General features: G+C 57.0%; 52 protein-coding genes (2 of these 52 cut by a window edge). 29 read left to right on the top strand and 23 right to left on the bottom strand.

The features are described 5' to 3' along the window. On the top strand, positions 1–325 hold the final stretch of the coding sequence (locus tag AC2FND_RS00565; protein WP_480919630.1) for a DUF502 domain-containing protein. Its footprint begins 356 nt before the window's first position; 325 of the gene's 681 nt are visible here — the last part of the coding sequence; its start codon lies beyond the left edge, outside the window; it ends in the stop codon at positions 323–325. On the opposite strand, the gene AC2FND_RS00560 is transcribed toward AC2FND_RS00565, so the two are convergent. Both AC2FND_RS00560 and AC2FND_RS00555 read right to left on the bottom strand, forming a co-directional pair. Then, the gene (locus tag AC2FND_RS00560) at positions 326–1,351 is read right to left on the bottom strand and encodes a patatin-like phospholipase family protein (RefSeq protein WP_480919751.1); all 1,026 of its coding nucleotides are present in this window, start codon (positions 1,349–1,351) and stop codon (positions 326–328) included. Between the two features lie 64 nt (positions 1,352–1,415). Then, the gene (locus tag AC2FND_RS00555; RefSeq protein WP_496767281.1) at positions 1,416–2,189 is read right to left on the bottom strand and encodes a 3-hydroxybutyrate dehydrogenase; all 774 of its coding nucleotides are present in this window, start codon (positions 2,187–2,189) and stop codon (positions 1,416–1,418) included. Between the two features lie 300 nt (positions 2,190–2,489). On the opposite strand from AC2FND_RS00555, the gene AC2FND_RS00550 reads away from it, so the two are divergent. Both AC2FND_RS00550 and AC2FND_RS00545 read left to right on the top strand, forming a co-directional pair. Further along, positions 2,490–4,307, top strand: a complete 1,818-nt coding sequence (locus AC2FND_RS00550) for an extracellular solute-binding protein (protein WP_496767279.1) — start codon at positions 2,490–2,492, stop codon at positions 4,305–4,307. Between the two features lie 554 nt (positions 4,308–4,861). Then, positions 4,862–5,101 (top strand): hypothetical protein, encoded by a 240-nt coding sequence (locus AC2FND_RS00545; protein WP_209503780.1) that lies wholly within the window; start codon positions 4,862–4,864, stop codon positions 5,099–5,101. On the opposite strand, the gene AC2FND_RS00540 is transcribed toward AC2FND_RS00545, so the two are convergent. After that, complete coding sequence (locus AC2FND_RS00540) at positions 5,090–5,713, bottom strand: helix-turn-helix domain-containing protein (protein WP_209503779.1); 624 nt, start codon at positions 5,711–5,713, stop codon at positions 5,090–5,092. The genes AC2FND_RS00545 and AC2FND_RS00540 overlap by 12 nt on opposite strands. A gap of 65 nt (positions 5,714–5,778) precedes the next feature. Here AC2FND_RS00540 and AC2FND_RS00535 point away from each other — a divergent pair, with 65 nt between their 5' ends. The 4 genes from AC2FND_RS00535 (at position 5,779) to AC2FND_RS00520 (ending at position 10,954) form a co-directional block, all read left to right on the top strand. Then, a complete protein-coding gene (locus AC2FND_RS00535) occupies positions 5,779–7,296 on the top strand; it encodes a class I adenylate-forming enzyme family protein (protein ID WP_209596461.1) in 1,518 nt (505 codons plus the stop codon). Continuing rightward, positions 7,293–7,952 (top strand): DsbA family oxidoreductase, encoded by a 660-nt coding sequence (locus AC2FND_RS00530; protein WP_209596463.1) that lies wholly within the window; start codon positions 7,293–7,295, stop codon positions 7,950–7,952. Before AC2FND_RS00535 ends, AC2FND_RS00530 begins: the two co-directional genes overlap by 4 nt. A gap of 76 nt (positions 7,953–8,028) precedes the next feature. Further along, the gene (locus AC2FND_RS00525; RefSeq protein ID WP_496767277.1) at positions 8,029–9,237 is read left to right on the top strand and encodes a multidrug effflux MFS transporter; all 1,209 of its coding nucleotides are present in this window, start codon (positions 8,029–8,031) and stop codon (positions 9,235–9,237) included. A gap of 58 nt (positions 9,238–9,295) precedes the next feature. After that, positions 9,296–10,954, top strand: coding sequence for a tetratricopeptide repeat protein (locus tag AC2FND_RS00520; protein WP_496767275.1), 1,659 nt, complete (start codon positions 9,296–9,298; stop codon positions 10,952–10,954). 142 nt (positions 10,955–11,096) lie between these two features. On the opposite strand, the gene mfd is transcribed toward AC2FND_RS00520, so the two are convergent. Continuing rightward, positions 11,097–14,555, bottom strand: coding sequence for a transcription-repair coupling factor (mfd, locus tag AC2FND_RS00515; protein ID WP_496767274.1), 3,459 nt, complete (start codon positions 14,553–14,555; stop codon positions 11,097–11,099). Between the two features lie 21 nt (positions 14,556–14,576). Then, entirely contained in the window at positions 14,577–15,101 is a 525-nt protein-coding gene (locus tag AC2FND_RS00510) for a component of SufBCD complex (RefSeq protein ID WP_496767335.1), read from the bottom strand. Positions 15,102–15,220: 119 nt separating this feature from the next. Here AC2FND_RS00510 and hemB point away from each other — a divergent pair, with 119 nt between their 5' ends. The 4 genes from hemB (at position 15,221) to AC2FND_RS00490 (ending at position 20,067) form a co-directional block, all read left to right on the top strand. Continuing rightward, positions 15,221–16,219 (top strand): porphobilinogen synthase, encoded by a 999-nt coding sequence (hemB, locus tag AC2FND_RS00505; protein ID WP_496767272.1) that lies wholly within the window; start codon positions 15,221–15,223, stop codon positions 16,217–16,219. Between the two features lie 143 nt (positions 16,220–16,362). Continuing rightward, on the top strand, positions 16,363–16,935 hold the full coding sequence (locus AC2FND_RS00500; protein WP_209596481.1) for a lipid-binding SYLF domain-containing protein: 573 nt from the start codon (positions 16,363–16,365) through the stop codon (positions 16,933–16,935). 165 nt (positions 16,936–17,100) lie between these two features. Then, a complete protein-coding gene (locus AC2FND_RS00495) occupies positions 17,101–19,563 on the top strand; it encodes a penicillin acylase family protein (RefSeq protein WP_496767271.1) in 2,463 nt (820 codons plus the stop codon). Between the two features lie 108 nt (positions 19,564–19,671). After that, entirely contained in the window at positions 19,672–20,067 is a 396-nt protein-coding gene (locus AC2FND_RS00490) for a nuclear transport factor 2 family protein (RefSeq protein ID WP_496767269.1), read from the top strand. Position 20,068: 1 nt separating this feature from the next. Here the strand turns inward: AC2FND_RS00490 and AC2FND_RS00485 are convergent, their stop codons facing one another. The 5 genes from AC2FND_RS00485 to trkA form a co-directional block, all read right to left on the bottom strand. Further along, positions 20,069–20,377 carry a putative quinol monooxygenase gene (locus AC2FND_RS00485; protein WP_496767267.1) on the bottom strand — a complete coding sequence of 103 codons (309 nt, stop codon included), beginning with the start codon at positions 20,375–20,377 and terminating at the stop codon, positions 20,069–20,071. A 20-nt stretch (positions 20,378–20,397) separates the two neighbouring features. Next, complete coding sequence (hflX, locus tag AC2FND_RS00480; RefSeq protein WP_496767265.1) at positions 20,398–21,669, bottom strand: GTPase HflX; 1,272 nt, start codon at positions 21,667–21,669, stop codon at positions 20,398–20,400. Beyond that, on the bottom strand, positions 21,669–21,908 hold the full coding sequence (gene hfq / locus AC2FND_RS00475) for an RNA chaperone Hfq (protein ID WP_005982826.1): 240 nt from the start codon (positions 21,906–21,908) through the stop codon (positions 21,669–21,671). The genes hflX and hfq overlap by 1 nt, the downstream gene beginning before the upstream one ends. A gap of 132 nt (positions 21,909–22,040) precedes the next feature. Further along, positions 22,041–23,579, bottom strand: coding sequence for a TrkH family potassium uptake protein (locus AC2FND_RS00470; RefSeq protein ID WP_496767263.1), 1,539 nt, complete (start codon positions 23,577–23,579; stop codon positions 22,041–22,043). Then, positions 23,579–24,955: a Trk system potassium transporter TrkA gene (gene trkA, locus AC2FND_RS00465; RefSeq protein WP_496767261.1), complete on the bottom strand. Its 1,377-nt coding sequence runs from the start codon at positions 24,953–24,955 to the stop codon at positions 23,579–23,581. The genes AC2FND_RS00470 and trkA overlap by 1 nt, the downstream gene beginning before the upstream one ends. Positions 24,956–25,051: 96 nt before the next feature. Between trkA and AC2FND_RS00460 the strand changes: the two genes are divergently transcribed. Next, complete coding sequence (locus AC2FND_RS00460; RefSeq protein ID WP_496767259.1) at positions 25,052–25,531, top strand: hypothetical protein; 480 nt, start codon at positions 25,052–25,054, stop codon at positions 25,529–25,531. Between the two features lie 41 nt (positions 25,532–25,572). On the opposite strand, the gene AC2FND_RS00455 is transcribed toward AC2FND_RS00460, so the two are convergent. From AC2FND_RS00455 to dusB, 7 genes are all read right to left on the bottom strand, one after another. After that, positions 25,573–26,739, bottom strand: coding sequence for an MFS transporter (locus AC2FND_RS00455; RefSeq protein ID WP_496767257.1), 1,167 nt, complete (start codon positions 26,737–26,739; stop codon positions 25,573–25,575). Positions 26,740–26,782: 43 nt separating this feature from the next. Beyond that, positions 26,783–27,376, bottom strand: coding sequence for a helix-turn-helix domain-containing protein (locus AC2FND_RS00450; protein ID WP_496767255.1), 594 nt, complete (start codon positions 27,374–27,376; stop codon positions 26,783–26,785). Positions 27,377–27,418: 42 nt separating this feature from the next. Then, the gene (ntrX, locus tag AC2FND_RS00445) at positions 27,419–28,828 is read right to left on the bottom strand and encodes a nitrogen assimilation response regulator NtrX (RefSeq protein ID WP_209596509.1); all 1,410 of its coding nucleotides are present in this window, start codon (positions 28,826–28,828) and stop codon (positions 27,419–27,421) included. After that, positions 28,825–31,089, bottom strand: a complete 2,265-nt coding sequence (locus AC2FND_RS00440; RefSeq protein ID WP_496767254.1) for a sensor histidine kinase NtrY-like — start codon at positions 31,087–31,089, stop codon at positions 28,825–28,827. The genes ntrX and AC2FND_RS00440 overlap by 4 nt, the downstream gene beginning before the upstream one ends. A 123-nt stretch (positions 31,090–31,212) precedes the next feature. Further along, positions 31,213–32,580: a response regulator gene (locus AC2FND_RS00435; RefSeq protein ID WP_209503762.1), complete on the bottom strand. Its 1,368-nt coding sequence runs from the start codon at positions 32,578–32,580 to the stop codon at positions 31,213–31,215. After that, a complete protein-coding gene (locus tag AC2FND_RS00430; protein WP_209503761.1) occupies positions 32,580–33,668 on the bottom strand; it encodes a two-component system sensor histidine kinase NtrB in 1,089 nt (362 codons plus the stop codon). The genes AC2FND_RS00435 and AC2FND_RS00430 overlap by 1 nt, the downstream gene beginning before the upstream one ends. Further along, positions 33,665–34,648, bottom strand: coding sequence for a tRNA dihydrouridine synthase DusB (dusB, locus tag AC2FND_RS00425; protein WP_496767251.1), 984 nt, complete (start codon positions 34,646–34,648; stop codon positions 33,665–33,667). The genes AC2FND_RS00430 and dusB overlap by 4 nt, the downstream gene beginning before the upstream one ends. A gap of 181 nt (positions 34,649–34,829) precedes the next feature. Between dusB and AC2FND_RS00420 the strand changes: the two genes are divergently transcribed. From AC2FND_RS00420 to AC2FND_RS00405, 4 genes are all read left to right on the top strand, one after another. After that, on the top strand, positions 34,830–35,960 hold the full coding sequence (locus AC2FND_RS00420; RefSeq protein ID WP_496767249.1) for a bifunctional 2-C-methyl-D-erythritol 4-phosphate cytidylyltransferase/2-C-methyl-D-erythritol 2,4-cyclodiphosphate synthase: 1,131 nt from the start codon (positions 34,830–34,832) through the stop codon (positions 35,958–35,960). Continuing rightward, a complete protein-coding gene (locus AC2FND_RS00415) occupies positions 35,957–36,454 on the top strand; it encodes a phosphatidylglycerophosphatase A family protein (protein WP_480919649.1) in 498 nt (165 codons plus the stop codon). The genes AC2FND_RS00420 and AC2FND_RS00415 overlap by 4 nt, the downstream gene beginning before the upstream one ends. After that, positions 36,451–36,918: a CinA family protein gene (locus tag AC2FND_RS00410; RefSeq protein ID WP_496767248.1), complete on the top strand. Its 468-nt coding sequence runs from the start codon at positions 36,451–36,453 to the stop codon at positions 36,916–36,918. The genes AC2FND_RS00415 and AC2FND_RS00410 overlap by 4 nt, the downstream gene beginning before the upstream one ends. A gap of 210 nt (positions 36,919–37,128) precedes the next feature. After that, positions 37,129–38,310 carry an ammonium transporter gene (locus AC2FND_RS00405; RefSeq protein WP_496767247.1) on the top strand — a complete coding sequence of 394 codons (1,182 nt, stop codon included), beginning with the start codon at positions 37,129–37,131 and terminating at the stop codon, positions 38,308–38,310. A gap of 125 nt (positions 38,311–38,435) precedes the next feature. On the opposite strand, the gene AC2FND_RS00400 is transcribed toward AC2FND_RS00405, so the two are convergent. Genes AC2FND_RS00400 through AC2FND_RS00390 form a run of 3 tightly spaced genes read right to left on the bottom strand, consistent with a single transcriptional unit; the run spans position 38,436 to position 41,076 of the window. Then, positions 38,436–39,734 (bottom strand): sensor histidine kinase, encoded by a 1,299-nt coding sequence (locus tag AC2FND_RS00400; protein WP_496767245.1) that lies wholly within the window; start codon positions 39,732–39,734, stop codon positions 38,436–38,438. A 56-nt stretch (positions 39,735–39,790) separates the two neighbouring features. Then, positions 39,791–40,450 carry a response regulator transcription factor gene (locus tag AC2FND_RS00395; protein WP_209503754.1) on the bottom strand — a complete coding sequence of 220 codons (660 nt, stop codon included), beginning with the start codon at positions 40,448–40,450 and terminating at the stop codon, positions 39,791–39,793. A 38-nt stretch (positions 40,451–40,488) separates the two neighbouring features. Then, positions 40,489–41,076 (bottom strand): PepSY domain-containing protein, encoded by a 588-nt coding sequence (locus tag AC2FND_RS00390; protein ID WP_480504953.1) that lies wholly within the window; start codon positions 41,074–41,076, stop codon positions 40,489–40,491. A 209-nt stretch (positions 41,077–41,285) separates the two neighbouring features. On the opposite strand from AC2FND_RS00390, the gene AC2FND_RS00385 reads away from it, so the two are divergent. Beyond that, the gene (locus AC2FND_RS00385; RefSeq protein WP_496767244.1) at positions 41,286–42,332 is read left to right on the top strand and encodes a hypothetical protein; all 1,047 of its coding nucleotides are present in this window, start codon (positions 41,286–41,288) and stop codon (positions 42,330–42,332) included. Between the two features lie 236 nt (positions 42,333–42,568). Here the strand turns inward: AC2FND_RS00385 and AC2FND_RS00380 are convergent, their stop codons facing one another. Further along, complete coding sequence (locus tag AC2FND_RS00380) at positions 42,569–42,754, bottom strand: hypothetical protein (RefSeq protein ID WP_209503751.1); 186 nt, start codon at positions 42,752–42,754, stop codon at positions 42,569–42,571. 465 nt (positions 42,755–43,219) lie between these two features. Next, entirely contained in the window at positions 43,220–43,720 is a 501-nt protein-coding gene (locus AC2FND_RS00375; protein WP_209596537.1) for a helix-turn-helix transcriptional regulator, read from the bottom strand. Between the two features lie 863 nt (positions 43,721–44,583). On the opposite strand from AC2FND_RS00375, the gene AC2FND_RS00370 reads away from it, so the two are divergent. The 11 genes from AC2FND_RS00370 (at position 44,584) to AC2FND_RS00320 (ending at position 55,719) form a co-directional block, all read left to right on the top strand. Then, on the top strand, positions 44,584–44,748 hold the full coding sequence (locus tag AC2FND_RS00370; RefSeq protein WP_267367933.1) for a Flp family type IVb pilin: 165 nt from the start codon (positions 44,584–44,586) through the stop codon (positions 44,746–44,748). Between the two features lie 135 nt (positions 44,749–44,883). Continuing rightward, on the top strand, positions 44,884–45,843 hold the full coding sequence (cpaB, locus tag AC2FND_RS00365; protein ID WP_496767242.1) for a Flp pilus assembly protein CpaB: 960 nt from the start codon (positions 44,884–44,886) through the stop codon (positions 45,841–45,843). Between the two features lie 8 nt (positions 45,844–45,851). Further along, on the top strand, positions 45,852–47,390 hold the full coding sequence (locus AC2FND_RS00360) for a pilus assembly protein TadG-related protein (protein ID WP_496767240.1): 1,539 nt from the start codon (positions 45,852–45,854) through the stop codon (positions 47,388–47,390). 13 nt (positions 47,391–47,403) lie between these two features. Then, a complete protein-coding gene (locus AC2FND_RS00355; protein ID WP_480898211.1) occupies positions 47,404–47,901 on the top strand; it encodes a TadE/TadG family type IV pilus assembly protein in 498 nt (165 codons plus the stop codon). Beyond that, positions 47,898–48,545 carry a TadE/TadG family type IV pilus assembly protein gene (locus tag AC2FND_RS00350; protein ID WP_267367915.1) on the top strand — a complete coding sequence of 216 codons (648 nt, stop codon included), beginning with the start codon at positions 47,898–47,900 and terminating at the stop codon, positions 48,543–48,545. The genes AC2FND_RS00355 and AC2FND_RS00350 overlap by 4 nt, the downstream gene beginning before the upstream one ends. 38 nt (positions 48,546–48,583) lie before the next feature. Beyond that, positions 48,584–49,771, top strand: a complete 1,188-nt coding sequence (locus tag AC2FND_RS00345; RefSeq protein WP_496767237.1) for a CpaE/TadZ family protein — start codon at positions 48,584–48,586, stop codon at positions 49,769–49,771. Between the two features lie 12 nt (positions 49,772–49,783). Further along, complete coding sequence (locus tag AC2FND_RS00340) at positions 49,784–51,172, top strand: TadA family conjugal transfer-associated ATPase (RefSeq protein ID WP_348540371.1); 1,389 nt, start codon at positions 49,784–49,786, stop codon at positions 51,170–51,172. After that, entirely contained in the window at positions 51,169–52,137 is a 969-nt protein-coding gene (locus tag AC2FND_RS00335; protein ID WP_209596543.1) for a type II secretion system F family protein, read from the top strand. Before AC2FND_RS00340 ends, AC2FND_RS00335 begins: the two co-directional genes overlap by 4 nt. Before the next feature lie 13 nt (positions 52,138–52,150). Continuing rightward, positions 52,151–53,143: a type II secretion system F family protein gene (locus tag AC2FND_RS00330; RefSeq protein ID WP_496767235.1), complete on the top strand. Its 993-nt coding sequence runs from the start codon at positions 52,151–52,153 to the stop codon at positions 53,141–53,143. 148 nt (positions 53,144–53,291) lie between these two features. Next, positions 53,292–53,969, top strand: coding sequence for an orotate phosphoribosyltransferase (locus tag AC2FND_RS00325; RefSeq protein ID WP_209596545.1), 678 nt, complete (start codon positions 53,292–53,294; stop codon positions 53,967–53,969). A gap of 259 nt (positions 53,970–54,228) precedes the next feature. Beyond that, on the top strand, positions 54,229–55,719 hold the full coding sequence (locus tag AC2FND_RS00320) for a replicative DNA helicase (RefSeq protein WP_209504877.1): 1,491 nt from the start codon (positions 54,229–54,231) through the stop codon (positions 55,717–55,719). A 157-nt stretch (positions 55,720–55,876) separates the two neighbouring features. Here the strand turns inward: AC2FND_RS00320 and AC2FND_RS00315 are convergent, their stop codons facing one another. Continuing rightward, positions 55,877–56,416 carry a GNAT family N-acetyltransferase gene (locus AC2FND_RS00315; protein ID WP_496767233.1) on the bottom strand — a complete coding sequence of 180 codons (540 nt, stop codon included), beginning with the start codon at positions 56,414–56,416 and terminating at the stop codon, positions 55,877–55,879. 240 nt (positions 56,417–56,656) lie between these two features. On the opposite strand from AC2FND_RS00315, the gene alr reads away from it, so the two are divergent. Next, positions 56,657–57,671: the 5' portion of an alanine racemase gene (gene alr / locus AC2FND_RS00310; protein WP_496767231.1), read on the top strand. 20 nt of this gene lie beyond the right edge of the window; 1,015 of the gene's 1,035 nt are visible here — the first part of the coding sequence; it begins with the start codon at positions 56,657–56,659; the stop codon falls past the right edge of the window.

Raw genomic sequence — 57,671 nt, 5'->3', positions numbered from 1 at the left:
ACAAATCTCGGAAACCGTATTTGCCCAAACCGAACGCTCTTTTGAAAAGGCTTGCCTGATTCAGTACCCCCGCCGTGGGATCTGGGCCATTGGGTTCGTCTCGACAACCGCCAAAGGCGAAATCAGCAAACGTGCAGAAACCGGAGGAGAGCTGCTCAGCGTCTTTGTTCCGACCACCCCCAACCCGACCTCGGGCTTTTTGCTGTTTTTTCCGGCGGAAGACGTCATTATGCTGGACATGACAATTGAGGATGCCGCGAAACTGGTGATTTCGGCCGGGCTCGTTTATCCCAACGAAAAAGACCCCACGCAACCGCCCGAGTGATTAACCGAACATGGCTGGCAGATCGACAGTACTGGTCTGACTCAGATCGCTCTTATGCTTGGCCAGAAAACGATCCGCCGCCGCCCGCCCCGCCTGTTTCAGCTTGTGCAATATAACCGGGTTGGGCACGGTTTTTGTGGCAACAGACAGGCTGCTCATCAACTCGTTATCCGCAATCATATGCACCAGGACGCGGCTCATGTCCCCGGCCTTCAGCTTGCCCTCTTTCAAAAGCCGCTGAACAAAGCTGATTGCCCGCAATTCGCGAAACAGGGATGAATTGAAGCTGATCTCGTTGATCCGGTTCTGGATCTGCTGCGGTGTGACCGGCACCGCGTCGCGCTCCAACGGGTTGATATTCACGATCACCACATCATCCGGCAGATCAGTGTTGAACAGCGGATAGAGCGCCGGATTACCAGTATATCCGCCATCCCAATAAGCCTCGATCCGGTTCGTCTTTGGATCAAATATCTCGACTGCCTTGAACAGTGTCGGCAGGCAGGCCGAAGCCAGAATAGCATCTGTCGAGACCTCCTCGCCGGTAAACACCCGGATCTTACCGCTTCTCACACAGGTGGCGCACACAAACAGGCGGGGTCCCGCATCGGCGCAAACTTCCGCAAAATTGAACCTGTCCACCACCGGCTCCAGCGGATTGCTGTAGAATGGACCATAGGCATAAGGCGACACCATCCGCGACCAGGCATCACCAATGGAAAACGGCACCGAATATTCCATCGCCTGCGCGATTGCGGCCGGTTCCAACCCGCGAAACCAATTGGCAATGCGCATGTCACCAATCGCGCCCATACGCCTCCAAAGCCCATCCAGTTGCGCGCGCGCGCCCTCGCGTCCTGAATGAACCATCCCCGATTTGAACGCCGCACCATTCAACGCACCGGCAGATGTTCCGGTGATAGCGGCAACCTCGATGTCTTCTTCATCCAGCAGACGGTCAAGCACACCCCAGGTGAACGCCCCATGCGCACCGCCGCCCTGCAAAGCCAGATTGATCCGTATCACAGCCCTCACCCTTCATCTTTTCAAAAATACTCCGGGGGTTTGGGGGCAGCGCCCCCAAGGCCAATCACAAGGCGGTCCAGCCGCCATCGACAGAAACCGTGGTTCCCGTGATCTGCGCCGCCGCGTCTGAGCACAGGAAAATGGTTGTTCCGCCCAGTTGCTCAACCGTGGCGAATTCCTTGGAAGGTTGCCGTTCCAGAAGCACGTTTTTTACAACCTCCTCGCGGCTCATATTGTATTCCTTCATTGTGTTCGGGATCTGGGCCTCGACCAGGGGTGTCAGCACATAGCCCGGGCAAATGGCGTTGCAGGTGATAGGTTCTTGCGCGGTTTCCAACGCAACGGTCTTGGTCATCCCCACCACCCCGTGCTTGGCGGCAACATAGGCTGCCTTGAATGGCGACGCCGTCAGGCCGTGGGCCGAGGCGATATTCACGATACGACCCCAACCCGCCTTGCGCATCATCGGCAGTGCGGCAGCGGTCGTGTGAAAGACCGAGTTCATGTTGATCGCAATAATCGCGTCCCATTTTTCCGCCGGAAACTGATCGATCGGGGAAACAAACTGAATGCCCGCGTTGTTCACAAGTATGTCGCAAGCTCCGGCCTGCTCAATCAGCGCCCGGCACTCTTCGCCTTTTGACATATCCGCCTTGATGTAACGCGCGTTGGTTCCGGTCTCTTTGGCAATCTCAGCGGCCAGCGCATGATCTTCGTCACGGTCCGTAAAGGAATTCAGGACAACATCTGCTCCGGCCTTCGCCAGCTCGCGCGCGACCCCCAGTCCGATGCCAGAATTAGACCCCGTGATGATTGCTGTTTTGCCGGAAAGGCTCATGACCGTTCTCCCTGATGCGATGATTTGGTGCACAATGCCATGCTGCACCTGCAAAGAAAACGGGGAAACACACCTGCCTGAAATCCCAGCCTGACACTTCTCAAGCAGCCAAAAAAAACGCCCGCACGAAGCGGGCGTTAAGTTATTGAGGCAGGTTTCATACAGGCAAGAAACCTATCGAGCAGTGCATCCTTTATAAGCAATTCCACGCCTTCGTCCAAGCTAAAAGTTTGATAATATGAAAAATCATCACTACGGTGAATCCCAACAAAATAAGGCCAGAGCAGGATTGTTTCCAAAATGAGCCCGGATTTTCTCCGACCGTTTCGACCACTTGTGGCGGGAATCGCCAGCATTTTCATGATCTCTGTCGCCCATGCAGAATCGTCTCATGGCATAGCTATGTATGGGGACCCGGCCCTACCACCGGATTTTGTGTCCCTACCCTATGCCAACCCCGATGCGCCCAAAGGCGGTAAAGTCGTTTTCGGAAATACCGGCGGCTATAACAGCCTGAACCCGTTTTTGCAAAAAGGCACCTCGCCCTGGCAATTGCCTTTTTGGACCCATGAAAGCCTGATGGGGCGATCCTGGGACGAACCTTTCACACTTTACGGGCTGTTAGCCGAATCAGTTGAGACGGCTCCGGACCGGTCTTGGGTTGAATTTACCCTGCGGGAAGAGGCCCGCTTTTCTGACGGTACCCCGGTCACGATTGACGACGTGATCTGGTCATACGAGACGCTCGGTACTCAAGGACATCTGCGCTATCGCGGTTTTTGGGACAAGATCGACAGGATCGAACAGACTGACCCGCGTTCGGTTCGGATTACTTTCAACGTGCCGGATCGCGAACTTGCCCTTCTCGCAGGGATGCGTCCGATCCTGCAAAAGGCGCAGTGGCAGGACAAGGAATTTGCCGACGCCGCTTTGCACGATGTCCCAATCGGCACCGGCCCCTATGTGATCGAAAGCTATGAGGCGGGGCGCTATGTGAACCTTCGTCGCAACCCCGAATATTGGGGGCAGGATATCCCGTTCCGTCGCGGCACCATGAATCTGGATGAAATGCGGATCGAGTTCTACGGCGACGGCAGCGTTCTGTTCGAAGCCTTCAAAGCCGGTGAACTATCAGCGGTGCGTGAGTTCAACGGCGACAAATGGGACACGCAATACAGCTTCCCCGCCGTTCAGCGCGGCGATGTCATCAAGACCGAGATCCCGAATGGCAAACCGTCAGGCATGACCGGGTTCGTGATGAACACCCGCCAGGCCCCGTTCGACGACTGGCGCGTTCGCGAGGCCCTGACGCTGGCCTTCAATTTCGAGTTCATCAACGACACGATCACTGGTGGGGCGCAGCCACGGATTACGTCCTACTTCTCGGGCTCAGACTTGGCCATGCAGCCCGGACCGGCCCAAGGGCAGGTAAAAGCCCTGCTGGAACCCTTTGCCTCGGATCTGATCCCCGGCACGCTGGAGGGGTATGAGCTGCCGAAGGGCGACGGTTCAGCCCGCAACCGCGCAAATATTCGCAAAGCCACCAAACTGTTGACCGAAGCGGGTTGGACCGTTCAGGACGGGGTTCTGCGCAACACGAATGGTGACCCGTTCAAAATGACGGTCTTGCTACAGCAGGGGGATAGCGAGATGGCGTCGGTGGTCGAGATTTATTCCCGCGCGCTGGAACGACTTGGCATTCAGGTCATGACGGAACAGGTCGACAACGCGCAGTATGTCGGGCGCACCGGGGAACTGGATTTTGATGTTACGCCTTTCCGGCGTGCTCTTTCACTGTCTCCCGGCAACGAACAGCGTTTGTATTGGGGAAGCGAGAACGCGGACACACCCGGTACACGCAACCTGATGGGCGTGGCCTCGCCCGCTGTTGATGCTATGATTGACGCCATGCTCGCCTCGGAAACACCTGAAGATTTTACCGCTGCAACCCGCGCGCTTGATCGAGTTCTGACAGCCGGTCGCTATGTCATCCCGATCTGGAGTTTTGATGTCGGGCGGATTGCCCACATCCGCGAGCTCAAGTTCCCTGAGACTGTGCCAATTTATGGCGACGGACCGCAATACATGCCGGAAGTGTGGTGGTACGACGCCGGGTAATCACGTGAACATCAGGGCAGCCGGGCTTTGCACGACACCGGCTGTTCTCCGCGGGGTGTTGGCGGACCCCTTGAAAAACGCGATTCCTTCGCGCTTCCAGCACGATTGGCCCCGGAAAACTACGCCTGTCGGCGGAATTCAGCACATGGCCATCACACTCAGGGAAACGTTTGGCGACAGCAGGTCACAGCCTCACATGCAAGCCATATCGGGCGCCGGATGATCCCATGAGACGCACCTTCAGCCTGCTTCGGTCAACGTTAAAAGCTGCATTGAATCGCGGTATTTAGACATAGCCCAAAGATGGAGGTCGCCTTTACAACCTGCGCGCCGGGAATACCCGGTTCCGTACCAAACAGGTCTCCTGATCCGCAGGTACTTTCAACAGTTTCAAGCCTGCTGCCCTGTTGCGGCAGGTATTGCAGAGGCACAATCTTGTAAAAGGAATGCAGTGGCATGCTGCGACATTTTGTCATGTCTTCCCTAACGGCACCCATTACGTACCCTAAAGAGGGGGAGAGCAGTCCTAAACGCTACATAAGGAAAGCTCATACATGATGAACTGGACGGATCTGACACAAGACTGGAATGCGGCCTACGCACGTGCAAAGCGGCGTTTTCCGAATTTGCGTGACCAGGACATGATGCGCGTATCAAAAGATCGTAAAGGGTTCGAAGCCTATCTGGCAGAGCGTCACCAGTTAACCATGAACGAAGCTCATGAAGAGGTCGAAGATTTCCTGTTCACCGAAGGTCTGAACAGAGAATTCTGCCGCGCCTCGCTAAGCAAGTGATGTGACCCAAAGGATTGTCGCATCTTCGTCACTGACGGAGATTACGTTATGGCCCATGCTGCCATCGTAGTAGGCGCTGTCACCCCTACGCATTTCGACCGGCTCATAGAACTCGGTATAGAGCCGGACAACACCAGTCAGAACATACATGAACTCTTCGCCATCGTGGCGCACCCAGCCGTCGAATTCGTCCATGGACCGTGCCCGAACCCGCGCACGGTAGGGCAGCATGTGCTTCTTGGTCAGGGTTTCAGCCAGCAACTCATGCTCGTAGGTCGTTGTCGCATGGGCCGCCCCTTCGCCCATCCGGGTAATCGCCATCCGACCGATGACCTGGTCCCGCTGCGGCGGTGTGAAAAGCTGAGGCACCGAGATTTCCAACCCAACCGCAAGCTTTTTGAGCGCGTCATAGGTAGGTGACATCTGCCCGTTCTCGATCTTGCTGAGGGTCGAACGGGCCAAACCGGCCTGACTGGCGGCCTGCTCCAGCGTCCATTTCCGCGCTTTTCGCAATTCGCGCACGCGCGCGCCAAGGTCCAGCGGTTCAACTTCGGTGTGATCGCCGGAATCGCGGGCAATTCGGATCAGGGATTTGGGATCTTGGGTGCTCATGCCATTCTCTATAGGCTTGGCCAGCCGCGCTTGCAACGCGCCAGACACCGCGTTAGCCAATGGCCATGTTATCTGTCTTCGATCAGGGGGCGCCCGCGCCCTGCCCCGCACCGTTCAATCTGGCGGCGCATGTCCTTGGCCGTGCCGATCAGGTTCCTGACAAAGTGGCTTTGTCGGTATTAATGCCCCACGGCGCGCAGGACTGGACCTATCGCGACCTGCAATCTGCCGTGTTGGGCACAGGCGCGGGGTTGCTGCAATCAGGTCTGACACCCGGCGATACCGTTCTGATGCGGCTCGGCAATACGGTGGAATTCCCGATTGCCTATCTGGGCGCGATTTCAGTGGGTATCATTCCGGTGCCGACTTCGTCGCAACTGACGGAACCCGAAACCGCCAGAATGATCGACGATCTGTCCCCGGCTGCGGTTCTTCGTGATCCCGCTGTCTCATGCGCGCCTCATCCCAGACAGATCGAGTTGGATGCATTAAAGGCCATGCGCGACATTCCACCCGCCAGCTATGACCTGGGCGACCCCGAGCGCATGGCATATGTCGTCTACACCTCGGGAACCTCGGGCAGTCCGCGTGCCGTGGCCCACGCCCATCGGGCAATCTGGGCGCGGCAGATGATGGTCGATGGTTGGTATGGTCTGCGCGCGTCCGATCGGCTGTGTCACGCCGGAGCGTTCAACTGGACCTATACACTTGGCACCGGGCTGATGGACCCGTGGACCATCGGCGCAACCGCCTTGATCCCGGAACCGGGCACGGACATCTCCGCCTTGCCCGCTCTGCTCCGCCAGCATCGCGCAACGATCTTTGCTGCGGCACCGGGGGTCTTTCGCAAGTTGGTGCAGGAGTATGAGCAAATCAGCTTGCCTGACCTGCGCCACGGTTTATGCGCGGGGGAAAAGCTTTCGCGCGCCCTGCACGAGAAATGGTCAAGCGCCACCGGTACGGAGTTGTTCGAAGCCTATGGCATGTCGGAATGCTCGACCTTCATATCCTCCAGCCCGGCCCACCCTGCGCGCGGCGACGCATTGGGGCACCCGCAACCGGGTCGTCGCGTGGCCATTCTGGGCCCGGACGGCCCGGTGCCGCAGGGGCAAGAAGGCACCATTGCCATTCATCGGTCTGACCCCGGATTGATGCTGACCTACCTCAATGCACCCGATGAAGTTGAAACCCGGATGCAAGGCGAATGGTTCCTGACCGGAGATCAAGGGGCAATGGCAGTGGACGGCCAGATCAGTTATCTGGGCCGGGACGACGACATGATGAATGCCGGAGGCTACCGCGTGTCCCCGGTCGAGGTCGAAGCTGCCCTGTCCCGTTTTCCCGGCATCACGCAGGTCGGCGCGGCTGCGGTCGAGGTCAAACCGGACACATTTGTGATAGCAGCCTTCTATACCGGCCCGGAAAAGCTGGACGATGCGGCCCTGCGCGCCTATGTCGAGGCCAATCTGGCACGTTACAAACAACCGCGCGCCTTCATCCACCTGTCAGCGCTGCCCACCGGCGGCAATGGGAAACTCCTGCGCCGGGCGTTGCCGGCCTATTTCGAGGCACCAGCCACATGACCCAGACCGTCAAGCTCGACATCCTGTCCGATCCGATCTGCCCGTGGTGCTATATCGGCAAAACGCATCTGGACAAAGCATTGGCCAATGTGCCCGAGCACCCTTTTGTCATCGAATGGCATCCGTTTCAGTTGAACCCTGATATGCCGGACGCAGGTATGGATCGTCGCGAATATCTGGAACGCAAGTTCGGCGGCAAGGACGGTGCCGTGCGTGCTTATGCGCCCGTGGTTGAACATGCTGAAAACGCCGGTCTAAAGATCGACTTCGAAGGCATGAAGCGCACGCCCAACACGCTGGATGCACATCGTCTGATCCATTGGGCCGGGATCGAAGGCAAACAGAATGCCGTGGTTGACGCGCTGTTTGTCGCCTACTTTGTTCAGGCCCGCGATATCGGCGACCCTGAGGTTCTGTCCGACATCGCAGACAGTGCCGGAATGGACGCCGCAGTGGTCATGAAGCTGCTGAAATCCGACGCTGACCGCGAGGATATTCGAAACCGCGACACCCACTCACGCGAAATGGGCGTCAGTTCGGTCCCGACCTACATAGTTGCCAACCAACATGCCGTTCCGGGTGCTCAACCACCTGAAATGTGGGAGAAAGTGATCGCCGAGATCATGTCTCAACTTGAGGCTTCTCCTGCAGAATAGCACAGAGGTCTGTGCGAATTTCCAGTCTGGTCTAACCCGATTCACCGTGATAGCGCGAACAGGTTAGGAGTGCTTCATGGCCAACCGCATGTCGAAGGCGGAATTCATTGCGCTGATCGCAATGATGTTCGCCACTATCGCGTTTTCGATCGATTCAATGCTGCCTGCCCTGCCCGAAATCGGCGCGCAGCTTAGCCCCGATGACGTCAATCGCGCTCAACTGATCTTGACATCCTTCGTTCTGGGAATGGGTATCGGTACATTCTTTACCGGCCCACTATCGGATGCGCTGGGGCGCAAGCCAGTGATCTTTTGCGGTGCGCTTTTGTACATTGCGGCTTCGGCTGTGGCCTGGGCCAGTTCTTCGCTGGAGCTTGTGCTGATTGCGCGTGTTGTGCAGGGTCTGGGCGCTGCCGGGCCACGTGTCGTGGCGATGGCCATCATCCGTGACCTGTATTCGGGCCGGGAAATGGCGCGCATCATCTCAATCGCTATGATGATATTCACTTTGGTACCAGCAGCGGCCCCGATGCTGGGTGCGGGCGTTATTGCCCTCTTCGGTTGGCGCGGGATATTCATGTCCTTCATCCTGTTTGCCCTGATCGTCGTGATGTGGATGGGCACACGACTGCCCGAATCCCTGGCCGTCGAGAACCGCCGTCCCTTCCGTCTGCATCTGATGATTGCGGCCGTGAACGAAATGTTTGCCCATCCCACCGTGCGCTTGTCTATCTTCGTGCAGACCTTGTGCATGGGGACCTTGTTCACCATGCTGACTATGGTGCAGCCGGTCTATGACGTGATCCATGATCGGGCCGACAGCTTTCCCTTCTGGTTCGGATTTGTCGCCCTGATGTCAGGTTCGGCCAGCCTTTTGAACGCAGCTTTGGTGGTGCGCGTCGGGATGCGCCGGATGGTCACATTCGCCTTCGGCGCGCAGATTGCCATCACGTCTGTCGTCATCATCCTGAACATGGCGAACCTTTCACCCGATATGTCATTTGCCCTGTTTGTCTTCTGGCAGACGATGGTCTTTTTCATGGCTGGTGTAACCATCGGCAATCTGAATGCCATTGCCATGGAGCCCATGGGCCACATCGCAGGCATGGCCGCGTCGGTTGTCGGGTCGATCTCAACAGTAATGGCCGCGGCAATCGCCGCGCCGATCGGGCTTCTGTTCAACGGGTCCATCGCGCCTTTGACAATCGGCATTCTGAGTATGTGCGTTCTGGCGTTTGGCCTGATGATCCACATGGGTCGCATCGAAGAACGGCTGCCAGCCTGACCTGTGAATCGCGGGTGAAACACGCTATCCTACCCAGAACTTAAGGGGAGGAACTGCGATGTGCGATTACTACGATCTGGGCAACTATTCCTGCGCGATTTCCACATCCAGTCCCGAAGCTCAGCTGTGGTTCGACCGTGGCCTGAACTGGACATACGGTTACAATCACGAAGAGGCGGTGGTCTGTTTTCAACGCGCGGCCGAGCATGATTCGAATTGCGCAATGGCCTATTGGGGTGTCGCGTATGCCGCCGGACCAAACTACAACCTCCCGTGGGACCTGCTGGATGAGAGAGGTCGGGAAGAAGCGTTGGCACGGGCTTACGACGCGATGCAGAAAGCCCTTGGCCTGCTCGCAGGGTGTACTGCCGTCGAACAGGCCCTGATTCAGGCCCTGCCTGCGCGTTACCCGCAACGTGATCCGGTGGAGGACATGCACCAATGGGACCACGATTTTGCCGACGCGATGCGCGCGGCATTTGCGGCACACCCGGACCACCTCGACTTGCGTACCATCTATGTCGAAGCGCTGCTGAACCTGACACCATGGCAGATGTGGGATCTGAATACGGGCCAACCCGCCCAGGGCGCGGCAACGAAGGAAGCGCAGGATGCGCTTGAATGGGCCATGGCAAACGATCCGTCTGCGATGTCTCACCCAGGCCTGCTGCACCTCTATGTTCATCTGATGGAAATGTCTCCAACACCAGAGAAAGCCCTGAAAGCAGGGGATGTCCTGCGCACATTGGTTCCGGATGCAGGCCACTTGGTACATATGCCGACGCATATCGATGTGCTTTGCGGACATTACCACAACGTTGTGCACTGGAACGAAAAAGCCTCGGAAGCCGACCTGAAATATTACGAGCGCGAAGGCGCGTTCAACATCTACACAGGCTATCGCCAGCACGATTATCACTTTGCTATCTACGGAGCGCTTTTTCTTGGACAGATTGAACCGGCCCTACGTGCCAATCAGGGATTGTGGGACACAACGCCGGAAGAATTGCTGCGCATCGAAAGCCCACCGATGGCCGATTACTTCGAAAGCTACATGTCCATGGGTCCTCATATCCTGATCCGTTTTGGCCGCTGGGACGAGGCCAAGGCGCTGGAACTACCCTCAGACCCAGACCTGTTCCGCACCCTGACGGCTACAACGCACTACGCGCGCGCCATCGCTCATGCAGCAACCGGTGATATCGCCAATGCCGAGGCCGAGGAAAATCTGTTTCTTGCCGCCAAAGAATGCGTTCCGGAAACACGTAGGCTGCACAACAACCGTGTGATTGACCTGCTGGAAATTGCGCGGGAAATGCTGCGTGGTGAGATCGAGTACCGCAAGGGCAAGTTTGAAATCGCGTTTGCCCATCTGCGCCGCTCGGTCGAGCTGGACGATACCTTGCCCTATGACGAACCCTGGGGATGGATGCAGCCCACCCGCCACGCGCTTGGCGCGTTGCTGTTCGAACAAGGTCATGCGGCAGAAGCGGAGGCCGTCTATCGCGAAGATCTAGGCCTTGGCGGCTCGCTCAGCCGCGCTTCGATCCATCCCGACAACGTGTGGAGCCTGAAGGGGCTGTACGATTGTCTCAAAGCCCGCGGGGAAGATGTTGAAATCCTACAGGTCAAACAACGCCTGGATCTGGCTCTGGCCCGCGCTGATCGGGCGGTTGCAGCGTCCTGTTTCTGTGCGCAGGCTGCAATGCGTGTTTAGGCGGGAATCGTGCTGACGCACGATGCCTCCGTCGGGGATATTTTTAGCCAGATGAAGCAGGGATCCGCTTCTTCATCTGGCCGTAAGTATCCCGGGGGAGATGCGCGGAACGCGCAGCGGGGGCAGAGCCCCTTCTCACATCTCAACCTGCTTTGACCTTTTTTTGCGCCGCGACCACTTTTTCAGCAAGATCCCGGGCAATTGCAAAAGCCCCTTTGATCTTGTCGCTGTCCTTTTTCCAGTCCCGGCGCACGACGATTTTGTTGTCTTTGACCTTGGCCATACCGCGTTGTTTCTGAATGAACTCAACCAGTCCCTGCGGCGAGGCGAATTTGTCATTGTGAAACTGGATGGTCGCGCCTTTCGGCCCGCCGTCAAGCTTTGCGATCCCGGCGCGTTTACACATGGCCTTGATCCGCACAACCAGCATCAAGGTATTCACCTCTTTCGGCAATTTGCCAAAACGGTCGATCAATTCCGCAGCAAAGCCTTCCAGTTCGACTTTTGTCGACAGCGATGACAGGCGGCGATAGAGCCCCAGGCGCACATCCAGATCTGGCACGTAGTTCTCGGGGATCAGAACCGGCACACCCAGATTGATCTGCGGGGCCCATTGATCGTCCGCATCCGACAGCCCCTCCATCTCGCCGGCTTTGATCTTGGCAATCGCCTCTTCCAGCATGGATTGGTAAAGCTCGTAGCCGACATCGCGCATCTGGCCGGATTGTTCTTCACCCAACAGGTTGCCCGCACCACGTATGTCAAGGTCCTGCGAGGCCAGAGTGAACCCGGCCCCCAACGTATCCAGCGAGCCCAGAACACGCAGGCGTTTCTCGGCGGCAGCGGTCAATTTCTGACGCAGTTTGGTGGTCAGGTAAGCATAGGCACGGGTTTTCGAGCGCCCCACCCTGCCCCGGATTTGATAGAGCTGCGCAAGGCCAAACATGTCCGCGCGGTGCACGACCATCGTATTCGCCGTCGGAATATCCAGCCCGCTTTCGACGATTGTCGTGGCCAGCAGCACGTCGAATTTCCCGTCATAAAACGCGTTCATCCGATCATCGAGCTCACCCGCTGCCATCTGGCCATGGGCGACCACATAAGTGAGCTCAGGCAGTTGATCTTTCAGAAATTCTTCGATCTCAGGCAGGTCCGAGATGCGCGGTACTACATAGAAACTCTGCCCCCCACGATAGTGTTCACGCAGCAGCGCTTCTCGGATTGTAACGGCATCGAACTCGCTGACATAGGTGCGGATCGCCAGTCGGTCGATTGGAGGTGTTCCGATAATCGACAGGTCGCGCACGCCGGTCAACGACAGTTGCAGCGTGCGCGGGATCGGTGTCGCGGTCAGGGTCAGCACGTGAATGTCTGAGCGCAGTTGTTTCAGCCGTTCCTTATGTCCCACGCCAAAATGCTGTTCCTCGTCGATGATCAAAAGCCCCAGATTGTTGAACCGTATGTTCTTGGCCAAAAGAGCGTGCGTTCCGATCACAATGTCCACTGTCCCGCGGGCCAGCCCGTCACGGGTTTTCTGGGCTTCTTTTGACGAAACAAAGCGCGACAATTGCCGCACCTCCAGCGGGAACCCCCGAAAGCGCTCTCTGAAACTCGCGGCATGCTGGCGGGACAGCAGGGTCGTGGGCGCTACAACCGCAACCTGAACGCCCGACATGGCGGCGACAAATGCGGCGCGCATGGCAACCTCGGTCTTGCCAAAGCCGACGTCACCGCAGATCAGACGATCCATTGGTGCGCCGGAATGGATATCTTCCATCACATCCGAGATCGCTCGCAACTGGTCTTCGGTTTCCTGATACGGGAATCGCGCGCTGAATTCCTCCCACGCGTGGGGCGGCGGATCCATGACCGGGGCTTTGCGCAACGCGCGTTCAGCGGCGATGCGGATCAGCTTATCGGCCATCTCGCGGATGCGCTCTTTCAGCTTGGCCTTCTTTGCCTGCCATGCGCCACCGCCCAAACGGTCCAGCAGACCTTCGTCATGTCCGTATTTCGACAGCAGTTCTATGTTTTCGACCGGCAGGTACAGCTTTGCCTGTTCAGCATATTCCAGCAACAGGCATTCATGGGCGGCACCGGCTGCGGTGACGACCTCCATTCCCATGTAACGACCTATGCCGTGATCCACGTGTACAACCAGATCACCAGGACTGAGCGATTGGGTTTCGGTCAGAAAGTTTTCAGCCTTGCGGCGCTTTTTGGGCTGACGGATCAGCCGGTCGCCCAGCACATCCTGTTCAGCGATCACTGTTAGATCAGGAGTTTCGAACCCGTGCTCCAACGCCCAGACGGCAAGGTGCAAGCCGCGTTTTCCAATGCGGGTGCCATTGGCCACATGTATCGCCTCGGCCAACCCTTCGTCTTCGATCAGGCCGGTCAGGCGTTCCCGTGCGCCATCGGAATATGAGGCGATCAGCACCGGGCCTTTGTCGAGCTTTGCAGTGATGTGACTGGCCAAAGCACCGAACAGGCTGATGCTTTCCTGCTGGCGTTCCGGTGCAAAGTTGCGCCCGATGCGTCCGCCCACGTCGATGACACCGGGGCCAGAGGCTTGCGGCAGCGGGCTGAACTGCAAAACCCGACGATCCGCGACCGCCGCCTCCCAGGCGGTATCGTCAAGATACAACAACCCCGGAGGTGTGGGTTTATAGACCGTGTCCATGCGGGATCGGTTTTCCAGCGCCAGTCGCCGGGTTTCGTACTGATCCGCAATCGTATCCCAACGCGCCAGACGCGCGGGCGTCACCTGATCATCGACAGTGATCACCGCATCCGGCAAATAGTCGAACAATGTCTCCAGTTTTTCGTGGAAGAACGGCAGCCAGTGTTCGATCCCCTGATGTTTGCGGCCCGCGCTTACGGCCTCATACAATGGGTCATCTGTACCGGCGGCACCAAATTCAATGCGATAGTTCTGGCGGAACCGGGTTATGGCGGCCTCGTCCAGGATGACTTCGGACACCGGTGCAAGTTCAACGATGTCCAGCTTTTCGGTTGTTCGCTGGGACGCCGGATCAAAGCGTCGCGCACCGTCCAGAACGTCGCCGAACAGGTCCAGCCGAACCGGGCCCGTCTCTCCCGGAGGGAAGATGTCGATGATGCCGCCACGGATGGCGTAATCGCCGGGTTCCATCACCGTTGGACTTTGTGTGAACCCCATACGCACCAGAAAGTTTCGCAGAGCGGTTTCATCTATGCGATGGCCAACTCGGGCAGTAAACGCCGCCTCACGCAATACCTCTCGTGCCGGGACGCGTTGGGTCGCGGCGTTCAGCGTGGTCAGCAATACATACTGTTGGGGCATCTGGTGAACCAGCGCCGCCAGTGTGGCGACGCGCGCCGCTGAGATATCCGCATTGGGCGAGACCCGATCATAAGGAAGGCAATCCCAGCCCGGAAACACAAAGACAGGCATCTGAGGCGCAAAGAACGCCAGTGCGGAACGCATCGCTTCCATCCGCTTGTCATCGCGTGCGACATGGGCCACCGGCCCCTTGCTGCGGGCAATCTCGTTCAGCACCAGCTGCGCGTCAAACCCTTCGGGGGCACCGCCAACTGTCACGTGGTTCGGAGCCTTCATCGCCTCGCCTTTCAGAATCTTCTATCCCAGAACGCCAATCGAAAGGTTCTGATACATGCCCCAGAGCGAAGTGACCAGTATCGAGATCATACCGATGATCTGGGTGTACAGGCGGCAGCGGGAAATTGTTTTAGAGACAGTTTCGAGCGTCAAGTCCTGCCGCCTGAGGCGCCTTGCGTGTGCAATGTTCACCAAAAGCACCAAGGTCATTGGGAACAAAAGCAAAAAAAGGGCCTGCGCGAACTCAACATCATAATAGAACCCAAGCGTGGCCATCCCGGTAAACAGAAAACATCCAAACGCCAGAAGGATGGTTCCAGACATGTCGACAATCAACAGAATCCGGTTTGTATGGATGCGAACGATGTCGAGCAGATCGGTTTCGACCTGACCTCCGATCCGGCGGGCGCGGACAACCAGATCGTACGGGATGCCCATCACCCAGTGGCTGGCCGACGACCAGAGTACCGCCAGTACGATCCAGAACCACAGATTCGAAAAGCTGCGCATGTCGATGAGTTCAAAGATCGAAGAGTACCAGTCCAAACCCAACCCTTTATTCGCACTACTCAGGGGGGTTCCATCTAGGCGCGCGTCCATTGATACCCTTGAGACCTTTGTGAATTCATGCCACCCAATGCACGAATGTTCAAGGAGAACGCGCCATGAAACCGACCATTGCCCCATTTCCCATGACCCGCTTTCGCCGCGCCCGTCAATCACAGGCAATTCGTGCGCTGGTGCGTGAGAACACGCTGACAACGGATGACCTGATCTGGCCGGTTTTCGTGCGCGATGGCGAAGGTATTGAAGAGCCCGTGCCTTCGATGCCTGGTGTGGTTCGCAGATCGGTTGACCTGATTGCCAAAGCGGCAGTCGAGGCCCAGGCCCTTGGGATTCCTGCGATTTGCCTCTTTCCCTATACCGACCCTGCGCTGAAAACCGAAGACTGCGCCGAGGCATGGAACCCCGACAACCTGTCAAACCGGGCCATTCGGGCAATCAAGGCGGCGGCTCCGGACATTGCTGTAATGACGGATGTGGCACTTGACCCGTATAACATCAACGGCCACGACGGATATGTCGTTGAGGGAGAAATCGTGAACGACCAGACCGTCGAGGCACTGGTAAAGATGACGCTGGCACAAGCCGACGCCGGTGCGGATATCATCGGCCCGTCGGACATGATGGACGGCCGGATCGGGGAGATGCGTCGCGCGCTGGAAGGTGCAGGCCATCACAACGTGACGATCCTCAGCTATGCCGCAAAATACGCCAGTGCGTTTTATGGCCCCTTCCGCGATGCGGTCGGTGCATCGGGGGCCCTGACGGGCGACAAGAAGACCTACCAGATGGACCCCGCAAACTCGGACGAGGCCTTGCGCCTGATCGAACGCGACCTGACTGAAGGCGCGGATATGGTGATGATCAAGCCGGGCATGCCTTATCTGGATATCTGCCGCCGCGTGAAAGACAGTTTCGGTGCGCCGACATATGCCTATCAGGTATCGGGCGAATACGCGATGATTCAGGCCGCAGCCCAAAACGGTTGGATCGATGGCGAGAAGGTGATGCTGGAAAGCCTTCTGGCCTTCAAACGCGCCGGATGCGACGGAATTCTGACCTATTTCTCTCCTCAGGTTGCACGCATTCTGCAGGGATAAAGCCCGCAAGTTTCGCGATATTTCGCCGATAAGATTGCCTGAACGGGCAGCTTTCCCGTGACACATCGCCCTGATCGGCGTATCCTTGCCGCCAAGACCGGGATCACCCGGCATATCAGGCACAGTTACAGAGATATAAAACCATGAGCAGTTCCAACTCCCCCCGACTGAATCGTCGCGGCTTTGCCTTGGGCATGGCAGGTCTGAGCTTGACCGCCGCCTGCGGCAACGGTGTCGGCAATTCCAACGCAGCAACAATCGACGCCCGTGTCGACGCCACCCTGACCGAGATGTACAGCCGCTATCCCAATACGGTTGAGATTGCGAACAAGGCCAACGGCATGCTGGTCATGCCGCTGATTACCGAAGCCGGTTTCGTGTTCGGTGGCGGTTACGGTCGCGGCGCGCTGCGCATCAACGGTGCAACAGTTGACTTTTACTCGGCCGTCAAGGGCACGGCCGGGCTACAGATCGGTGCGCAGCAATATGCGCATGTTCTGTTTTTCATGACCGAAGACGCCCTAAACGACTTCCGTCGTTCCAGTGGTTGGACAGCCGGAGCGGATATTGGCTATGTGGTCAGCGATCAGGGCGATTCCCTGTCGACAGACACAACGACACTGCGCTCGCCCGTTCTGGCTGCCATTTTCGGACAGGCTGGGCTTCAGATCGGTGCGACCGTGGAAGGCACGAAATATACCCGCATTATTCCATAATTCGGGCATCCCACTTCTTCCGACGAACCCCATCACGGCGGAATGCTGCGGTGGGGTGTTTGTTTTCATCCTTTCCGCACAGGTTCTTGCCGCGTTCCTCTTTCGGTTGGACCCGCCATCCACTAATCTCCGCGCAACCTTCATGTACTAGAATTTGGGGCAGTAATGGGTCTTGTTTTCCGCTGGCTGGTGCGCATCGTGTCGGGTCTGATCATGCTGATCCTCGCCGCAATGGGCCTTGTCTATTTTCTGGCCAGCCAATCCCTGCCGGATTATGACCAGACACTCGAAGTCAACGGGTTGACCGCTCCGGTTGAGATCGTGCGCGACACCGCCAATGTGCCGCACATTCTGGCCCAAAATGACCCGGATGTGTTTTTCGGTCTTGGATATGCCCACGCGCAGGATCGGTTGTGGCAGATGACAGTCATGCGCCGCACTGCACAGGGCCGCTTGTCCGAGATCTTTGGACCGCGCACCCTGCGCGTTGACAAGCTGCTGCGCCGGCTGGATCTGTACGGCCTTGCCCATCGCTCGGTCGAGGTACAGGACGACTATACCAAGGCCGCCCTTCGTGCTTATGCGGCCGGGGTCAACGCACGCCTGACCGAGATCAACGACGAGGCATTGGGGCGCGGCGCGCCTGAGATGTTCCTGTTCAATGCACCCGTCTCGCCCTGGCAACCGGGCGACAGTATTGCCGTGATCAAGCTTATGGCACTGCAACTGTCCGGTCACCTGACAGACGAGGTTCTGCGGGCGCGTACGTCTTTGATGCTAAGCAACCCTGACAGACTGGCAGACATTCTGCCCGATGTTCCCGGCCCCGGCATTGCTGCGCTGCCTGAATACGCTTCGCTGTTTCCCAACCTGCCGCGCTATGCCGCTGGTATAAGTTTTCCCGAAACGCCTCTGTCACCTCTTCCCAAACGCGGGCTGGCGGGGGCATCAAACGCCTGGACTGCTGCGCCTTCGCGCTCGGCAAGCGGTGGGACGTTGCTGGCCAACGACCCACATCTGGGCTTCACAGCACCCGGCGTGTGGTATCTGGCGCATCTTGGTCTGGCAAAGGGAAGCGTCATTGGGGCCTCGATCCCAGGTATTCCCGCAATCATGACCGGCCGCAGTGACCGTTTGGGTTGGGGGGTGACGTCGTCCTATCTTGACGATCAGGACATTCATATTGAGCAGCTGAATCCGGACAACCCCGAAGAATACCTGACCCCGGATGGCTATAAGGAGTTCCAGACCCGTCCTTCGATCATTGAAATCAAAGGGGAAGCTCCGGTTACATTGACGTTGCGCTGGACTGAAAACGGGCCGGTTTTGCCCGGTACGGATTACAAGCTGGAAACTATCACACCGCCAGGCCATGTCGCGTCTTTGTCCTGGACTGCGCTCAGCCCGCAAGACACTTCGATGACGGCGTCCATGGCCCTGATGAACGCGGACAAGGTGCAGGACGCCATAACCGTGGCGCAGCAATTCATTGCGCCTTCGCAGAACCTGTCACTGGTCGACAAAACGACGATAGGGATGAAACTGATTGGCGCCATGCCCCGGCGTGATCTGCAAAACCAAAGCCGCGGACGCATTCCGACACCCGGCTGGATCGAAGCAAACCGCTGGCAAGGCCGCCTGCCCTACTCCAACAACCCGGAATTCGTGGCCCCTGCCGGTGGCGTTCTGGGCAACACCAACAACAAGATCATCGACCGCCCGTTCCCGGATCATGTGTCCTACGAGTGGGGTGACACTCAGCGCGTACATCGCTGGGAACGCCTGATGCAATCGCGTGAGGTACATACCCGCGACAGTTTCATTGAGGCGCAACTGGATACGGTCAGTTTCACCGCGCGCTCTCTGCTGCCGCTGATCGGTGCTGACCTTTGGTACACCGGTGCCTCGGCCCCTGAAGGGACGCCCGAACGACAGCGCCAGATTGCGCTGTCGCTGCTGGCGGACTGGAACGGCGAGATGAACGAGCACCTGCCCGAACCGCTGATCTATGCAGCCTGGGTGCGGGCGCTTCAGATCCGCCTGATTTCGGACGAGCTTGGGCCGCTGGCCAGCGAATTCAAACACGTCGAGCCCCTGTTCATCGAACGGGTCTATCGTGACATTGATGGCGCCGGTGTCTGGTGCGATGTACGACAAAGCGCGCCGGTTGAAACCTGTACCGAAATGGCACGACTTGCGCTGGATGACGCGCTGATCTGGATCACCGAACGCTACGGCAGCGCACTGGAATCCCTGCGCTGGGGTGATGCCCATCAGGCAACCCACGACCACCCGGTTCTGGGGAACGTGCCTATACTTCGGTATTTTGTGAACATTCGCCAATCGACCAGTGGCGGCGACAACACCTTGCTGCGCGGGCGCACGTCGGGCGAAGGGCTCGACCCGTTTCAGAACGTGCACGGGGCGGGCTATCGCGGTGTGTATGACTTTGCTGATCCCAACAGTTCGGTCTTTATCACGGCTACCGGCCAATCGGGCCATTTCCTGTCGCGCTATTACGATGATCAGGCGCAGCTGTGGCGGCGTGGCGAATATATTCCCATGTCGCTGGACCTTGACCTTGCCCGCGCCGCTGCTGTCGGAGTGACCAATCTGATCCCACGTTAAGCATCAGGGTTTCGGCGACTCCCCGCCCCTTTTTGCCCGGACCGTGGACGCCATGCGGCAGTTTCGCCTACCATCACCGGGCGAACTGTTTCGGACCAGGGGGAAACTATGGCCAGCATTCGGGATACTCTGAACAACCTTGCCCGGGATTACGCAATTGCCTGGAGTTCAGGTGACGCCGATGCCGTTGCCAGTTTTTACACGCAGGACGGTCGGATCACAACCAACCGGGGTGAGCCTGTCGAAGGGCGTGCCGCGATTGCCGAAATGGCCCGAGAAGTCTATTCCGATTTTCCGGATCTGGAAGTGCGGTGCGACATGATGCGATGGGCTGGCTCTCACGCCCTGTTTGTCTGGACACGTGAGGGGCATCATGCTCAGACTGGCAACCATGTTATCGCGCGTGGCTGGGATGAATGGGAACTTGCGCCCGATCATCTTGTACAGTCATCAGTCGGCTGGTTCGACACCGATGACTTACAGCGACAACTTGAAGGCACGTGACTTAGGTCGTCTTTTTGCCAGCGGTTTCAATATTGTAACTCCGCGGTATTCCCAGTGTAATCAGAAACCACTCGGATGCCTTCGTCCGCTGCTGATGCACATCAAAGGCCTGCTGATTCACAAAAACCTCTGATACAGTGAACCGTCCGGGTGTGATCTGGTCCTCGACAATGTCGAACGACAGGCAACCCTCTTCCGCCTTTGTTAGGGCGATATGCATGGGCAGAGCGGCGCGCACATCGTCCAGACGGTCCGCTGGAACATCAATAAATCCGGTCAGAAATATTCTTTGATCCGATTTATCAGTCATGTTCCGCCATTTCGCTGTTTCTATAGTGTGTCGAATTGGGCGGCCTGCTTATCCGTCCAAAGGACAGTGATGCGGAACCCGTCTTCGCTCTGCTTTTCGGATTGTACAACATCCTGCCGGAACAACCACGCCCGCTTGTTCCCTTCCGCAAAGGTCAGGTTCAGAACAACCTCGTGCCGGGCCCCTTGCAGGATTGCCGCAATCTCGGACAGCAAAGGGATCACGCCTTCGCCGGTAACCGCCGAAATGGCAAATATGGCCGGATCGCGATCCGCCCTCGCCAATGTGGCATTTTTTTCTTCGGTGCTCAGCAAGTCAGTCTTGTTCCAAACCTCAAGCCGGGGACGTTCTTCGTCGACACCAAGCGAGGTCAGGATTGCTTCGACATCCTGCGCCTGTGCTTCGGTTTCTTCATGGCTGATATCACGCACATGAACAATCAGATCAGCGCCCAACACTTCTTCAAGCGTGGCCCGAAAAGACGCCACAAGCTCGGTCGGCAGGTTCGAGATAAAACCCACCGTATCCGACAGGATAACTTCCGGGCCATCGGGCAGTTGCACGCGGCGCATGGTAGGGTCCAGCGTGGCAAACAGCATGTCCTTGGCCAACACTTCGGCCCCGGTCAGCCGATTGAACAGAGTAGATTTCCCGGCATTGGTATATCCAACCAATGCAACGATTGGATATGGCACCTTGGCCCGCGCGGCACGGTGCAACGTGCGGGTCTTGACCACTTTCTGCAATTGGCGACGCAGACGCACCAGTTGTTCATCAATGGCGCGGCGGTCGGCTTCAATCTGGGTCTCGCCGGGTCCGCCGACAAATCCCAAACCGCCACGCTGACGTTCAAGGTGGGTCCAGGCCCGCACCAGCCGTGTCCGCTGATAGCTGAGCGCAGCCATTTCGACCTGCAACACCCCTTCACGGGTGCGCGCACGGTCGCTGAAAATCTCAAGGATCAGCCCGGTCCGGTCGAGGATCTTGACCTTCCATGCCTTTTCCAGATTGCGCTGCTGAACCGGTGTTACCGGTCCATCGATCAGAACCAGTTCAACCTCGTTTTCACGAAGCCGCTCACCCAGTTCTTCGATCTTGCCACTGCCAAACAAATAGCCGGGTTGGGCACGTTGCAGGCGTACGATTTCAGACCCGATCACATCCAGATCGGGCAAAGCAGCAGCCAGCGCAACCGCCTCGGCCAGCGCTGGTTCAGGAACGCGGCGCTGTTCATCTGATTTGATTTCGGGATGCAGCACCCAGGCCCGGGTGCGCGTCCGGTCATGTTCCATCAAGAGGCGTCTTCGCCCTCATACAGGTTGATCGGCTGAGATGGCATGATGGTTGATATCGCGTGTTTGTACACCAGCTGCGACTGTCCGTCGCGGCGCAACAATACACAGAAATTGTCGAACCAGGTGATCACACCCTGCAATTTCACGCCATTGATCAGGAAAATTGTAACCGGAACCTTAGCTTTCCGTACATTGTTCAGGAAAGCATCCTGAAGATTCTGTCTGTCCGAAGCCATATTTTGATAATCTCGCCATTGTTCTTGCTACGCGTTGCGGACCAACGCGCTCCCTCCCGGTAAGTATGGAGTGCCGCGGTAAGATATTCCAGACGAAAAATTAAGCACTAAAGACGACGGGATCCAACCGGTTCAATCCCGCCACAGCGAAGGGGTGATCAGGGCGATGATCGCAAGCGTCTCGAGCCGACCAATGACCATCGCCGCGCACAGCGTCAGCTTGGCCCCTGCGGACAGGTCGATCACCCGGATCGGCACGTCAGTAGCCAATTCAATCAGTGGACCTGTTGTGCTGAGTGTCGCGACACTGAGCACCATGGCCTGTTCGAACCCGGCCCCCATCGCGGCCAGCAAAACGTTGAACACTGCCAATGTCAGCGCGAAGAGCATCAGAAATATCCAGGCGATAAACGCGCCGTCCCTTTGAATGCGTCGGTTGCCGCCTCCAACCCCGCTGACCGACGAGGGATAGATCAACCGGTCGATCTCGCGCGCACCGTTCAGGTACAGTGCAAAGACCCGCAGTAATTTCACGCCGCCAGCCGTGGTCGCAACCCCGCCACCGATCAGGGCCAGCCCCATCAGCAACAATCCGGGCGTTCCCAGGCCCGACAGTTGCTGCGCGTCATCCCAGTTTGCGCTTTCAAACCCTGCTGTTGTCAGGAAAGCCAGAACAGTGAACAGCATACCCCAAATGACCTGCAATGCCTGCAAAGGTTCAATTTGCCTGCCGATTTCCGTAACGCCTGCAATAACGCGAAAGAACAGTAGCGCTGCAACGGCCAGAACAATCATCAGGCCAATGCGAAACTCCGGGTCCGTATCCAGGCGGGAATAACCGGACGTTGCCGTGTCGGTCGAAAACGTCAGGCGCGAAAGGGCAAAGAACAGGAACAAAAACAGGATCGCCTCACCCGTGAAGCCCGCCTGCGCGCCTTCCATGCCGCCCACCGGAGAAATTCCGGACGTCGCCATGACCGACATTGCGTGACAAACGGCTGTCAATCCGGTTTCGCCTGCGATCAGAAGAAGGATCCAGATCACGGCCGTCAACCCGGCATAGACCGGGGTCAGTCCCTTTGCCACACGGAGCAGTCGACCGCGCGGATCAACGCGTTCGCTTTGCGCAACACCCGATACCGGGCGACCCGGCTGACCGCGGGCCGTGACCTCGAACCCACCCAGCGACAAAGGCGCAAGGATTGCCGCGGCGGCAATCCACATCAGCAAACCGCCCATCCATCCAACCAAGGCGCGCCACAGGTGCAGCGGTGCCGTCAGGCGGTCTGGATCCGGAAACAGATCTGCCCCCGTGGTTGTCAGGGCACTGACCATGTCAAAATAGGCGTTCAGGAATGTGGTCGTTCCCAGCGCATCGTGAAATGGAATTGCAAGAAAGACGGGAAGAATGGTGAAACATGCAAGCATCACCGCCAATTGCCCCAATGTTCCGCGCCTTGGCACACGGTTGGACGAGGCCAGTGCGACACTGACGACCAGAAACAACCCAATGATACCGGAATACAAAAACGACCGGGATGTATCGTGATCATCCAGCGCCAGCGCGTAAACTGCCGGAATCCACATGGCCAGTGACGCAATAGCCCAGATCAGAAGAAACAGCGGCAACCGCCGCAATAGCCCGATCTGTTGTATCCCCGCATGCGCCATCAGAAGAAATCGATTGAAACCTGCATCAGGCGTTCGACCTCAGGCACGTCGTTGGCCATGGCAAAGATCGCGACGACATCCTTTTCATCGATCCTGAGGCTGCCCGTCGGTCGCATAACCTCATCTCCTTTGCGCACGGCCCCCACCAGTACGCCCTCGGGAAAATCGATGTCGCGCAGCCTTTGACCCGCCATGGGAGAGGTTGACAGAACCTCAGCCTCGATCACTTCGGCCTCAGCATCTCCGATCGAGTAGACCTGTCGCACCCGGCCATGACGGATGTGGCGCAAGATCGAACTGACGGTGGTTGCGCGCGGATTGATATACGCATCAATCCCCAAAGGTCCCATCAGGGCCACCATACTGGGATCATTGATCAAAGCGATCGCCAGGGCACAACCCTCGGACTTGGCGCGTACAGCGGCCAGCATGTTCGTGCGGTCATCATCCGTAACCGCCAGCATTGCATCCGCCCTTTCGATACCGGCCTCGCTCAACAAACCGGCATCCAGACCATCACCGTGCAGCACAATCGTTCGTTCCAGCGCCTCGGCGGCGATCTCGGCACACCGCCGATCCCGCTCGACAATCTTGGCGCGCACGCGGCTCTTTTGTTCTTCCAGAGTTCGTGCCACTTCAAGCCCGACATTGCCCCCGCCCACGATCACCACACGATCCTGACGCTTTTGGGTCTTGCCAAACACTTCCATGGTGCGATCCACGTCTTTTACATTGGTAAAGACGTAGCATTCATCGCCTACAAACAACTGATCCTCGGATTCTGGTGCAAAAAGCGTGCCATCGCGACGCACCCCGACTACGATCGAACTGAGCGTCGAGAACAAATCGGTCAATTGCCGCAAGGGTGTGTTCACAATCGGGCAGTCTTCATCCACGCGAATACCCAAAAGCTGCGCCTTGCCGTCCATGAAAATCTCGGTGTCGAAGGCGGACGGGGCCGACAGGCGGCGCATCGCGGCTGCGGCCACTTCGCGTTCTGGGCTGATCACCACATCAATCGGCAGATGATCGCGCCGGTAAAGGTCCGAGTGGATCGCTTCAAGATAGGATTTTGACCGCAGTCGCGCGATCTTGCGCTGGATCGAAAAGACCGAATGCGCCATTTGGCAAGTGACCATGTTCACTTCATCCGAATGGGTCGCAGCGATAATCATGTCCGCATCGCGCGCGCCTGCCCTTTCAAGCACATCGGGATAACTTGCAAACCCGGCGATCCCCTGCACGTCCAGCGTTTCGGTCGCCCGCCGAACCAGGTCGGGATTGTTGTCGACAACGGTGACGTCGTTCAATTCACCCGAAAGGTGCCGCGCAATCTGCCAGCCGACCTGACCCGCGCCGCAAATAATGACCTTCATGTTTCTGGCCCTTCTGCCTGAAAGGATTGAATGACAGATGCCCCCAAAGCGGTCAATTGAATTGTCATCGCTGATCAGCTGCGGCAAGATAAGCATATGAAAACGCTGTTTCCTATGCTTGTGCCGCTGATGGTGCTGTCCTCGTGCGGGCCGCTCTCGCTTTATTATCGCGAGGGTGAAACCGTGTCACGTCTGCAAAAAGAGACCACCAAGTGCCAGCTTAGGGCGGTCAAAGAGGTGCCGGTTGCCAATCAGATCCGCCAAAGCCCGCCGACTTATTGGCCCGGGCGCACATATTGCGACGGCAGAGGTCGTTGCTATCAATCCCCGGGCTGGTGGCAGCCCGGCAGGGTCTATACCGTCGATGTGAATCAGGGTCTGCGAAACACGGTTGAGGCGCAATGCATGGCCGAAAAGGGATTTCGCCCTGTCAGTTTGCCGCCCTGCAAGCAAAATGTGAAATCGCGGGTACCATTGGCGCGAACAACAACATTGCCGCCCCTCAACAGTGCCTCATGCTTTGTGAAATTCGATGACGGGTCGTTTCAGATCATCACTCCGGGGCAAGCCGGGTAAGCAAAACCACGGTACCGCGCGATTGATCATTCCAGTCCGGTTCAAGCACGTTTGCGCCGCGCGGCAAGCCACAAATGCAGCGCCATGGCAACAGCATAGAACCCTACCACGGCAATCAACATGCCTGCTTCACTGGTCCGCCACAGTATTGCAAGCAAAACAGGTGTGCCCAATAGGTTACCCGCATTCCCCATCTGCGCCATCGCACCATAGCTCAGCGCCTGGCTTTCGGGTGTCGAGTTCAACTGCGGCACCGCTGCAAAACTGCCGCCCTGAACAAGCCCCAGCACCGCAAAAAGCGCAACGCAGACAACGGGCAACGGGGCACCAAGAAACAGCGCGCCTATCGTAAGGATAGACAGCCCGAAACCGAGGGTAACAACAAAAACAGCAGAACAAACGTTCAGCAACACTGGGACGGTAAGCCAGGAAATCACGATCCCGGCCAACGGCATCAGACCCGCAATCATCGCACTGACATCTTCCGGCAATCTTCCCGGAAGAATGGCCAGCAACGAGACAAAGGTCAGCGTGTAAAAGAACCACCCGAGCGCCGGGGCCGACACAAACGCAGAACGATAGGTCTCTACGTGTATGTCAATCAGTGTTCGAACGTTCCAAGAAGGATTGTTCGCCAAAGCCGACGCACTGTTGGGACGGAAAGACACGATCAAGCCGGCGATCAGAAACATCAGCACACCATGGGTAGCAAAATAAACCGGAAGCCCGACCCGAGAGATCAATGGAAGCCCAAGCCATGCGTTCAGGGCAAAGGCGACACCAAAGAAACTGCTCCACAAAACCATTGCCGCGTTGCGCCATTTTCCAATCGTGATTTGCGCAATCAGTGTTGGTGCTGCGACAACGATGGCCAGATGAGAGACCCCTTCGACAACGCGGCTGACCAGCATCAGGCCCAAACCGGGGATACTGGCCTGAAACAGGGACACCGCCCCGCCAAGGATCAAGCCAAACATCAGCAGCCGGACAGGCCCAACCCGCCCGGCTATCGCGCCGGACAATGCACCAAGAATCGCGCCAATCAGGCTGATGACTGACAAAAGCCAGCCAATCTTGTCCGCGTGCGCAGGATAGAGGGCTGCGACCTGAGCAAAAGGAACCGCAATTTTGGCGAATTGGGTCGCCGCACCTAGCCCGGCAAGCCAAAGCAACAAAACCTGTAACAAGATGCGTAATGGATGGGGCATAAGCCGGTTCTACTGCACCCGACCGCACAGGAATACGCATAAATTATGCGCGTCCCGACCGTGCCCCACTGACCAGCCGGACTGGCGTTCCATCCGACAGGTACAACCGTTCCCAGGTGATCTGTCCTGCACTGATCCGGATACGGTCGTGCCGCGCTTCGGAGGTTACAAACGACTTGGGGTTGGGCGCTTGCAAATCCCACCATCCCTCGTCCTGTAGCTCGGCCTCAGCCTGGCGGATTTCGTCCGTCGCAAATTGCCAGAGGGATACGCCAAGCAGTGCCCGTTGGGAGGTTTTCCAGTCCTGCGCCCGCCGGCGGGAATAGGCCAGGCACATGTGGCTGGCCTCCTCAACCAGATGGATGCAGTCGGCCGAGTTCACGACAAGCCGTCTTAACGCGTTGTCATCCGCCCTGAAAGGAGCCAGCGCAGCAAACACCGAGTGTTGTTGATCAGGCGTTGGAAGCTGAACCCCGTTCTCCCATCTGGAAACCGTGGTCTGATCGACCTGCAGAACCTCGGCCAGCGCAGCTTGTTTCAATCCGATCGACCGTCGAAGTCGCTTTAACCGCCTGCCAAAAGCCGGGTAGCCTTCGACGAACCGGCCAGACAGATCAGAGTTCACCGTTCTCGCCATCAGTTCTACACATCCATCTGCCCGTGAACTATGACCCCAGACTCATTCCGCCGGTTCAGGTTCGTCGATTTGCGCGACCCGCGCACCGGATTTGTTCGAGGTCACAACACCCAGCGACTTTAACTTGCGATGCAGCGCACTGCGTTCCATGCCGACAAAGCTGGCGGTGCGGCTGATATTGCCGCCAAAGCGGTTGATCTGGGTCAGCAGATATTCTCGCTCGAACGCTTCGCGGGCCTCGCGCAGCGGCAAAGTGGCCAGCGCACCCGACAAGACAACGCGGCCCGACTCTTCGGCCTTGTCTTCTTCGTTTGGCAGCTCGCGCGCTTCAATCGGGCCGGTGCCGTCACCCAGGATCAAAACACGTTCGATCAGGTTCTTCAGCTGACGCACGTTACCCGGCCAGGTCATGGTCTGAAGCAAAGCGACAGCCTCTTCCGACAGCTCCCGCATGGGCAACCCTTGGGTTTCATTACACATTTCAATGAAATGTTGGGCCAGAACCGGAATATCCTCGCGCCGGTCCTCGAGTGAGGGAACGGTGATCGGTACCACATTCAGGCGGTGATACAGCTCTTCCCGGAAACGTTCGGCCGCGATTTCATCATCAAGATCCTTGTTGGTTGATGAGATCACCCGAAGGTCCACGCGCACTTTGTCCGAGCCACCCACGCGCTGGAATTGCTGATCCACCAGCACACGCAGGATTTTGGACTGTGTACCCAATGGCATGTCGGACACTTCATCAAAATAGACCACGCCGCCGTGGGCTTCTTCCAGCAATCCAGATTCCACGCCGCGTTCGGCTGATTCCCGACCAAACAGAACTTCTTCCACACGCTCAGGCTCAATCCCGGCGCAGTTGACGGTCACGAACGGAGCGTTCGCACGGTTGGAGTGGGCATGGATATAACGCGCAGCGATTTCCTTGCCAGAACCCGCAGGCCCGCGCAACATGACGCGACCGTTTGATTTGGTCACCTTGTCCAACTGCCCCTGCATGGCCCGGAACGACGCGGATTTGCCGATCATATCCGAGTTGTTGACCTCTTTCCGCTTCAGGGACGCGTTCTCGCGCCGCAGACGAGACGTCTCCATCGCGCGGCGGATCACCACCATCAACTGGTCAATGTTAAAGGGCTTCTCGATAAAGTCGTAAGCACCCTGTTTGATGGCCGCTACAGCGATTTCAATGTTGCCGTGGCCGGAAATAATCACCACCGGCACATCCGGGTTATCACGCTTTACCGCCTTGAGAATATCGATCCCGTCCATGCGGCTGTCTTTCAGCCAGATATCCAGAATCAACAGACCCGGCGGTTCGGAATTGATCGACGCCATGCACTCGTCCGAGTTGGCTGCCAGCCGGGTTGAATAGCCTTCGTCCTCCAGAATGTCGGACACCAGCTCGCGAATATCGCGCTCGTCATCTACGATCAGAATGTCGCTCATCTTTGGCCTGCTTTCAGTTTGTTGGTTCTAATTGCCTGCTTCTGTGGCGCAACGGTTGGGGACATACTTACCCCAGGCAAACGGATCACAGCCATTGCGCCAAAATGGCCCTGTCCGTCAAATACCGGCGCGTCCTCAAGGGTCAGCGCGCCGCCGTGCTCTTCTATGATTTTCTTGACAATCGGAAGGCCCAATCCGGTCCCTTCGTCGCGTGTCGTTACATAAGGTTCAAACAAACGCGCCCGGTCCTCCGGCAGACCGATCCCATTGTCTGCAATGGTGATGACTGTACCTGCATCATCGCTTGAAAGAGCCACCTTGATCTGTGGTTTCAGGTTTTCCGTGGTCCCTTTTTCTTTTAAGGTAACAATAGCTTCTCCGGCATTCTTAATCAGGTTGGTCAACGCTTGGTTGAGCATGGTCGCATCTACATCCGCCATGATTGGCTGCTGCGGCAGGTCAGCGTCAATCTGTACGTCCGGCTGTCCCGCCTGCTGCAAAAGAACGGCTTCGCGCACCAGTTCGACTAAGTCCTCTTCGCGGCGAACGGGTTCGGGCATCCGCGCGAACTTGGAAAACTCGTCCACGATACGCCGCAGATCGTTTGTTTGCCGCACGATGACACCGGTCATCGATTCAAGGCTGCCACTGTCTTCCTCATCCAGTTTGCGGGCAAACTTGCGCTTGATGCGCTCTGCGCTGAGTTGGATCGGCGTCAATGGGTTCTTGATTTCATGTGCAATACGGCGGGCCACGTCACCCCACGCTGCCATTCGCTGCGCGCTGACCAGATCGGTTACATCATCAAAGGCAACCACATAGCCTTCCAGCCCGCCATCCTCTCCGCGACGGATGGCCATGCGGACCAGCAGGTTCTCCAGCCGCCCCTTGCGTGTGACCTTGATCTCGCCCTGAACGGCTTCTTGCCCGCTGTCCTTGAGGCTCTCAAACAAAGGCAGAAACTCGGGAACCGCAATGCCGATAGCCAGGTGTTCTTCGCCCCGCGACCAGTCCAGCAAGCGTTCAGCCGAACGGTTGACGAAGGTAACGCACCCATCGGGATCCACGCCGACAACACCGGACGTGACCGAACTGAGCACGGAATCAAACAGGCGACGCCTGCTTTCGATTTGCTGGGTGTTTTCCAGCAGCGTGTCCCGCTGCCCCTTGAGTTGTCGGGTCATCTGGTTGAAATATCGGCCCAACATCGCGATTTCGTCGTCGCTGGCCTCTTCGATCACCTGAACGCTCAAGTCTCCGGCGCCGACCCGCTGCGCCGCCGTGGTCAAACGTCCTACCGGGCGCGACAGGCGTTCGGCAAACCACATCCCCAGCGACATCGCAGCCAGGATCAGGATCAGCGCAAAGCCGAGATACAGCAGGCCGAACTCGAACAGCACCCTGCCCCGTTCACTCTCCAATTGTTGATAAAACTGTGCCGTTTCCTTGGTGTCATCCAGCAGTGTCAACAACTGCCCATCCACCTCGCGGCTGACATACAGGTAACGGTCCAGATAGGCAGTAAGCGGCACCAGCGCACGGAATTCATTATTCGGCCAGTCGGCAATGATCAGCAGCCCCTTATCTGCCGCTTCGGTCATCTGTTCCGCTGTAGGCGCCTCGTAGTTGAACAGATAGGATCGATCCCCGCGCGACCGGATTTCGCCCGTGCCGTCGATGACATAGGCCTCGCGCAATCCGCGCTGAATCCGGGCCTGCCCCTGCGCCAGAACCTCACGCAGTTCGGCATCAGAAATGTAAAATTCCACTGAGCGTGCATTGTTCAGGAACCGCGCTAGGACGGTTGCGTCCTGCGTCAGACCGCTGCGATGTTCCTGCTCATAAGCCTCTGCCGCCGTAAGGGAAGACCCGACAACCTGGCGCACGCGATCCGAAAACCAGCCTTCCAGACCGATATTCACGGTCAGGCCAGCAAAAATGGCGACCGTAACGGTCGGAACCAGCGCAAGCAGCGTAAACGCCCCGATCAGGCGCAAATGCAGGCGCGAGCCTGCCGACTTGGCCCGCCTTGCCGCAATCAGGCTGCCCAACTGACTGAGCACCAAAGCCGCAACGACCAAAACATAGACAAGATCGGCCAGCAGAATCAGCCGCAATGTCGGCGCGGTCGCACCTAGGTCAAAAGGACCAATGACGAGGTATGTGGCAAGCGCCAGAACAGGCCCCATGAGGACCAGCCCAAAGGTGCCGAAATTGCGCAGTTTCCGTGATTTACGCCATCGACCAATCGATGGGATCATCCCGCTCTGTGCTCGGGTTGCCACCGTCTGCCCTCATCCTGATGTGCCGCTTGTGCGGCTTACCGCCATATATCGTGATCTTTTCCCGACAGATGCCGGGATGCCACGGTTTGTGTGGCGATATTACATCAGCTTGCGGCGCCGTGTCACCTGTATATCGAGATCTGTAATCTTTTTTCGCAGCGTATTTCGGTTAATCCCCAGTAAATCAGCACATTTTGCCTGGTTCCCACCAGTTGCATCCAGTGCGATTTCGATCAGCGGGGCCTCAACCTCACGCAAAATCCGCTGATAAAGGCCCGGCGGCGGCAAAATATTGCCGTGCAGATCGAAATACCGTCGCAGGTGACGCTCGACCGAGGTTGAAAGCTTCTCGCGTTCGCCGCCGCTCAGAACAGGCGCAGCCTCGGGCTGGCTGCCCAACACCATTTCCACCTCGGCCTTCGAAATCTCATCTGCCCGGCTGGTCAGCCCCAAACGGCGAACGGCGTTTTCCAGTTGCCGGACGTTCCCTGGCCATGAATAGCGCCGCACCAACTCAACCGCTTCCGGGCTGAGCCACCGCTTGTTTCCGCTTTCCTTCTCTTCCCGGGCCAGGAAATGTTCGGCCAGCAGTTGAATATCGTCGACCCTTTCACGCAACGAGGGCACGTGGATCGTTGCCCCGCACAAACGATAGTACAGGTCCTGACGGATACGGCCGTTTTCCATTCCATCGGTCAAGTTTGTCTGGCTGGTTGCCATGAAACGCGGAACATGATCGCCGGGCGTATCCATCATACGCACCACGCGGGCTTGAATTTCATCGCCGATATCCGCGATTTCATCTATCAGCAGCGTACCGCCACGCACCCGCGCCATCACGCGGGCCGGGCCCTCCAGATCGCTTAGGTCGGCTGCGGTGACTGTGACAAAGGGTAATGTACGCCGGTCCGAAAAGTCGTGAATTGCCCGGGCAATCAGCGACTTACCCGTTCCGCTTTCACCCGAGATCATAACCGGCAGGTCGGTGTTCATCACGCGGGCGACCAACCGATACAAAGCCTGCATGACTGGCGTGCGGCCGACCAGCGGCAGCTCATCCGGACGCTCACCACCTGCCTGTATGGGCTCCGGCTGTGCGCGCTGCTTCTGATCCAGCGCCCGCGCCGTGCGTTTCATCAAATCCGGCAGGTCAAACGGTTTGGGCAGATAGTCATATGCGTCAGCCTCAGCCGCCTGAATCGCGGTCATGATCGTGTTTTGCGCGGAAATCACGATAACCGGCAATCCAGGGCGATCCTTTGCGATCTTCGGCAGCATTTCCAGACCGTTGCCATCAGGCATGACAACGTCCGAGATCACCACGTCGCCTTTGCCTTCGCCGACCCAACGCATCAGGGTGGTCAGCGAAGACGTTGCGTGCACCTTGCATCCGGCCCGCGTCAGCGCCTGAGTCAGAACGGTGCGGATTGTGCGGTCGTCATCCGCAACCAGTACGGTGCCATCCATCAGGTGCTCTCCTTCTTGTGCTCTGTTGCATCTCGCGGCGCGCGGCGCAGCGACAGTTTGAAAACGGTGCGGCCGGGCACGGAGTCGGCCGAAATCCAGCCGTCATGGTCGGAAACGATCTTGCTGACCAGCGCCAGTCCCAGACCGGTGCCGTTTTCCTTGCCCGACACGAACGGGTCAAAAATGTCACCGCGGATATCCTCGGGCAGGCCCGGACCGTCATCGATGATCTCGATCTGCAACGGCAGGGAATGACCCGATCCATCACTTCGGCGCAGGCGGAAGGAATGTTCGAAATACGTGCGCAGACGGATTGTTCCGCCCTGAGGCCCCGCGGCCTCGGATGCGTTTTTCAGCAGGTTCAGAACCACCTGAAGAAACTGGTCCGGATCGCCATAGGCCAGCGGCAATGACGGATCGTAATCCTCGATGATTGTCATATCCGCGCCAAATCCCAGCAGCGCGGACCGCCTTGCACGGTCCAGTACATCGTGGATATTGACCGGCCTGAGGTCCGGTTTCTGCAAGTTGCCGAATTGCTCGACCTGTTCCAGAAGCTTCACGATCCTGCGGCTTTCGGCCACAATAAGGTCTGTAAGTTCAAGATCCTGTGACGAAATATTCATGCTCAGCAGTTGCGCTGCACCGGTAATCCCAGCCAGTGGGTTCTTAATTTCGTGCGCCAGCATCTCGGCCATGCCAATCGCCGACTGCGCCGCTGACTTGACCGTGTTGCCCAAGGTCATCCGGCCCGCCAGTTCACGAGGCGATATGATCATGATCATCGACCCCGGATGCCCGACCAGAGGCGCGATTTGCAACGCACATTGCAAGGGTGCACGATTCCCAGAACCCGCATCCACGTCATTAACGAACAGTGGCGTGCCTTGCGACCGGGCGCGCAGGAATGCTTCCTCAAGCGGCGCGTCAACGGCGATCTGGTCCCATACCGGATGCCCGATTACCGACCGGCGCGAGGCATTCAAAAACCCCTCGCCCGCCGAATTCACATCTGCGATGCGGTCGTTTTCATCAATAATGAAAGCCGGAACCGGCAAAGAGTTCCAGATGTTGGCGTTGGAGTTCATGCCGCCGCCTCGCCCGTTTCGGCAAGTGCATCCCCAAGAAGGCGCAGGACATCATCCGTGTTGCGCGACGTCAGAACCGCCCGGCGCAGCGGCGCAGGGGTTGCGGCCTGATCCATATACCATCCCAGATGCTTACGGGCGACACGCAGGCCCAGATCGGCACCGTAGAACCCCAGCATCGCCTGATAATGCGTGCGCACCATGTCGATCAGGTCATTCCCGACCGGAATACCCGGCGCATCCGCCCCGTAAAGGTCGTGACTGATCTGCGCCAGAAGCCAGGGTTTACCCTGCGCGCCACGCCCGACCATGACCCCATCTGCACCAGATTGTTCCAAAGCGGTTCGTGCGGCAGCTGTGTCTACAATATCTCCGTTCGCAATGACCGGAATCGACACGGCCTGTTTCACGGCCTGGATCGCGCTCCAGTCAGCGCGCCCCTTGTAGAACTGGCATCGCGTGCGTCCGTGGATCGTAACCATCTGAACGCCTGCCTCTTGTGCACGGCGCGCAACCTCGGGGGCATTCAGCAGGGTGTCATCCCACCCCAGACGGGTTTTCAATGTCACCGGAACGTCAACTGCACTGACAACGGCCTCGATCAGCGTCAGTGCGTGGTCCGGTGTTTTCAGCAGGGCCGAACCGGAATACCCATTTGTTACCTTCTTGGCGGGACACCCCATGTTGATGTCGATCACCCGCGCGCCCCGATCAGCAACCTGACGCGCGGCCTCGGCCATCCAATGCGCCTCGCGCCCTGCCAGTTGCACAGCCGTGTTTTCCACATCGGCGGACAGTTCGGCGCGCTCCCGCACTCCAGGTTTGGCCTGCACCATCTCCTGACTTGCGACCATTTCGCTGACGACCATGCCGGCACCAAAGCGCATAACCAGATCCCGAAACGGGCGATCTGTGATTCCGGCCATCGGGGCCAGCAAAACCGGCGATGTTACGAATTTGTCAGCGAAGCGCAAAGTCAACGTGCTTAATCCTTGGGCAGTTGCAGTTCTGATATCGAATTCCACGCATATGAACAACAAAACGACGCGCAACAAGCCCGCAAAACCATCATCTGCCTATTTTTTAATCACTAGACCATAGGTGATTGCCACTGCAATCACCGCCGCCTAAACAAACGCAACAAAATGGAGGGCGCGCTGCATGACCACAGCTGCCATCATAGTCGCCGCAGGCCGCGGCATGCGCGCAGGGGGCGACGTCCCAAAACAGTGGCGCAGCCTTGCAGGTCGTCGCGTGGCAGACTGGACAATCGATCGGTTCCGCGGACAGGTCGCTCATATCGTTCTGGTCTTATCCGACGAAGACACTCTGGTCTGGGAGGAGTTTCGTGATACCGATCTGATCCTCGCCTCGGGCGGCACAGATCGCACGGGTTCTGTACGCAATGGTTTGAAGGCCCTGGCGCACCTCGACGTGAAGCGCGTCCTGATTCATGACGTTGCCAGACCTTGCGTTTCGTCGCGCACCATTCAGGACGTCTTGCACGCATTGGATGCACATCAGGCCGCGGCCCCCGGACTAGCGGTGACTGACGCCTTGTGGATAGGACAAGACGGGGACGTGACAGGCACGCAAGACCGCAGCAACCTGTTTGCGGCACAGACACCGCAAGGCTTTCATTATGACACCATCACCGCCGCCCATGCGGCGCATCCGGGCGGTGCTGCTGATGATGTTGAGGTTGCACGCGCTGCGGGGGTAGATGTCTGCATCGTACCGGGCGATGCGGACAACCTGAAGATCACTCGCCCCGAGGATTTTGCCCGGGCGGAACGCATCATGGGAATGGATATGGATGTAAGACTTGGCAACGGCTATGACGTGCACCGGTTTGGCGACGGGGATCATGTGGTCCTTTGCGGTGTGAAGGTTCCCCATGATCGCGGGTTGCAGGGGCATTCGGATGCGGATGTCGGGATGCATGCTGTAACCGACGCGATTTATGGCGCATTGGCGCAAGGCGATATCGGACAGCATTTTCCTCCCTCGGATCCGCAATGGAAAGGTGCCGCCAGCGAGATCTTTCTGCGTCACGCGGTCGAACTGGCCGGACAGATGGGGTATCGTATCTCGAACGTGGATTGCACGCTGGTCTGTGAATATCCGAAGATCGGCCCACACGCCGCTGTCATGCGCGAAGAAATGTCCAAAATCATGGGCTTGCGTGCCGATCAGGTCTCGGTCAAGGCCACCACGTCCGAGCGTCTGGGCTTCACCGGTCGCAGTGAAGGCATCGCATCGATTGCGACGGCCTGTCTGGTGAAATCATGAACGCGGCGCAGTTGATTGGTACCGTTGGCGGTGTCGGATATTTGCGCCCTGCCCCCGGCACCTGGGGTTCGCTGGCCGCGCTGCCGATGGCTTGGGGCCTGCACACGCTGGGGGGATTCCCATTGCTGGCAATCGCGACACTGGTGGTGTTCGCAGGCGGCCTGTGGGCCACGCGCGTGATGACCGACGGTCAGGACGATCACGACCCGTCGGAAATCGTTATTGATGAGGTTGCAGGCCAGTTCATTGCACTCTGGGCGATCTCATATCCGTCCTGGGCGCATGGGATCGACATAACCGCCCTCTGGCCCGGTTGGGTTGCCGGGTTTGCCCTGTTCCGCCTGTTCGACATCACCAAACCTGGCCCCGTCGGTTGGGCAGATCGTCGCGGCGATCCTATGGGAGTGATGCTGGACGACGTGATTGCGGGTATTCTCGCAGCCATTGGTGTGATGGTTCTGGCAGGCATCGCACACGGGGTTTTGGGCCTATGAACGTGCCCGACCTGCTGAACCGCGCCAAAGCGCAGGGCGTTATGATCGCCACAGCGGAAAGCTGCACCGGCGGTATGGTCGCTGCGGCCCTGACGGATATACCCGGCAGTTCGGCTGTCGTGGATCGGGGTTTTGTCACCTATACCAACAGGGCCAAGCAGGACATGCTGGGTGTGTTGGCAGAAACACTGGAGGCTTTCGGCGCAGTGTCCGAGCAGGTCGCTCGCGAAATGGCCGAAGGCGCATTGCGCAACTCACAAGCGCAGCTTGCCGTCGCGATTACCGGCATTGCCGGGCCGGGCGGGTCTGAATTTAAACCCGAAGGGCGCGTATGTTTCGGACTGGCCAGAGAAGGCCGGGAAACCCGGAGTGAAACGATTGAGTTTGGCGCGCAAGGGCGGGATGCGGTGCGCCGCGCCGCGCGGGACCATGCGCTGGCGTTACTTCTGACTGCACTTTCATAACACGCACGATTTTTAGGCATTATCTGCCCATAGCCGCCAAAACTGTCATCACTTGAACAAAAGGCGACAAAACAGGCGCTCAATTCGGGTGTTGCCTCTTTTTTCCTCACCTGCCCTCCGCTTCAAGGCTCTGCACAAACACTCACTCGAGCCCGGAGCGTTGTCAGATGACCTGCCCGGGAAACCATGCAGGGAAAAGGAGAGCGGCCCATGAATGGAGCCGATACAGCCTGGATCATAGTTGCTACAGCACTGGTCCTTTTTATGACGTTGCCGGGGCTGGCCTTGTTTTACGGCGGGCTTGTACGTGCCCGAAACGTGCTCAGCGTTTTTATGCACTGCTTTGCCATTGCCTGTTTGATGAGCATTCTGTGGCTGGTCGCCGGGTACTCCATCGCCTTTGGGCCCGGTGAAAGTGGGCTTTGGGGTGGTTTGGGCAAGGCTTTCCTCAACGGTGTTGATGTGGACAGCCTTGCTGGCACTCTACCGGAAATTCTGTTCTTTGCCTTTCAGATGACCTTTGCCATCATCACCCCGGCCCTGATCGTGGGCGCATATGTTGAACGGGTGGGCTTTGGCTTTGTGCTGACCTTCTCGGCGCTGTGGATGCTGCTGTGCTATGCGCCAGTGGTTCACTGGATCTGGGGCGGTGGAATGCTGGCCGATGGAGGTATTTTGGGCGACATTGGCGTGCGTGATTTCGCGGGCGGTATCGTGGTGCACGAAACCGCTGGTCTGGCAGCCCTGATCATCGCCGTCATCCTTGGCCCGCGCCGCAACCGCACGACCCCGCCGCATAATCCCGGCTATGTCATGGTCGGCGCCGCGATGCTGTGGGTCGGCTGGTTCGGCTTCAATGGCGGTTCGCAACTGGCCGCGGACGGAGGCGCTGCGATGGCGATGACCGTTACCCACCTGTCCGCCGCAACCGCGTCACTGACATGGGCGCTTTGGGAACGCATCCGCTTTGGCAAAGCCTCGATGGTGGGTCTTGTCACCGGAACAATTGCAGGCCTGGCCTCGATCACGCCGGCTTCGGGTTTCGTCGGTCCGGTTCAGGCCCTGATCATTGGCGCGGTGGCCGGTGTTCTGTGTCAGGAAGCCGTCAGCATCGTGCGCAACAAGCTGAATATCGACGACACGCTGGATGTGTTCGCCGTGCATGGTGTCGGCGGTATCTTCGGCACGCTCATGATCGCCCTGTTTGGCCTGGGAACCTGGACCGCGCAGTTGGGCGGGCTGATTGTCGTGGGTGCCTTTACGGCAGTTGTCACGTTTGTGTTGGTCAAACTGGTTGCACAGATCACGCCACTTCGCGTAGACGCCGAGACCGAGACAAATGGCCTCGACCTCTCGGTACATGGCGAGCGGGCCTACGACATGAGCAGTTAAGCCCACCTTGGCTGCCCATCGCCCGTAAGGGCAAAAGCGGACCTGTCACGGGTCCGCTTTTCTTGTTTTCGCGTCTTGTCCACGTACGACACACCCAAAACACCCTGAACCTTCAGGGCAAATGATCAGCCTGACGCAGGATGCGCGTTGGTTCCCTTCGGAATTACTATCCGGCATTCCAGACCGCCAAGCGAGTTGGATGCACCCAGATCAAGTCGACTGTCATAGGCCTTCAACAAATCAACCGCGATGGCCAGCCCAAGGCCACTGCCCGAGACAGAGGTATCCAGCCTCCCCCCCGATCGCAGTGCCTCGCGGTGAGCGTCCTGAGGAATTCCCGGACCATCGTCGTCAATCACAACTTCAATCCCGTTCTGGGTTCTCCCAGCCGTCAAACGGACCTTGTGTTTGCACCATTTGACCGCGTTATCCAGCAGGTTGCCCAAGACTTCTTCGATATCCTGCGCGTCCATTCGCACCCAAAGACCGGAGTCGCGTTCAATTTCCAATGACTTTCCTTCGCGCTCGGCCATGGTCGTGAACAGACGCGCCAGTCGATCAATCGAATGAGACAGATCGGTACGAGAATGGGTCAAGTCCGCAGTATTCAGCGCCCGCATTCGGGCAAGCGACCGGCCCAGCTGCGCGTCAATACGGTCGAGAGCTTCCACAGCGGTTTCCGTAGAACCTCCCGCTTCGGACAACAGCAACAATTCATTGCGCATGATCGCGGTAGGTGTTTTCAGGGCATGGGCCAAATCTGCCGCCTGACGACGTGATCCCGATACAATTTCCCGGTTTCGGCGCAAGAGCTGGTTCAGATCCTCGACCAGAGGAGAGACCTCTTCAGGATAATCACCCGGTTTAAGGTCTTCGTCCCGATCCCAACGGTGCGCCACATCCGAACGCAGCTTTCTGAGTGGTGTCAGGATGATTGACGTCAGAAGTAGCGATCCAACGACACCGATCAGACCGACCAGCGCAAAAACCGGAAGCAGGCTTTGTTGTGCAGCGCGACGTTCCGCCACAAGCTGGGCCTGACTTTCGGCAACGCTGACCCCCCAGACCGTACCGTCCTCATAGGTAATTTTCTGAAAGGCTCCTCGTAAATCTTCGTTTTCTAGACCACGAGTATTCCAAAGCGTCGTTACATCAGGGGTGCCAAGGGGTTCGGCGATGACTCCGTCGAACAGGGAAGCCGACGTAAAGATTTCGCCTTCGCTGTTGCTGACTTGCCAGTATCGGCCAGAATACGGTGTGCCATAGGCCGGATCGAACATCAGATCGCGCAGCGCATCCGGGTCATGGGTCGTGACGCTCAACCCAACGACCAGTTGCGTGTGACGATCAAGCAATGCGGTATCAAACCTGTCTGAAACGCGGGCATTGATGAACGAGAACACGGCCAGCGTACCGACACCCACTGAAAGGGCACCCGACGCGGTCCCCCCCAGTAGAGCCCGTTGACGCAGGGATAACATCAGGCGGAGTCGATCATGTATCCGCGGCCCCGAATCGTTGTGATCAGATCAGGGCCAAGTTTTTTGCGCAGACGGGTTATGAAGACGGCAATGGTGTTCGAGTCCCTGTCTCCATCGTATTCGTAGATATGCTCTGACAGCTCAGTCCTTGAAATCATACGCCCAACATTGTGGGCGAGATACGTGAGAACAGCCAGCTCCTGCGCAGTCAGGTCGATTGGTACACCATCCGCCGTTACACGCCCGTTGCGGGTATCCAGAACAACATTTCCCATTTCAACCACGGGATTCAACTGTCCGCTCTGCCGCCGCAGAATGGCGCGGACCCGCGCTGCCAGTTCGGGCATATGGAACGGCTTGGTCATGTAGTCGTCCGCGCCTGCGTCCAATCCGTCGACCCTTTCGCTCCAGCCATCGCGGGCCGTGAGGATCAGCACCGGGGTCTTGATGCCCGCGCTGCGCCATTCCCGCAGAACTGAAATGCCGTCGCGTTCCGGCAATCCAATATCGAGGATAATCATGTCATAAGGTTCTGTTGCGCCGAGATGCAAAGCTTCTAGGCCGCTGTTCACAATGTCCACGACCCGACCTTCAGCGTTCAACAGTTTCTTGATCTGCTCGCAAAGGTGCGGCTCGTCTTCTGCCAGTAAGACTCTCATACTTGGGAATTATAGGCGCGCGAATAGCAGTTTAACCATTACTTTTTGCCACCGCCGTTGCCGCCACCGTTTCCACCGCCGTTGCCGCCAGAATTGCCACCACCGTTACCACCGCCATTGCCACCACCGTTACCACCGGAGTTGCCGCCGCCGCTACCTCCGGAGTTGCCTCCGCCATTGCCACCAGAGTTGCCGCGACCGCCACCGCTGTTCCCGCGGTTGCCGCTTTGACCGCCATTTGCTTTGGCTGAAGACTTGCCTTGAGATCTTGCATTGGCCGAGTTTCCAGGCGCAGATTTTGCCGCTTCCGAGATTTGTTTTCCGATTTTGGACCTGTTGGAAACGACGACGCCGGTTTTTGCGTTAACAATAACACTGACAATCTTCCCGTTCGGTTTTTTGACCAGCACGCGGTAGTAAACTTTGTCGGCCTGAAAAGCACGCGCATCAATGGGCGTGCCGCCAAAGACCTGCTCGACCCCTTTGATGACTTTTTGCAGACGGATTGCGTTGCCAGACGTTGTCGCTTTGCGCAGCTCTGCCTGCTTCAGCTCACGAACGGCTGAATTGCCTTCTCCGGGCTGGAGAAAGACAATAAGAAACATGATGGTTAAGAGCTTTCTCATCTTCGGCACTCTTTACTGCGCAACCACCCACACAATCTACCGATTTCAACATGAACTGGGGATGAACGACCAGTTTGGCGTAGGTTCAATGATGATCGGGTTAGATAGCACCTGTCAGATCTTGATTCCGGCAAGCGGTTTGCCTGTGTGCGAATCTTGGAAAACTATATCGGACCACTGAAACACGCCTTCGATTTACGAGGAACGCTATGAAAACCAATATGACCGGCTTGCTGAAAGCCTCTGCACTCGCAATCGCAATGTTAGGCTCCACCGCAATTGTTGGCGCGATTGCATTTCCTGACGTGGCTTATGCAAAAGATGGCAAAGGCGGCGGTAATGGAAATGGCGGTGGTAACGGCAACGGCGGTGGTAACGGTGGTGGCAATGGCGGCGGCAAAGGAAACAGCGACAATGCCGGAAAGGGCAAAGGCGACAGCGGCGGTAATGGCGCGACCAAAGGTGGTGGTTCGAAATCCGCCGGCAAGGCAGGGCGCACAACCTCTGGTGCAAAGGGCTCGAAGTCAAAAACCTCGAAGGGGAAATCGTTCTCTTTGAAAGAACTGTTTACCGGTAAGAAGTCCAAGAAAACTCAGACCAAAACTGCACCGGCCGCGCACACGAAAAAACCTAAGGTTCAGATCGAGGAAACAGACCTGACCGAGACCCGCAAGAAGGGGAATAAACTGGCTGCCGCGCTGGGCGTCCACCCTTCGGAACTGGGCGCACTGAACGCAGCCAACGCAAGTGAGAAGGCCCTTCAGAACGCCGCCCCGAATTCGCGCGTCGGTCGCATCGCGAATTATCGCGATACCGTTCTGGCTGGCGAAAGCATCCGCGCAGAACTTGCTGAAAAACAAGAGCTTCTGGATGAGATGACTCCACCAGATCGTTCCAGTGAAGAAATAAACGACGACCTAGAGGATGCTCTGGCCGATGTTCAGGAAAAGCAGGACATCGTTGATGATCTTGAACAGCAGCTGGCCGACGCGGGAGGCACCGATCCTGATATCGAGGACGCCCTTCAGGCAGCAAACGATGATCTGCAGGCTTCAAAAGACACGGCAGACAACCTGAATGCCGAAAAACAGGCCGCCTTGGAATACGAGGAAGCCGTGCAAGACGTCGAAGACCTGGCAGATGCCGTTGAGAACCAAGCTCTTAACGAGCGCGCGGCACTGGAAGACGCAGCGAACAAACCGGTCACCGATGAGGTTGAGGCTGCTGTAAAGTCAATGCTTGGGCTGGATAGCTAACGGCTTTTGTCCTCGTTCTTAGGAAGTGGGCAAAAGACCGGGCCAGCTAAGTGTTTACCAGCCGTTTGGCTGGCCCGACTTTCTTAAAAAGATACCGGTCCACCAGGGTGCTTGGCACGTATGTCCTTCGCAAGTTGGCATTGGAACTTGAAAAAAGATTAAGCCCGCTCCATTTCGGAGCGGGCTCTAATTTTCCTGACCTTGTTGATCTGGAAGCCTATCGGACGTTCTGATTTTCAGAAGTCCCGGTTCGCCTCTTCAAGTCGCTTGTTATTAACAATTTCCGATAGTGCATTTTCGATAGGAGGGAAGCGACTGCTGCTCGAATTCGTATTGTTTGAAACTTCACCGTTCATGACGGGATCTTGGGGTTGCATTGTCGCACATGCATACGGCGCAACCTCAATAGCAGTCTTGATCATGCTGTTCCCCTTCCATTCAACCGGACGTGGTTTGCCCGGCCTGTGCGATCAGTATGCCCCGAACCAGTTGAACACTCAGAGAATACATTGTTCACATTATGTTAATGTTGTCGCGAAATCATGAACAACGACTAAGTAATTAACAAAAAAGGATATTATTTCGCCAACAGATACAATCAGGCTGGATGGACAAAAAAATAAAGCACTCTCTCCCTACTCCGTAAGGTTGTTTAACCCAAGCAAAAGCGACATACGTTTATGGCGAGCGAGTCAGGTTTCCTACACCGAAATAGGGGGCAAAATTGCAGCTGACTAGTCGAAAAAAGGCATCCGACGAAATTGCGACGCAGTTCAGCGGTTGTTCGATCTGCGCGGCACCATTAAGGGCGTGACCATGACGGCGGATGGATCCCTTGACAACCAAAACGGTCTTCAGGTCGTCCCGGTAGCAATACATTCGGTTAACTAACCCGCGATCTGAGCAAAACCCCTGTCAGCATCAACGTTTCGGTTTAACAGATGCAAAAGCTCGACCTGGCTCGTCGCCCCTGTCTTGGAAAAAATGGAACTTAGGTGCGAACGAACTGTTGTCGGGCCAATAGACAGAGTCTCCGAAATCGTCTTCACAGTCATTCCCTCTTTCATCATCGCGCACACCCGAAACTCGCATCTGCTAAGGTCGGCCGGATTGTGTGGATCAAGGATCGGGACAAAGCGATTGTTGCTGTTGAATTTGGACCGGTGACTCCGAAGAACCTCGGAACAGGCAGCAACCGTTCCGGGCAAACGTTTGCCCCAGCCAGAAGATAGTGTTGGTGCCAGAGCAGTTAGCAGATCCAGTTCGCAGGCCTGCGGGCGGATACTGTAATGCAGTTCAATGTAATCGACTTGCACCCCAGTTACGTCCAGCGGAATTAGTATAACCTCCACCAGCCCTTCAGGCCTTTGAAGCCGATTGTGGGTCATTGATGTTGTGTCGGAAAACACCAGATCTGATAGTTTCCATACAGAACCCGGTTTCGCAGTTGATATACTATCCCCAATTACCAACTCTGCCTGTGTATGCGGCTGTGAAGGCCAGATTTTTCCCTGCTGGACGCAGCAGCGCGCAATATGCTTGGCTTTCCTATCCTTTTTGGACGTTCTGACAATTAGAACCGCATCAGCGTTTACTAGGCACATTAAACAATTTACAGCCCTTGATAGGGAACCATTACCGCATAGGGCCTGAGTCCACTCAACAACGAAGTTCAGACTCTCCCTCGCCTGAGCGCTCTTTAAGAAACTCACACTCATAACAATTAACCATTCAACAAAACAGACCGACCCAACAAACAGGTTCGGCTTACAACAACAAATTTGAACCCCTCAGGTAGTCTCAGCAATCGGAATTATCAGCTTGTCTGCGGGGCAATATTTTTTGGCAAAGTCTTCGAGTGCAAAATAGTTATTTGTTTTTATTATATTTTTCTTAAATTCATCATCACTAAACCTCGCGTCGCCATCCAGTGAACGCCTAGTCAGTCAGCAGAAATCAACACCCGTCTCGCTCACAATTCCGATCCCACGCCTCTCATTGTTTCCGAAAATAAGCGATTCGGAATTTGTTAATATGTTGTTAATTCAGGGTTAAAAGTATTCGCCCCAAAGAGCATTTTTGTTAGCATGTTTCAATTATAGAGTGTATTTCACTTACCTTTGAAGGAAGGCACCTAAATCCCCCGAACCTATTCTGATCCCCGAGCTAATGCATTTTCGCCTGGCTTGCGCTCAGAAATACAGAGCGCTGAAAACGTCTAACCTATTTGGGGGAAATAATGACTAAATTCATGAAGAAGTTCGTTAAGAATGAAAGCGGTGCGGCAATTGTCGAATATGGCCTGGCTCTTTTGGTCGTGGCGTCGATTGCAGTTGGCGCATTCTCGTACCTGGGCACCACTACCAACACAAATGTGACTGGTGCATGCGCTGCTCTGGGTAGCGCGACCTGCTGACCCAAACACACTTACCAAAATACAGAGCTCTGTGCCGCCGCGCCACTGTTGCGGCGCAGAGTTCACCGCCAGGAATTTCGCGAAAGCAGGACGACCGAAGTTCCATATTTCAGAACGTAATTGTTGGAGAGAGTGATGCGTATCAGGCCAATCATTTCTACACTGTTTGGAATTGCGATAGCGTCCGGTTCCGTTTACCTGGCGAAGGATCACATTCAGTTTAAGACAAGCACTGCCGGTATCTCACCAGATGCCGATCTGGTTGAGATCTACGTGGCCCGATCAGAAATCGCTTTTGGCCAAACGATCGAAGCGCACGACGTCACAATTCACCCCTGGCCGCGCGAGGCGCTCCCGGCCGGAGTTTTCACGGACATTGATGTACTTGTTCCAAACAATCGCCGTCAGCTGCGGCGCGCCAAGGGCCGGTTCTATCCCGGCGAAGTAATGCTTCTTTCCAAGGTTTCGAACTTTGGAGAAAAAGTCACCCTTGTTCAGAAGTTGGGTGAAAACACACGCGCCATGGCGATTGAGGTCGATGCTGTAACGGCCGTGGGCGGTTTTGTTACCCCGGGCGATCACGTTGATATCGTCTTGACCCAAGGTGCCAAGCAGGACCTGCGCGCGGTCACCATCTTGCAGAATATTCGCGTCATTGGCGTGGACCAGCAGTCGGAAGAATTAAGCGATCAGCCGGAGGTCGCCCGCACAATCACGGTGGAAGTGACCCCGCAGCAAGGTCAACGTCTGGCCCTGGCTCAAAAGGCCGGAACCCTGAGCCTGACACTGCGCACCCTGGACAGCGTCGAGGATGAACCCATGGAAATGGTTCGCCTGCGCGATCTGTTGCAGGAAGAAGGGCCGGTAGAAAAGGTTGATATTCAACCCACTGTAAAGCTGCGCCGGGGAACCGAGACCGAGGTTGTGACCATCCAGCGGCAACAGGAAGAAGCGGAACAGGCAACAGAAACTGCGCCCGCCGCCGAATTGCAACCTGATACCCAAAAAGATGCGCTGTTTGCGCCGGCGTCCACGACGCCGCGCGTCAAGCCCCGCATTCGCCCAATCAAAGTCAGTCAGACACCTGGCCAATAAGTTCAGCCATGCGAGCACGTGCAATCATATCCGCATTCGCCCGAGAGGAGAACGGCACCGTCGCGATCCTGTGGGGCACTGCTTTGGTCGCATTCCTTGGGTTCTTTGCGATCACACTGGACGTTGGCCGGTTGAATTCGACACATACAGAGCTTCAGTCATTCGCCGACAACGTAGCTTTGGCCGCAGCAGGAGAGTTGGACGGCCAACCGGACGCGATTACGCGCGCCACAAATGCAGCAGCAAATCTTGTCAGCGATAGCCAGACATTCGCGAACGGGACGACCACGCTTTCAGGATCTTCGGATTATACTCTCCTGTTTCACTCGGCGCTTCCGGCATCGGATCTGACCCCGCTTGGCGCAGATCTTACAACCGATCCACGGAAGGCCAGGTTCGCGCAGATCGTGTTGACACCCAAGTCCCTGACGATGAGCCTGGCTTCGGCGCTGGACAAAATGCTTGGTGGGGCTGGGTTTTCTGCTGCCAGCGTTTCAGCCGAGGCAGTGGCCGGATACTCGAAAGCGGCGTGCGATATCTCACCCCTGATGTTCTGCCTGCCCCCGAACTGGGAATCCACTTTGACTGTGGGCGACCAGATTCTGTTGCGCAGTGGCGGCAACGGAACGGCTTGGGGACCGGGTAACTTCGGCTTTATTGATCTGGCGAATTTTCAAGACAGTTCGGGGGTGTGTGCTGACGAAGGGGGCAATAAACTGGCCTGCCTGATCGCTGCGCAAAGCCAGATCACCCAGTGTGTTCTGACTAATGGTCTGAATACCGAACCCGGCCAGAAGAACGGCATTACCAATGCAGCGTTCAACGTCCGCTTTGACATCTACCGCTCGGTTCTCAACGGTGAGAAGAACAATATCGATTTCGCGCCCGCACCGAATGTTATTAAGGGGATTGAAAGCAACGGTGGCGGCGCTTGCATTCAGGGCAATGAACAGACGACCCCTGATACAACCGGTCTAGGGCGCGATCTGTGCATGACGGCAGGCACCTGCGGTGGAAACAACCGTTTCGGTGACGGCAACTGGGATCGAACCGGGTACCTTAATCGAAACCACGATCTGGCAGATGGGATTGCCGACGGCATCGGCAGCGACACACATCTGCCACCACTGTCCGGGTCGGATACCGTTTTTTCCGGGACGCGGTATGGAATGTATCTGAGGGAAATAGCCTACGGGAACACGAACCCCTACGCGGCACCGAACGCAAATTCCATTCTTGACCCTTCACTTGCCGAAACCGGCCGTCCAATGTGTTCCAGCCAGATGTCCAACGACCCGGCACGGCGCGTTGTAACAGCTGCCGGTATTGATTGCGCGCTGAACCCAGTATCTGGTTCGACAACTGGGGTTCCGGTCACCAAATTTGTTGCCGTGTTCCTGACTGAACCGGTCGGTGATGACGGTGGCTCACCCCCTAGTTTCGACATCCACGGAGAGGTCGTCGGTTTCCCCGATGTGACCAGCGTTGGCAGCGGCGGCAACGGGTTCGGCGGCATCTTTCGCGACGTCGTACAGTTGTATCGGTAGGGGCTGAGGGTTCATGTGTATTCGCCTCAAATCCCCTTTCAAGCGCTTCGCCAAAAGCGACGATGGAGCGATCCTTGTCGAGTTTGGCCTCGTCATGCCGATTATGCTGCTGCTGTTGGCGGTGACATTGGAATCCGCACGACTCATGTGGTCGTACCAGTCGGTCATTGCCGGTGTCCGGGATGCCAGCCGCTATATGTCGCGCGTCACGCCCTCGGATATCTGTTCGTCTGGCGGAACTGTCGCGGGGCTCAGCACAACTTTGAAAGGGATTGTCGAGCGTGACATTCACGGCAACAGCCTGTTTCCACCCAGTATAACCGTCAACTCAGTAACGCCCAGCTTGTCCTGCGTGTCGGGCACGTATCGCATAAACCCGGCACCCGTCGGTCAGGTAAGCGCCAATATCACCGTTCAGTTCCCGCTGGGGGGCATTCTGAAGCTTTTCGGCAGCGGCGCGTCATCGATAACCACCGACGTCGCTGACACATCGCGGATATTTGGCCAATGACACGGTTGCGAAATAACCGCGCCATCTTGCGCCAGGTCGCGGACAAGATGCTGCGCGACCAAAATGGTGGGGTTCTTGTTGAGTTTGCCTTGGTTGTGTCCCTGTTTTCCTTCCTGTTCCTGGCATTGCTGGACTTTGGCCGGCTGTCATACAGCGGAGTGAACGCGCAAAAAGCCGCACAGTTGGCGGCGCGCATCGCTGTGGTGCGCCCTGCGGCCTGTCCGGGTGTGCCACAAACCCACACGCGGGGAACATCCGCGTTGTCCCCTCGCTTTGGCACCCCATGCAGTGCGTCGGCTGGCGTATGTGCCGACCCCGTAACGCCAGCTTGTGTGGGTGACGCCACCAACACCACAGCATCTGAAATCTGGGGGCGCATCAACCCGTTGCTGCCCCCCGGCACGACGATTGACGCCTTGCAGTTTTCCTATGACTTCAATTCCAATCTGGGCTTCCTGGGTGGCCCTTACACACCCATGGTCACGGTTGAGCTGAACCTGAATGATTTTCAGTTCGTGTCGCCGCTGGCCGCGCTTGCAAATGCCGCGGGCGCGACCAGCAGCACAATTCCTTCAACAGCCGGGTTTTCCAATTTCAGCGTTTCGCTGCCTGCCGAAGACCTGGCATCAGGAGAGTCAGGTTAATGGTTAAGAACGTTTCTAGTCTCAATTCACATTCCGTCATGCTTGTATCTGAAAGCGAAACCGTCGCTCAGGTGGTCGCCAGTGCTTTTCCCGCCGGTCAAAATAACGAAATCTCAGAGAATGCGGGTTCGTTCAAAGCGTTGAACGGCACGGCGCGCAATCTGGCATTCAAGCATGACCTGGTTATTTTTGAAATCGACCCCTGCGACGCGGGCGAGGTTCTGGCTGTCAAAGACCTGCTGACCCATCGACAAGACGACACCTTGTTTGTTGCGCTGACGCAGAATGACGTTTCGATCTCGGTCGCCCGCGAGTTGCGGAAAATCGGCATCGACGAGGTTCTGCCCCTGTCCATTGACGAGGATGGGCTGAAAGCCGCAGTAGCAGAAAAAATCTCCTCCCGTTCACTTCCGCAAGGGTACATTCAAAATGGCCCCTCTGCCCTTGGCACGGTGATCCCGGTTGCAAAATCCCGCGGTGGGATCGGAGCGTCGACGGTCGCCGTAAACCTTGCCTGCTCGCTGGCGGGCGGAAAAGGATCATTCCTTAGGAAAAAGGCGAAAAGCCGCGTCGCGCTTCTGGATTTCGATCTGCAATTTGGAAACGCGAACGTGTTTCTGGATCTTGAAGATAATGGAGGATGCCTCCAGCTCATCGAAAACCAGGAAGAGCCGGATGATCATTTCCTGACATCGATCCTTCAGAACCACACGCTCGGCATTGATGTGTTGTGCGCGCCCGCGCCGTTAGTTCCGCTTCAGTCCATACGACCAGGCTTGATCGAAGGGATGCTCGACCTTCTTCAGCGCCGTTACGATTATGTTGTCATCGACCTGCCCTGTGCCGTTGTGGAATGGGTCGAACCCATTTTCAAACGCGCGAACCAACTGGCGCTGGTTACTGACACGACGGTTCCATGCGTTCGCCAGACCCGGCGCCTGATCGATTTCTATCGCGAGGCAAACGTAGCCCTACCGGTCGAGGTTGTCGTGAACCGCGAACGAAAGACGATGATCAAACCCGCACATGTACGCGAGGCCGAAAAAGTGCTGGAAACGAAACTGAAGCACTGGCTGCCGGACAATCCCAAGATTGCGCGAAACGCAGTCGATCTGGGACGACCGATTGTGGACATGAAGCCGCATTCGGACCTTGGCAAGGCTCTGACGAAACTGGCTGCGTCCATGTCCGAAGGCACCCGGCCAGCCACACAAAAAACTGCATAATGGGAGATCGCCGTGTTTAACGAGTACAAATCACGCCGGGCCGCGTCCAAGTCGAATGTGTTGGTTCTGGAACGGCCGATCGAGGTACCAAAGTCCAAGGCAACACCAGAACCGGTGGACGTTGACCTGCAAGCGCATCTGGAGCTTAAAAGCCGTCTGCACAGCGAGCTTCTCGACCGTCTGAACCTGTCTGTGATCGACAAGGTCGAACGGTCCGAACTGAAACGTCAGATCGCCGCGCTGGTTACCGGGCTGATCGAGGCCGAACGCCTGCATTTGCGTTCCGAGGCATTTACAGCCCTAGTTGATGAACTGATTCACGAAGTAATGGGTCTGGGCCCGCTGGAACCTCTTTTGGAAGACCCGACGATCAACGACATTCTCGTCAACTCTTATGATCAGGTCTATGTGGAACGCTTCGGCCTGCTGGAACAATCCTCCGTACGCTTTCGCGACGAACGCCATCTGCTTCGGATCATTGACAAGATCGTCAGCCGGGTCGGCCGCCGTATTGATGAATCCCAGCCATGGGTCGATGCGCGTCTGGAAGATGGAAGTCGGGTCAACGCGATTATCCGCCCGTGTTCGGTTGATGGGCCTGCGCTGTCGATCCGCAAATTCTCGCGCAATCCTTTGACCATCGACAAGCTGGTCCAGCGGGACAGCATGAACGAACAGGCAGCCAAGCTTCTGGCCGCGCTGGTCGAAGCCAGGCTGAACATTCTGATCTCGGGCGGCACCGGTTCGGGCAAAACAACAATGTTGAATGCCGTTTCATCCTATATCGACGGCAAGCAGCGTATCGTGACAATCGAAGATGCCGCGGAACTTCAGTTACAGCAAAGCCATGTCGTACGCTTGGAAACCCGCCCCCCAAACTCGGAAGGTCAAGGGGTGATCACGCAACGCGATCTGGTGCGCAACGCGCTCAGGATGCGGCCTGACCGCATTATTGTCGGCGAAGTCCGTGGTTCCGAATGCTTTGACATGCTTCAGGCCATGAATACGGGACATGACGGCTCCATGACGACCGTACATGCGAATTCGGCCCGCGATGCGCTCAGCCGGGTCGAACAGATGGTGACAATGCTGGGGGCGGACCTGCCCGTCAGAACCATCCGGTCTCAAATCGCCTCGGCCATTCAGATCGTCCTGCAACTCAGCCGACTGAGCGACGGGACACGCAGGGTCGTCAGCATCTCGGAAATCACGGGCATGGAAGACGATACGATCACGATGCAGGACATCTTTGTTTTCAAGCGCCGTGGCAAGTCTGAGAATGGCGACGTTTTGGGAGAGTTCCTGCCGACCGGCATACGGCCAAAATGCTTCGACCAACTGGTGGCGGCTGGTGTCGATGTGGACACCAACATGTTTATTCACGGGGCGACGGCATCATGATTGACCTTCAGCCCAACATACTGAACATCCTGATCTACGTGTCGATTTTTCTGGGTATTCTGCTTGCCTACGAAGGCGTTCACCAGCTTCTGGCGCGCAAGGAAACGCATGGCGAAGCCAGAAACCGCCGCATGAAACTGATCCAGAACGGGGCTTCGACGGATCAGGTGTTGCAGCTGCTCCGCGATCCCGCAATGATGGCCGCTGGTGAAAAAGCTGGGCTGATTACGCGGTTTCGCCGTCTGCTTGTGCAAGCCGGTTTGGCGGTCAGCCCGATTTGGGTCGTGCTCGCCGTCTCCCTTCTGGTTTTGATGATCTTTTTCGGGGCTTCCCGGTTCCTTGCCCCGGAACTGGCGGTCATTCTGAGCGCTGTGTTCGGCCTCATCGGCCCGGTTATCGTGTTGGTCGCCATGAAAGACGCCCGTTCGAAGAAACTGACGAAACAACTGCCAGACGCGTTAGACCTGATGGCCCGCGGGTTGAAGGTGGGCCACCCTGTTGCAGTGACGGTTGGAAACGTTGCCTCTGATCTGCCGGATCCGATAGGGTCAGAGTTTGGCATCATCAAAGACCAGATCAACTATGGCGATGACGTCGCGACCGCCTTTCACGACTTTGCGCACCGCGTCGGAACAGAGGATGCAAAATACCTTGCTGTAAGTATCGGCATTCAGCATGGAACCGGCGGCAACCTGTCCCGCGTTCTAAGCATTCTGTCCCAGACCATCCGGGACCGGCACACGATGCAAAAGAAGATCAAGGCAATCTCTGCCGAAGGTCGCCTGAGCAGCCTTATCCTCACGATTCTGCCGGTCATCATTTACCTTTCGATCGAGATCTCCACCCCAACATTTTACGGCGACGTACGCAGCGATCCGCTGTTTCCGTACTTCGCCCAAGTGATCATTGGCCTGACAATTGCCCAGGGTTTCATCCTGAAACGGCTGGTTAAGTTCAGATTCTAAAGGGAATTGGGATATGGATATTCTTCAGGACATTCTAAACGATCCGCGCGTCACACCGCAGTTGATCCTGTTGGTCGGAATCGCCCTTAGTGTTTTCTTTGTCTTCATGGGCTTTGCCGGATTTACAACAAGCGAAAACACGGCAGCACGTCGCATGCGCGTTGGGTCGGTTTCACAAGGGCATGGGCAGGATTTTGACCTTATCCAGGGTGACAACAGCGACCCGCACGGGCTGCTGAAGGCCTTTGTCCCGTCGTCAAAACGCGAACGCTCCAAGATCGGCAAGCTTTTGAAACAAGCCGGAATTCGGCAAAAGCACGCCATTCGCACCTATTATACATTTCGGGTCGTCCTGGGATTTGTGTTGCCTGCCGCGTTCGTCGCAACCATGGCTTTGCCAATTGAAACGCAAGTTCAGTTAGGGATCGCCGACCTTTTGCAGGGTGTTACGTGGGTTAACACAATGCAGGTCGTGACGGCACTGATGGTCTTGGGCTTTTATGGCCCGGCACTGTGGTTGCGACGTCGCATAAAGAAACGCCGCCAGGCCATCGAACACAGCCTGCCTAACGCGCTTGACCTGTTGCAAGTCGCCATCGAGGCCGGGCTGGGCTTTGACGCGGCGATGATCCGGGTCTCGCATGAAATGGCTAAGGCAGCTCCGGAAATCTCGCAGGAGTTTTCGGTTCTTCAACTGGAGTTGCAGGCAGGCAAAGAACGTCAGGCCGCCTTTCTGGACATGGCGAACCGGGTCGGTATCGACGAGATGAACTCGTTCGCAAACGCCTTTTTGCAATCCAACCAGTACGGAACCAGCATATCCGCATCGTTACGCCGCTTCGCCACTGACATGCGGCTTGACCGAGAGCTTCGCGCCCAGGAAAAGGCAAACCGTCTGCCTGTGCAGATGTCTGCCGTGATGGCCATGTGCATGATGCCTGTCCTATTGCTGATTTGTCTGGCACCAATGCTGATCCGGTGGGTCAATATGTTCGGGCAAGGGTAACACAGCGACGATGGTGTTCGCATAGCAGTATGCCCGGAAACAGCGGACCTTTGGGGGGTCCGCTTTTCTTTTGTTCCAACAGCTCTCGACTCCGGGCCAAGGGTCGGGCTATCAGCCCGAAACATCATTTCATCGCCGAGGTCCTGCCATGATCCCCAGTTCTTTTCCCGACAGCACTGAAATCGCTCGCCTGACGGCCCGGATGCTGCTGGAGATCAAGGCCGTCCACTTCAACGCGCGCGAGCCGTTCACGCTGGCAAGTGGCCTTCCCAGCCCGACCTATATCGATTGCCGCAAGCTGATCTCCTACCCGCGCATTCGTTCCACGCTGATGGATTTTCTGACTGTTACAGTGATGCGGGACGCGGGTTTCGAAGCCTTTGACAATATCGCGGGCGGCGAAACTGCTGGCATCCCCTTTGCCGCGATGGTGGCCGAGCGTATGGCGCTGCCGATGACCTATGTGCGCAAGAAGCCCAAAGGTTACGGGCGCAACGCCCGTATTGAAGGCGCGATGAGCGATGGCGAACGTGTGCTGCTGGTCGAGGACCTGACCACCGATGGCGGTTCGAAACTGTCCTTCGTCGATGCAATTCGCGAAACTGGTGCCACCTGCGGGCATACGGCTGTGATCTTCTACTACGGTATCTTCCCCGAAACCGAGAAGACGCTGGGCGACCATGGTGTAAAGCTGCATCACCTTTGCACATGGTGGGATGTTCTGGCCGAGGCCAAGGCGCAAAAAGCCTTTGATCAGGAAACACTTGACGGGGTCGAGGCGTTTCTGAACGATCCGCGAGGCTGGCAGGACGCGCGAAAATCGTGATTTTCAGCCTGTGGATGGCTTGGGGATAGTTGATTTTCGAATCGCATCAAAGCACGCCTATCTAGTCAAGATATCCAGCCACCACACCAAATGTTGCGATAACGCTGCGCCCGTGTAAAACTGGTGCTAAGTTATCCCCATTGAGGTGGGTAGTTATCCCAAGGCGGGGGGCAGTTATACCAACTTACCCCCATTCATTTGCAGATAGCTTGAACCGGGGCGTGGCGTGTAGAACCTCGGAACGGGCAGCGGGGACATGATGAACGAGATCAGCAGTATCGAGCAGGCAGCGGCGCATATTCAGAACGCCGAAACCATGCCGCATTCCATTGAGGCTGAACAGCAGCTTCTGGGTGCAATTTTGACGAATAACGACCTTTACGACCGGGTCGCTTCGATCATTGGGTCCGAGCATTTCTATGACCCGGTTCATGCCCGCATCTATGAGGTCGCCGCCGCACGCATTGCAAAGAACGCGCTGGCCTCGCCTGTGACGCTGAAATCCTTCATGGCTGAGGATGAGGGCCTGAAGGAATTGGGCGGGCCCGCTTATCTGGTCAAACTGGCCGGCGCGTCGATCAGTGCTTTTGCGGTACATGATTACGCCCAGATGATCTATGACCTCGCCATCCGGCGCGAGTTGATCCGCTTGGGCCGCGACATCTCCGACAAGGCCGCGCGGGTCGATGTAGCCAGCGAACCGAAAGAACAAATCGTCGAGGCTGAACAACAGCTTTATCAGCTTTCCGAGCAGGGCCAGACCGAACAGGGGTTCCAGTCCTTCCTCAAGGCGGTCACAGAAGCCGTCAATGTCACCAACGAAGCCTACCAGCGCGGTGGCGGCATGGCTGGGATCTCGACCGGTCTGGTCGATCTCGACAAACAACTGGGTGGTCTTCACCCCTCGGACCTGATCATTCTCGCAGGTCGTCCATCGATGGGCAAAACCTCGCTGGCGACCAACGTGGCCTTCAACGTGGCCAAAGCGTACAAACGCGGTCTGAAACCGGATGGTTCCGAAGGCGCAATTGACGGCGGGGTCGTCGGCTTTTTCTCACTTGAGATGAGCGCTGAACAGCTGGCCGGGCGCGTTCTGGCCGAGGCGTCCGAAATCTCTAGCCACAAGATCCGTCAGGGCGACATGACCGAGGCCGAATTCCGCCGTTTCGTGGATGCGGCCAAAGAACTTGAAGCCTGCCCGCTTTTTATCGACGACACGCCCGCCCTTCCGATTTCTCAGCTTGCCGCACGCGCGCGACGGTTGAAACGCACACATGGGCTGGACCTGCTGGTGATCGACTATCTGCAACTCTGCCGCGGCATGTCCGACAACCGGGTTAACGAGATTGCCGAGATTTCGATGGGCATGAAAGCAATCGCCAAAGAACTGAACATTCCGGTGATTGCCCTGTCGCAGCTTTCCCGCCAGGTCGAAAACCGCGACGACAAACGTCCGCAGCTGTCAGACCTGCGTGAATCAGGCTCGATCGAACAGGACGCCGATGTTGTGATGTTCGTGTTCCGCGAGGAATACTACAAAGAACGTGAAAAACCCGGCGATCACGAGCTTGAGAAGATGGAAGAATGGAAACAGGCCATGGAACGCCTGCACGGCAAGGCCGAGGTCATCGTTGGCAAACAGCGCCACGGTCCAATCGGCACGGTCGAGCTGTCGTTCGAGGCGCAATTCACCCGGTTCGGTAATCTTGTCAAACCTTGGCAGCAGGGTGGTGAAATCGAAGGTTATTGATCGCGAAAAGGACAGCCTTACTTGGGTTTTCCTGACCTTCTTTTGATTGTTGGCAAAGCAAAAAAGGTTCTGTGAACCTTTCGCGCGATTCAGGATCTGATGCGCGAACCAAGAATAAGTTTTGCCCGCCTATTCACTGACAGTTTGAACCTTGCACTCACCAAAGCGTCGGATTGTTCAACGCGGAAACACATTGCGACGGGCCGCTGAGTGGCGCAAGCGCCTGACCATCCAACGACTGCCCCAGCCAGCCATGCGGATGGCTCAGCTTTAGCGGCGGTTGTGCAGTGGCCTCAGAAATCTGTTCAAAACCTGTTTTTCGATAGTAAGCGGGATCACCATAGGTGAACGCCACGTTCACGCCTGATGCCCGCAGGCAATCCAGACCATAAGCAATCAAAGCCTGTCCAATCCCGGCTTTTTGCCTGTCTGTTATGACAGCCATAGGCGACAGGATAAAAACCCGGCGCGCGTCCTCTGGAAACAGCAATCGGGAAAAGATGGCGCAGCCAAGCGGCACCTGATCGCGACGCGTGGTGCACACCATCAGATCGTGTGGTGGGGTGGTATCAATCATCTCTTGCACGAAAGCTTCGATAACCGTCCCCTCGTCCGGGCCTTCCGACGCCGAAAACACATCTGCGAAAAACCGGGCTGTTTCGAACGGGTCTGGCGTTTGATCGATATAAAAATCCATGATTTCCTCGGGATATGCCGCAGCACCGTTTATTGCCGCTATGGGACGATCTTGTTCTCAACATCACTTTAACACCTATGTGAAGACAATCCCGAAAACGGCTTAACACAGCAGTAAGTCGCCAAAATGTCTGCTTTTTTGGGTGTTTTCCGCCGTACCTGTCGTTTGATGGGCGTAATCTGTCGCGGAAAAAGCCCTTTCCCTCTTGACCTTGGACGGCGCAATGTCATGAACAGTCCCATGAGTACTGCACGTTTGACGATCAATCTTCAGGCCCTCGCCAGAAACTGGCGGACACTCGACGCGAAAACCGGAGTCGAAACCGGCGCCGTGGTCAAGGCAGATGCCTATGGGCTGGGCGCAGGACCTGTCAGCGACACTTTGGCAGAAGAAGGTGTTCGCAAGTTTTTCGTGGCTGCCGCAGAAGAAGGCACAACCGTTCGCGAGGCAGTTGGCCCCGGCCCGATGATTTTCGTTTTTTCGGGACATATGGAAGGCGATGCCGATCTGCTGCGCGGCAACGACCTGATACCGCTGATCAACTCGCCAGAACAGTTTCAACGCCATACAGAAGCCCTGCCCGACCACCCGTTTGGTATCCAACTGGACAGTGGTATGAACCGGCTTGGTCTTGAACCTGCTGACTGGGCTGAGTTGCGTTCCAAAGTCGAAGCCTTGAACCCTGCGCTCATCATGTCTCATCTGGCCTGCTCGGACGAGCCGGAACACCCGATGAACCAGCAACAACTGAAAACCTTCCGCGAGATGACTGATGGGGTCGCTGCGCCGCGTTCTCTGGCGGCGACGGGCGGGATGCTTTTGGGGCCTGAGTTTCATTTCGATTTCTGCCGCCCGGGTATCGGTCTTTATGGCGGAATGCCCTTTGCCGGTGCAAAGCCTGTCGTAACCGTTGACCTTCCGGTCATTCAGGTGCGCAAGTTGGCCGTGGGCGAGACCGTGGGTTATGGAAACACCTGGGTGGCGCGACGGCCGTCCCGGATCGCCACCGTTGCTGCCGGCTATGCAGATGGCCTGCATCGCGCCATTGGCGGCGGCATCGACACATTTGCGGGCGACCAACCCTGCCCGGTTGTTGGACGTATCTCAATGGACCTGATCACCGTGGACGTCACGGACCTGCCGAAAGACCCGGAGCGCCTGCGCATTCTCAACGGTCATCAAACCGTTGATGATCTGGCCGAGGCTGCTGGTACAATTGGCTATGAAATCCTGACATCAATGGGCAATCGCTATT

This window comes from Ruegeria sp. BHSB056 (assembly GCF_059613305.1).
This window is presented reverse-complemented; position numbering and strand designations above follow the sequence as displayed.

Bases quoted from the DNA above. Each gene is read 5' to 3' on its own strand.
- AC2FND_RS00555 (WP_496767281.1), bottom strand. From the start codon at position 2,189: ATGAGCCTTTCCGGCAAAACAGCAATCATCACGGGGTCTAATTCTGGC.
- AC2FND_RS00550 (WP_496767279.1), top strand. From the start codon at position 2,490: ATGAGCCCGGATTTTCTCCGACCGTTTCGACCACTTGTGGCGGGAATC.
- AC2FND_RS00545 (WP_209503780.1), top strand. From the start codon at position 4,862: ATGATGAACTGGACGGATCTGACACAAGACTGGAATGCGGCCTACGCA.
- AC2FND_RS00540 (WP_209503779.1), bottom strand. From the start codon at position 5,713: ATGAGCACCCAAGATCCCAAATCCCTGATCCGAATTGCCCGCGATTCC.
- AC2FND_RS00535 (WP_209596461.1), top strand. From the start codon at position 5,779: ATGTTATCTGTCTTCGATCAGGGGGCGCCCGCGCCCTGCCCCGCACCG.
- AC2FND_RS00530 (WP_209596463.1), top strand. From the start codon at position 7,293: ATGACCCAGACCGTCAAGCTCGACATCCTGTCCGATCCGATCTGCCCG.
- AC2FND_RS00525 (WP_496767277.1), top strand. From the start codon at position 8,029: ATGGCCAACCGCATGTCGAAGGCGGAATTCATTGCGCTGATCGCAATG.
- AC2FND_RS00520 (WP_496767275.1), top strand. From the start codon at position 9,296: ATGTGCGATTACTACGATCTGGGCAACTATTCCTGCGCGATTTCCACA.
- mfd (WP_496767274.1), bottom strand. From the start codon at position 14,555: ATGAAGGCTCCGAACCACGTGACAGTTGGCGGTGCCCCCGAAGGGTTT.
- hemB (WP_496767272.1), top strand. From the start codon at position 15,221: ATGAAACCGACCATTGCCCCATTTCCCATGACCCGCTTTCGCCGCGCC.
- AC2FND_RS00500 (WP_209596481.1), top strand. From the start codon at position 16,363: ATGAGCAGTTCCAACTCCCCCCGACTGAATCGTCGCGGCTTTGCCTTG.
- AC2FND_RS00495 (WP_496767271.1), top strand. From the start codon at position 17,101: ATGGGTCTTGTTTTCCGCTGGCTGGTGCGCATCGTGTCGGGTCTGATC.
- AC2FND_RS00490 (WP_496767269.1), top strand. From the start codon at position 19,672: ATGGCCAGCATTCGGGATACTCTGAACAACCTTGCCCGGGATTACGCA.
- AC2FND_RS00485 (WP_496767267.1), bottom strand. From the start codon at position 20,377: ATGACTGATAAATCGGATCAAAGAATATTTCTGACCGGATTTATTGAT.
- hflX (WP_496767265.1), bottom strand. From the start codon at position 21,669: ATGGAACATGACCGGACGCGCACCCGGGCCTGGGTGCTGCATCCCGAA.
- hfq (WP_005982826.1), bottom strand. From the start codon at position 21,908: ATGGCTTCGGACAGACAGAATCTTCAGGATGCTTTCCTGAACAATGTA.
- AC2FND_RS00470 (WP_496767263.1), bottom strand. From the start codon at position 23,579: ATGGCGCATGCGGGGATACAACAGATCGGGCTATTGCGGCGGTTGCCG.
- trkA (WP_496767261.1), bottom strand. From the start codon at position 24,955: ATGAAGGTCATTATTTGCGGCGCGGGTCAGGTCGGCTGGCAGATTGCG.
- AC2FND_RS00460 (WP_496767259.1), top strand. From the start codon at position 25,052: ATGAAAACGCTGTTTCCTATGCTTGTGCCGCTGATGGTGCTGTCCTCG.
- AC2FND_RS00455 (WP_496767257.1), bottom strand. From the start codon at position 26,739: ATGCCCCATCCATTACGCATCTTGTTACAGGTTTTGTTGCTTTGGCTT.
- AC2FND_RS00450 (WP_496767255.1), bottom strand. From the start codon at position 27,376: ATGGCGAGAACGGTGAACTCTGATCTGTCTGGCCGGTTCGTCGAAGGC.
- ntrX (WP_209596509.1), bottom strand. From the start codon at position 28,828: ATGAGCGACATTCTGATCGTAGATGACGAGCGCGATATTCGCGAGCTG.
- AC2FND_RS00440 (WP_496767254.1), bottom strand. From the start codon at position 31,089: ATGATCCCATCGATTGGTCGATGGCGTAAATCACGGAAACTGCGCAAT.
- AC2FND_RS00435 (WP_209503762.1), bottom strand. From the start codon at position 32,580: ATGGATGGCACCGTACTGGTTGCGGATGACGACCGCACAATCCGCACC.
- AC2FND_RS00430 (WP_209503761.1), bottom strand. From the start codon at position 33,668: ATGAACTCCAACGCCAACATCTGGAACTCTTTGCCGGTTCCGGCTTTC.
- AC2FND_RS00420 (WP_496767249.1), top strand. From the start codon at position 34,830: ATGACCACAGCTGCCATCATAGTCGCCGCAGGCCGCGGCATGCGCGCA.
- AC2FND_RS00415 (WP_480919649.1), top strand. From the start codon at position 35,957: ATGAACGCGGCGCAGTTGATTGGTACCGTTGGCGGTGTCGGATATTTG.
- AC2FND_RS00410 (WP_496767248.1), top strand. From the start codon at position 36,451: ATGAACGTGCCCGACCTGCTGAACCGCGCCAAAGCGCAGGGCGTTATG.
- AC2FND_RS00405 (WP_496767247.1), top strand. From the start codon at position 37,129: ATGAATGGAGCCGATACAGCCTGGATCATAGTTGCTACAGCACTGGTC.
- AC2FND_RS00395 (WP_209503754.1), bottom strand. From the start codon at position 40,450: ATGAGAGTCTTACTGGCAGAAGACGAGCCGCACCTTTGCGAGCAGATC.
- AC2FND_RS00390 (WP_480504953.1), bottom strand. From the start codon at position 41,076: ATGAGAAAGCTCTTAACCATCATGTTTCTTATTGTCTTTCTCCAGCCC.
- AC2FND_RS00385 (WP_496767244.1), top strand. From the start codon at position 41,286: ATGAAAACCAATATGACCGGCTTGCTGAAAGCCTCTGCACTCGCAATC.
- AC2FND_RS00380 (WP_209503751.1), bottom strand. From the start codon at position 42,754: ATGATCAAGACTGCTATTGAGGTTGCGCCGTATGCATGTGCGACAATG.
- AC2FND_RS00375 (WP_209596537.1), bottom strand. From the start codon at position 43,720: ATGACCCACAATCGGCTTCAAAGGCCTGAAGGGCTGGTGGAGGTTATA.
- AC2FND_RS00370 (WP_267367933.1), top strand. From the start codon at position 44,584: ATGAAGAAGTTCGTTAAGAATGAAAGCGGTGCGGCAATTGTCGAATAT.
- cpaB (WP_496767242.1), top strand. From the start codon at position 44,884: ATGCGTATCAGGCCAATCATTTCTACACTGTTTGGAATTGCGATAGCG.
- AC2FND_RS00360 (WP_496767240.1), top strand. From the start codon at position 45,852: ATGCGAGCACGTGCAATCATATCCGCATTCGCCCGAGAGGAGAACGGC.
- AC2FND_RS00355 (WP_480898211.1), top strand. From the start codon at position 47,404: ATGTGTATTCGCCTCAAATCCCCTTTCAAGCGCTTCGCCAAAAGCGAC.
- AC2FND_RS00350 (WP_267367915.1), top strand. From the start codon at position 47,898: ATGACACGGTTGCGAAATAACCGCGCCATCTTGCGCCAGGTCGCGGAC.
- AC2FND_RS00345 (WP_496767237.1), top strand. From the start codon at position 48,584: ATGCTTGTATCTGAAAGCGAAACCGTCGCTCAGGTGGTCGCCAGTGCT.
- AC2FND_RS00335 (WP_209596543.1), top strand. From the start codon at position 51,169: ATGATTGACCTTCAGCCCAACATACTGAACATCCTGATCTACGTGTCG.
- AC2FND_RS00330 (WP_496767235.1), top strand. From the start codon at position 52,151: ATGGATATTCTTCAGGACATTCTAAACGATCCGCGCGTCACACCGCAG.
- AC2FND_RS00325 (WP_209596545.1), top strand. From the start codon at position 53,292: ATGATCCCCAGTTCTTTTCCCGACAGCACTGAAATCGCTCGCCTGACG.
- AC2FND_RS00320 (WP_209504877.1), top strand. From the start codon at position 54,229: ATGAACGAGATCAGCAGTATCGAGCAGGCAGCGGCGCATATTCAGAAC.
- AC2FND_RS00315 (WP_496767233.1), bottom strand. From the start codon at position 56,416: ATGGATTTTTATATCGATCAAACGCCAGACCCGTTCGAAACAGCCCGG.